General features: G+C 64.3%; 35 protein-coding genes, 14 pseudogenes and 2 other annotated features (1 of these 51 cut by a window edge). Of the genes and pseudogenes, 14 read left to right on the top strand and 35 right to left on the bottom strand.

What is annotated here, in order from left to right; translation table 11 throughout:
* A pseudogene (locus tag OVA30_RS00630) lies at position 1 on the bottom strand (IS3 family transposase) (its annotated part extends 797 nt beyond the left edge of the window); the annotation flags it as partial.
* Between the two features lie 130 nt (positions 2-131).
* Between OVA30_RS00630 and OVA30_RS00635 the strand changes: the two are divergent.
* Positions 132-918 (top strand): annotated as a pseudogene (locus tag OVA30_RS00635) (IS3 family transposase); the annotation flags it as partial.
* Positions 260-398, top strand: a sequence feature (AL1L pseudoknot). It overlaps the preceding pseudogene by 139 nt.
* Before the next feature lie 139 nt (positions 919-1057).
* On the opposite strand, the pseudogene OVA30_RS00640 reads toward OVA30_RS00635, so the two are convergent.
* A pseudogene (locus OVA30_RS00640) lies at positions 1058-1588 on the bottom strand (IS630 family transposase); the annotation flags it as partial.
* A gap of 22 nt (positions 1589-1610) precedes the next feature.
* Positions 1611-2621: pseudogene (locus OVA30_RS00645) on the bottom strand (IS110 family transposase); the annotation flags it as partial.
* An 80-nt stretch (positions 2622-2701) separates the two neighbouring features.
* On the opposite strand from OVA30_RS00645, the pseudogene OVA30_RS00650 reads away from it, so the two are divergent.
* Positions 2702-3169, top strand: a pseudogene (locus OVA30_RS00650) (IS5 family transposase); the annotation flags it as partial.
* Between the two features lie 6 nt (positions 3170-3175).
* Here OVA30_RS00650 and repC read toward each other — a convergent pair.
* The 3 genes from repC to repA all read right to left on the bottom strand — a co-directional run bounded on the left by repC (position 3176) and on the right by repA (position 6874).
* On the bottom strand, positions 3176-4435 hold the full coding sequence (gene repC, locus OVA30_RS00655) for a plasmid replication protein RepC (RefSeq protein ID WP_268174245.1): 1260 nt from the start codon (positions 4433-4435) through the stop codon (positions 3176-3178).
* Between the two features lie 208 nt (positions 4436-4643).
* The gene (repB, locus tag OVA30_RS00660; protein WP_253374188.1) at positions 4644-5495 is read right to left on the bottom strand and encodes a plasmid partitioning protein RepB; all 852 of its coding nucleotides are present in this window, start codon (positions 5493-5495) and stop codon (positions 4644-4646) included.
* Positions 5496-5647: 152 nt separating this feature from the next.
* A complete protein-coding gene (gene repA / locus OVA30_RS00665) occupies positions 5648-6874 on the bottom strand; it encodes a plasmid partitioning protein RepA (RefSeq protein WP_253374187.1) in 1227 nt (408 codons plus the stop codon).
* 1171 nt (positions 6875-8045) lie between these two features.
* On the opposite strand from repA, the gene OVA30_RS00670 reads away from it, so the two are divergent.
* Positions 8046-8390, top strand: a complete 345-nt coding sequence (locus OVA30_RS00670; RefSeq protein WP_268174246.1) for a transposase family protein — start codon at positions 8046-8048, stop codon at positions 8388-8390.
* Here the strand turns inward: OVA30_RS00670 and OVA30_RS00675 are convergent.
* On the bottom strand, positions 8371-8574 hold the full coding sequence (locus OVA30_RS00675; RefSeq protein WP_253386695.1) for an ArdC-like ssDNA-binding domain-containing protein: 204 nt from the start codon (positions 8572-8574) through the stop codon (positions 8371-8373). The two genes, OVA30_RS00670 and OVA30_RS00675, sit on opposite strands and share 20 nt — an antisense overlap.
* 56 nt (positions 8575-8630) lie before the next feature.
* Positions 8631-8987: a hypothetical protein gene (locus OVA30_RS00680; protein WP_253374185.1), complete on the bottom strand. Its 357-nt coding sequence runs from the start codon at positions 8985-8987 to the stop codon at positions 8631-8633.
* A 368-nt stretch (positions 8988-9355) separates the two neighbouring features.
* Here OVA30_RS00680 and OVA30_RS00685 point away from each other — a divergent pair, with 368 nt between their 5' ends.
* Positions 9356-9913: a hypothetical protein gene (locus OVA30_RS00685; RefSeq protein WP_253374184.1), complete on the top strand. Its 558-nt coding sequence runs from the start codon at positions 9356-9358 to the stop codon at positions 9911-9913.
* A gap of 219 nt (positions 9914-10132) precedes the next feature.
* On the opposite strand, the gene OVA30_RS00690 is transcribed toward OVA30_RS00685, so the two are convergent.
* The 8 genes and pseudogenes from OVA30_RS00690 to OVA30_RS00725 all read right to left on the bottom strand — a co-directional run bounded on the left by OVA30_RS00690 (position 10133) and on the right by OVA30_RS00725 (position 14389).
* On the bottom strand, positions 10133-10855 hold the full coding sequence (locus OVA30_RS00690) for a hypothetical protein (protein WP_268174247.1): 723 nt from the start codon (positions 10853-10855) through the stop codon (positions 10133-10135).
* 26 nt (positions 10856-10881) lie between these two features.
* Positions 10882-11723: pseudogene (locus OVA30_RS00695) on the bottom strand (IS3 family transposase); the annotation flags it as partial.
* Positions 11326-11442, bottom strand: a sequence feature (AL1L pseudoknot). (Overlaps the previous pseudogene by 117 nt.)
* Before the next feature lie 50 nt (positions 11724-11773).
* Positions 11774-11974: pseudogene (locus OVA30_RS00700) on the bottom strand (transposase); the annotation flags it as partial.
* A gap of 279 nt (positions 11975-12253) precedes the next feature.
* A pseudogene (locus OVA30_RS00705) lies at positions 12254-12484 on the bottom strand (integrase core domain-containing protein); the annotation flags it as partial.
* A pseudogene (locus OVA30_RS00710) lies at positions 12481-12606 on the bottom strand (IS3 family transposase); the annotation flags it as partial. The pseudogenes OVA30_RS00705 and OVA30_RS00710, both read right to left, overlap by 4 nt.
* A gap of 19 nt (positions 12607-12625) precedes the next feature.
* Positions 12626-13327 (bottom strand): hypothetical protein, encoded by a 702-nt coding sequence (locus OVA30_RS00715; RefSeq protein WP_268174248.1) that lies wholly within the window; start codon positions 13325-13327, stop codon positions 12626-12628.
* Between the two features lie 158 nt (positions 13328-13485).
* Complete coding sequence (locus OVA30_RS00720) at positions 13486-13761, bottom strand: ribbon-helix-helix domain-containing protein (RefSeq protein WP_268174249.1); 276 nt, start codon at positions 13759-13761, stop codon at positions 13486-13488.
* The gene (locus tag OVA30_RS00725) at positions 13736-14389 is read right to left on the bottom strand and encodes a ParA family protein (protein ID WP_043768327.1); all 654 of its coding nucleotides are present in this window, start codon (positions 14387-14389) and stop codon (positions 13736-13738) included. The genes OVA30_RS00720 and OVA30_RS00725 overlap by 26 nt, the downstream gene beginning before the upstream one ends.
* A gap of 185 nt (positions 14390-14574) precedes the next feature.
* Here OVA30_RS00725 and OVA30_RS00730 point away from each other — a divergent pair.
* Positions 14575-15758 (top strand): IS3-like element ISMex5 family transposase gene (locus OVA30_RS00730; protein WP_085985476.1). Its coding sequence is split into 2 segments (ribosomal slippage): positions 14575-14839 and positions 14839-15758, totalling 1185 coding nucleotides; the frame shifts between segments, so codons are not numbered across the junction.
* Positions 15759-16014: 256 nt separating this feature from the next.
* Here the strand turns inward: OVA30_RS00730 and OVA30_RS00735 are convergent.
* From OVA30_RS00735 to OVA30_RS00755, 5 genes and pseudogenes are all read right to left on the bottom strand, one after another.
* Positions 16015-16554 carry a GrpB family protein gene (locus OVA30_RS00735; protein ID WP_209688100.1) on the bottom strand — a complete coding sequence of 180 codons (540 nt, stop codon included), beginning with the start codon at positions 16552-16554 and terminating at the stop codon, positions 16015-16017.
* 91 nt (positions 16555-16645) lie between these two features.
* The gene (locus OVA30_RS00740; protein WP_253394360.1) at positions 16646-17422 is read right to left on the bottom strand and encodes a Crp/Fnr family transcriptional regulator; all 777 of its coding nucleotides are present in this window, start codon (positions 17420-17422) and stop codon (positions 16646-16648) included.
* A gap of 206 nt (positions 17423-17628) precedes the next feature.
* On the bottom strand, positions 17629-17892 hold the full coding sequence (locus OVA30_RS00745) for a helix-turn-helix domain-containing protein (protein WP_253394362.1): 264 nt from the start codon (positions 17890-17892) through the stop codon (positions 17629-17631).
* Positions 17844-18149, bottom strand: a complete 306-nt coding sequence (locus OVA30_RS00750; RefSeq protein WP_326493600.1) for a recombinase family protein — start codon at positions 18147-18149, stop codon at positions 17844-17846. The genes OVA30_RS00745 and OVA30_RS00750 overlap by 49 nt, the downstream gene beginning before the upstream one ends.
* Positions 18123-18299, bottom strand: a pseudogene (locus OVA30_RS00755) (IS5/IS1182 family transposase); the annotation flags it as partial. The pseudogene OVA30_RS00755 and the gene OVA30_RS00750, both read right to left, overlap by 27 nt.
* A 249-nt stretch (positions 18300-18548) precedes the next feature.
* Between OVA30_RS00755 and OVA30_RS00760 the strand changes: the two are divergent.
* Together OVA30_RS00760 and OVA30_RS00765 are read left to right on the top strand one after the other, a co-directional pair.
* Positions 18549-19565, top strand: coding sequence for a PAS domain-containing protein (locus OVA30_RS00760; RefSeq protein WP_209688102.1), 1017 nt, complete (start codon positions 18549-18551; stop codon positions 19563-19565).
* 449 nt (positions 19566-20014) lie between these two features.
* Positions 20015-20290 carry a DUF6894 family protein gene (locus OVA30_RS00765; RefSeq protein ID WP_209688103.1) on the top strand — a complete coding sequence of 92 codons (276 nt, stop codon included), beginning with the start codon at positions 20015-20017 and terminating at the stop codon, positions 20288-20290.
* A 186-nt stretch (positions 20291-20476) separates the two neighbouring features.
* On the opposite strand, the pseudogene OVA30_RS00770 reads toward OVA30_RS00765, so the two are convergent.
* Positions 20477-20668 (bottom strand): annotated as a pseudogene (locus OVA30_RS00770) (integrase core domain-containing protein); the annotation flags it as partial.
* A gap of 407 nt (positions 20669-21075) precedes the next feature.
* Between OVA30_RS00770 and OVA30_RS00775 the strand changes: the two are divergent.
* The gene (locus tag OVA30_RS00775) at positions 21076-22752 is read left to right on the top strand and encodes a methyl-accepting chemotaxis protein (RefSeq protein WP_209688104.1); all 1677 of its coding nucleotides are present in this window, start codon (positions 21076-21078) and stop codon (positions 22750-22752) included.
* A 687-nt stretch (positions 22753-23439) separates the two neighbouring features.
* Here the strand turns inward: OVA30_RS00775 and OVA30_RS00780 are convergent.
* From OVA30_RS00780 to OVA30_RS00800, 4 genes are all read right to left on the bottom strand, one after another.
* On the bottom strand, positions 23440-23856 hold the full coding sequence (locus OVA30_RS00780) for a Crp/Fnr family transcriptional regulator (protein ID WP_253394366.1): 417 nt from the start codon (positions 23854-23856) through the stop codon (positions 23440-23442).
* Between the two features lie 36 nt (positions 23857-23892).
* Entirely contained in the window at positions 23893-24675 is a 783-nt protein-coding gene (locus OVA30_RS00785) for a hypothetical protein (RefSeq protein ID WP_268174250.1), read from the bottom strand.
* Between the two features lie 453 nt (positions 24676-25128).
* A complete protein-coding gene (locus OVA30_RS00795) occupies positions 25129-25611 on the bottom strand; it encodes a DUF2380 domain-containing protein (protein WP_268174251.1) in 483 nt (160 codons plus the stop codon).
* Positions 25612-25745: 134 nt separating this feature from the next.
* Positions 25746-26189, bottom strand: coding sequence for a cupin domain-containing protein (locus tag OVA30_RS00800; protein ID WP_209688696.1), 444 nt, complete (start codon positions 26187-26189; stop codon positions 25746-25748).
* A 159-nt stretch (positions 26190-26348) separates the two neighbouring features.
* Between OVA30_RS00800 and OVA30_RS00805 the strand changes: the two genes are divergently transcribed.
* Positions 26349-27365 carry an AraC family transcriptional regulator gene (locus OVA30_RS00805; RefSeq protein ID WP_209688106.1) on the top strand — a complete coding sequence of 339 codons (1017 nt, stop codon included), beginning with the start codon at positions 26349-26351 and terminating at the stop codon, positions 27363-27365.
* Positions 27366-28115: 750 nt separating this feature from the next.
* On the opposite strand, the gene mobF is transcribed toward OVA30_RS00805, so the two are convergent.
* Positions 28116-30983 (bottom strand): MobF family relaxase, encoded by a 2868-nt coding sequence (mobF, locus tag OVA30_RS00810; RefSeq protein ID WP_268174252.1) that lies wholly within the window; start codon positions 30981-30983, stop codon positions 28116-28118.
* Complete coding sequence (locus OVA30_RS00815) at positions 30980-31105, bottom strand: hypothetical protein (RefSeq protein WP_268174253.1); 126 nt, start codon at positions 31103-31105, stop codon at positions 30980-30982. The genes mobF and OVA30_RS00815 overlap by 4 nt, the downstream gene beginning before the upstream one ends.
* A gap of 190 nt (positions 31106-31295) precedes the next feature.
* Between OVA30_RS00815 and OVA30_RS00820 the strand changes: the two genes are divergently transcribed.
* Positions 31296-31877: a hypothetical protein gene (locus OVA30_RS00820; protein ID WP_253394381.1), complete on the top strand. Its 582-nt coding sequence runs from the start codon at positions 31296-31298 to the stop codon at positions 31875-31877.
* 58 nt (positions 31878-31935) lie between these two features.
* Here OVA30_RS00820 and OVA30_RS00825 read toward each other — a convergent pair whose 3' ends face one another.
* Positions 31936-32427: a TraM recognition domain-containing protein gene (locus tag OVA30_RS00825; protein WP_268174254.1), complete on the bottom strand. Its 492-nt coding sequence runs from the start codon at positions 32425-32427 to the stop codon at positions 31936-31938.
* A 377-nt stretch (positions 32428-32804) separates the two neighbouring features.
* On the opposite strand from OVA30_RS00825, the gene OVA30_RS00830 reads away from it, so the two are divergent.
* The 4 genes from OVA30_RS00830 (at position 32805) to OVA30_RS25985 (ending at position 35047) form a co-directional block, all read left to right on the top strand.
* Positions 32805-33098: a toxin-antitoxin system TumE family protein gene (locus OVA30_RS00830; RefSeq protein ID WP_209688107.1), complete on the top strand. Its 294-nt coding sequence runs from the start codon at positions 32805-32807 to the stop codon at positions 33096-33098.
* A complete protein-coding gene (locus OVA30_RS00835) occupies positions 33098-33469 on the top strand; it encodes an HVO_A0114 family putative DNA-binding protein (RefSeq protein ID WP_268174255.1) in 372 nt (123 codons plus the stop codon). The genes OVA30_RS00830 and OVA30_RS00835 overlap by 1 nt, the downstream gene beginning before the upstream one ends.
* Before the next feature lie 184 nt (positions 33470-33653).
* Positions 33654-34286, top strand: a complete 633-nt coding sequence (locus OVA30_RS00840) for a recombinase family protein (protein ID WP_268174256.1) — start codon at positions 33654-33656, stop codon at positions 34284-34286.
* A gap of 623 nt (positions 34287-34909) precedes the next feature.
* Positions 34910-35047: a DUF4113 domain-containing protein gene (locus tag OVA30_RS25985; RefSeq protein ID WP_442786085.1), complete on the top strand. Its 138-nt coding sequence runs from the start codon at positions 34910-34912 to the stop codon at positions 35045-35047.
* A gap of 13 nt (positions 35048-35060) precedes the next feature.
* On the opposite strand, the gene OVA30_RS00845 is transcribed toward OVA30_RS25985, so the two are convergent.
* The 6 genes and pseudogenes from OVA30_RS00845 to OVA30_RS00870 form a co-directional block, all read right to left on the bottom strand.
* Entirely contained in the window at positions 35061-36482 is a 1422-nt protein-coding gene (locus tag OVA30_RS00845; protein ID WP_268174257.1) for a UvrD-helicase domain-containing protein, read from the bottom strand.
* Positions 36469-38181, bottom strand: coding sequence for an ATP-dependent nuclease (locus OVA30_RS00850; RefSeq protein WP_268174258.1), 1713 nt, complete (start codon positions 38179-38181; stop codon positions 36469-36471). The genes OVA30_RS00845 and OVA30_RS00850 overlap by 14 nt, the downstream gene beginning before the upstream one ends.
* A gap of 896 nt (positions 38182-39077) precedes the next feature.
* Positions 39078-40147 (bottom strand): IS3 family transposase gene (locus OVA30_RS00855; protein ID WP_268174260.1). Its coding sequence is split into 2 segments (ribosomal slippage): positions 39078-39925 and positions 39925-40147, totalling 1071 coding nucleotides; the frame shifts between segments, so codons are not numbered across the junction.
* Positions 40148-40280: 133 nt separating this feature from the next.
* Positions 40281-40406: pseudogene (locus OVA30_RS00860) on the bottom strand (IS3 family transposase); the annotation flags it as partial.
* 735 nt (positions 40407-41141) lie between these two features.
* Positions 41142-42137: pseudogene (locus tag OVA30_RS00865) on the bottom strand (IS3 family transposase); the annotation flags it as partial.
* Between the two features lie 601 nt (positions 42138-42738).
* Positions 42739-42996: pseudogene (locus OVA30_RS00870) on the bottom strand (ParB/Srx family N-terminal domain-containing protein); the annotation flags it as partial.
* Positions 42997-43011: the final 15 nt, after the last annotated feature.

Below are 43011 nucleotides of genomic sequence, written 5' to 3' on the forward strand. Positions count from 1 at the left end.
CACGAGCAGCCTGTCGCGCTTCTTCGCCCGGCCTGTCCCCGACGCTGCCGACCGAGGGCTCGACCCCCGCCTCCGCCAGCCGCTCCGTGTAGCGTACGGCGAGGTATTGCGAGCCCCTGTCGCTATACAAGGTCCGTCAAGCCGAGCGGGACCAGGGCCAGTGGCCCGGACCAACGACGGACGAGCGCGAGCGGATCAAAGCACTGGAGCGCGAGAACCGCGAGTTGCGCCAAGCCAACGAGATCCTGAGGAAGGCGTCGGCCCATTTCGCGATGGCGGAGCTCGACCGCCGGTCGCGGACATGATCGCCGTCATTGACGATCACCGGGAGGCCTACGGGGTCGTCCTTCGAGAGCCTCAGGATGAGGCCGATCTGCCGCGTGCTGCCGATCGCCCCGTCAACCTATCACGCCCATGCCGCGCGGCGGGCCGATCCCGGCAAGCTGCCGGCTCGGGCTCGCTCGGACGCGGCGCTCATGGTCGAGATCCGGCGCGTGTTCGAGGAGAACTTCCACGTCTACGGAGTGCGGAAGGTCTGGCGGCAACTCGGTCGAGAAGGGATCGCGGTGGACCGTTGCACGGTCGCCCGGCTGATGCGGGTCATGGGGCTGCAGGGCATCGTGCGGGGCAAGAAGGTTCGCACCACCATCCCGGACCCGGCCGCGGCCTGCCCGCTCGACCGGGTGAACCGCCGGTTCAAGGCCCCGCGTCCCAACGCCTTGTGGGTCGGCGACTTCACCTACGTCGCGACCTGGACCGGCTCTGTATACGTGGCCTTCGTGATCGACGCCTATGCCCGGCGCATCGTCGGTTGGCGGGTCTCCCGGGCTCCATGCCGCCTTCGTGCTCGACGCTCTGGAGCAGGCCCTGCACGAACGTCGTCCCCTCCAGGGCGGCGGGCTCGTGCACCATAGCGACAGTCAGAAGATTGGCGCCAGTTCCCGGGCGGTCTGCCCCGCACTCTGATCGACCGATCGTGTCTTCCCCCGGACCTGTCGGCCGCCCGGGAACGCCCTGCGGTGAGGTTTTACCTCGCCGATGCCTGTGACCCGAGAAGGGCGTGGCCTGGTTCCATCGGCAACGGGTCCTGCGTGCTGACGAGCGCCTGAATTTGGCTCTTCTCGTCGACCGAGAGCACGACGGCATGGGCGGTTGGGTCGACGTAGAGCCCAACGACATCGCGCAGTTTAGCGGCGAAGGCCGGGTCGGTGGAGAGCTTGAACTGCCGGACCCGATGCGGCTGCAGCCCATGCCCACGCCAGATCCGTTGCACTGACGAGACGCTGATGGCCGCGACCTTGCTCATGGCGGCGGCCGTCCAATGCGTGGTCTCGCCGGGCGGCTCTTCCTGCGTCAGAGCCACCTCCGGCCCCAGCGGCGGGATGCGCGCCGGCCGCGTCTTATCCCGCAGGAGCCCTGCGACGCCTTCCTGCGCGAAGCGGTCCTGCCAGCGCCAGACCGCCGTCTTGGAGACGCCCGCCTCACGCATGATCGCGTGCGTCCCGAGCCCATCGGCGCTAAGCAACACCATGCGAGCCCGCCAGACGTGCTTCTGTGGCGTGTTTCGATCCGCGACCAGGGCCTCCAACCGAAGGCGATCCGCGGCGGAGAGCTTGAAAGACGCGCCCGTGGCGCAGCAGCGCCCAGACGATGCGCGCCATCTTGGCTGCCAAGGCCACCACCGCCGTGTTGGTGTGCGCTCGCGCCAGCAACCCGCGCAGCCACTGCCCGAGCCGCGTGTCACCCTGCCGGAGCGTCTGCATCGCGGCCCGGGCGCCCTGGATGAGCGTCTTGCGCAGGTACTTGCTGCCGCGCTTGGTGATGCCGACGAGCTTGGGCTTCCCTCCGGTCGTGACCTGCCGCGGTACGAGGCCGAGCCAGGCTGCCAGGTCGCGCCCGCGCGCGAAGGTGGCCACGTCGCCGATGGCCGCAACCAGCGCGGTCGCGTTGAGCGCGCCGATGCCCGGGATGGTCGTCAGCCGCCGCGCGTTCTCGTCCGTGCGCGCCTGCTCGGCGAACTCGGCATCCAGCGCGGCGATGCGCCGGTCGAGGCTCTGCCAGCGCTCGCGCACCTCCGCCACAAGGGTGCGCATGCGCGCTGTGAGGGAGGAGACCGCCTCCGTGTCGAGTAACTCGGTTAGACAGGCAGCCAGCTTGGCCCGCCCCTGCGCTACGACATAGCCGCGCTCCAGAAGGATGGCGCGGACCTGGTTCATCAGCGCCGTGCGCTCGCCCACGAGCTGGTCGCGGACCCGGTGCAGGGTCTGCACGTCGAGCTGCGCCTCGGATTTGAGCGCCACGAACCGCATCGTTGGGCGGGTGGCCGCCTCGGCGATGGCTTCGGCGTCGCGGTCGTCGTTCTTCTGCGCCTTGACGTACGGGCGCACGTATTCCGGCGACATCAGTCGGACCGTGTGCCCCTGCTCCACGAGGGCTCGGCCCGTGTGGTGCGCACCGCAGCACGCCTCCATTGCCACGACGCACCCCGGCAACTTCGCGCTGAAGGCGATCACCGTCTCGCGCCGCATCCGGCGGCGCAGCACGACCCGCCCCGCCGCGTCCAGCCCGACCAGGCTGCAGCTGTTCTTGCCCAGATCGATCCCCAGCACCGCGATCGTCATCGTCCCGCTCCGTCCCTTCAACTTAGCGACCCTGCAAGGCTAGCAGGGCAGCCCGGTGAGGGGCGGGCCATCCATAAAGGGGGGCTGCCACCGGCCCGAACCCGACGGACCGGGGCAAGCCGGGCACGAAGCGCCACCTCGTCATCGACGCCGGCGGCACGCCGCTGGGGGTGAGGCTGACGGGGGCCAACCGACACGACAGCCCGGAGATGGCACCGACCCTCGATGCCATCCCGCCACTGAGCGCGGGCCGGCGCGGCCGACCGCGCCGACGCCCTGACAAGCTGCACGCCGACAAGGCCTACGATGCCAAGGCGCGCCGGCAGGAGTGCCGGGCGCGGGGGATCGTTCCGCGCATCGCCCGCAAGGGCATCGAGAGCAGCGAGAGGCTTGGCCGACACCGATGGGTGGTCGAGCGCACCTACGCGTAATTCAACCGCTTCCGCCGCCTGCCCATCCGCTACGAGCGCCGCGCCGACATCTAGGAGGCCTTCACCACCCTCGCGGCAAGCCTCATCACACTCAACCAGATCTACCGGTTCTGTTAGGCGCTCTTAACCACCAGCAGCACGGCGTGCGAGTCGGCCGCGGCTGAGCGCCTGCAGCACCGGCCCCAGGCTGAACTCTCCTCGCCGCTGCCGGTCGACCAGCGCGCGCAGGTAGCCCCCCGGCGCCTTGATGTGCTCAGCCCGCTGCAGGATCGCTGCAAGTGTCACCGCTGCCGCATCATCGCCCATCACCTCACGGGCTTCGCCCCAAGCATGAGGGCTGATCCCAAGTATGGACCGGACGAGACCTGCGGTGTCGATGAGATCCCGCCAGGAGCCGATGCCGCCCCGAGCGTAGCTCCGAATGTCGGGGCATGCGTCTAGGACGAGACCGAGTGGGTAAGTGGTGCGGGTCGGGAGGTGAGCGGTGGCCGCCCCCTGCCCTGCCTCACCGCGTGCGGCCGGCGCGCCGTTTACCGGACCGGGCGATGTCGATCCCTTCCCCCCCATCTTGGAGGCTGGTTCATAACTAAAAAGTTCGGGGTTTGAATTCTGACAGTGCCGCTCATCCTGACCGGCATTGCCGCTCGAATTCGCGACTTCTTGATGCGCAAGCAACAGCTTGCCCACGTCGGCCGCCAGCCCAGCCAGGGCCTCTGCAGTCGCGTCCAAATTGGCGCGGGCAGCCACGCGGGGCAGGGCGCCCAGGATCGCGCCGTAGCGGGCTCTCAACGGCTCCGCGGCGCCCGGCGCGCCCTCCGCCGCCTCCAGAGCCTGGATCAGCTTCACGCAGTCCCGGCGCAGCAGCGTAACGCGCTCGCGGACCACGCGCAGCGCCATCGCCGCGGCGCGCACGGTCTCGGCTAAATCAGCGAACTCGGACGCGCGGGCGACAAGCGGGGCGAGGTCGAAGCCGTAGGCCTGTGCGACTTGGCCCCCTGCCCCGCGCCGGCAGTAGCGCTTTCCATTCGGGCTATCCCGGCGGATGACGATGCCGGCCTCTACCAGGGCGGCGAGATGGCGCCGGATCGTGGACTCGGCCATACCGCGCGTGCGCGAGCCCAGCGCCCGGTTCGACGGGAAGACGACGAGCCCGGGCCCCTCCCCGATCTGCAGCGCGGTCTCTGGCAGGAAGCTTGCCAGCGCGTCGAGCACGGCGAGGCTCGGCGACGAGAGGCCGAGCTGCGCGCGCGCCTCGGTGATGTCGCGGAGCACGGTCCACTTCTGGACGGTGGTCTCGCGCAGGCAGCAGTCTGCGTTCGCCTGCGCTCGCACTTGCGCAGCCGTCAACGATCGCCGCCCGAAGGGCGTCGTAATGTGGAGCATGCTCGGATCGAGTACCGGGCCAAGATGGGGCGTTCGCCGTCACGCAATCACGCGCGGTCGGCGGTGTTCAGCCTTGCGATGTGCCGGGAGATGTGATTCTCTGGGTCTGCCAGGACTACAGAGAGGGGGTCTGCCGCACTTCGGTTCGGTGGGCCCTTTCTTTTGACGGTGTCCTCGTCTCCTTCCTGTTGGTGGTGGATCGGCGGGGTTAGCCCTTGCTCGCCCGGTAGGCGGCAAGGATCTCGTGAAGCCGGCCGGCAAGGTAGTCGCCGAATCCGGGCTCGATCTTCTCGTCGGTCGTCACGCGCACGCCGGACGTGCTGCGCTCGACACGGGCGAATTTCATCCCCTTGGAGTCTTTCATCGTTTCACCCTTCGGCTTGCGAGCCGGCTTCGGCGCCGCGGTGAGCGCGGTCAGCACCACGGCGAATCGCTCGTCCGACGGCTTACCGGCAAGGTCCGGGGAGGCGAGGGCGGTATCGACCTGCTCCGGTGATGCGCCCTGAATCCGGTCGGCGAGCGTGAGCCAGCGCGGGCGGCCGATCTTCGGCGCTGGCCCGATCGCGGCGAGCACGGGTGCGGGGATCGCCTCCGCCACCGCGAGGTAGTTCACGAGGTCCGGGCGATGAACGCCCATGGCCTTCAGGATCACCTCACGCGCGACGCCGGCCTGCTCCATGTTCCGGGCGAAGTGGGCCCGCTCGATGTAACTCAGATCCTCGCGGGCCAGGTTCTCGGAACCCTGCGCCACGACCAGTTCGGCGTCGCTCAGGTCTCGCACCACAGCCCGGACTGGCTTGCCGATCTCGCGGGCCGCGCGCGTGCGGCGGCGCCCGTAGGCGATCTCGTAGCGTCCCGGCGCCGCTGGATGCTTGCGCACAAGGATCGGCGTGTGCTGGCCTTCCTCCCGGACCTGGTCCACGAAGGCGGTAAAGGCCGCATCGGTGGCGTCCGGCACCCGGTCGGCGATGGCGGACGGGTCGCAGAGGTTGGGGTCCAGTTCGACAACCCCGTCTTCCGCGAGAGCGGGGGCTGTCTGCGCGAGCCAGAGGGAAGCCATGGAACGCGCAGCCCCAGATCGCTTCTCAGGCGGGGGCGGGGCTGTAGCACCTGCTACAGGGGGTGAAGCCGTTGATTTCTCAGCATCCGCGGGGTGCGGGGCATCTGCCTGGATCGGCGAGCCCATTATCGCGGAAAGGCGTTTCTTCTGGCTCATGCGCGGCCCCACGCCCGGCCGATCAAGCTCTCGATCTCGCCGTTCACTGCGTCGAGCGCGTCAAGGGCGCGCCGGTAGGTCGATCCCGTCACTTCGTCGCGGCGTAGCGGGGTCTCGTAGACGGTCTGCCCGCGTAGTCCGGAGTTCGCGACTGCGGCCGAGTCGAGCATGGCCTTCGTCAGCACGCGCTCGCCGAACAGCCCACGCAGCATCGCGACAACCTCCGTCTGTGGGGTGTCGTTCGGCTCAAATCGAGTGACGAGGTAGCGGAACCAGTCGTGGGCCGGCGCGCCGCCCTGGGCGCGGACCGGCTCCATCAGCTCGTCCATCATGGTCAGGAATTGCCGCATGCTCGAGACATCGAGCATCTGCGGGTGGATGGTGATGAGGAGCGCCGTCGCGGCGGCGAGCGCCGAGATCGTGAGATAGCCGAGCCGGGGCGGGCAATCGATCACCACGGCGTCGTAGGCGTCCGCCACCTCGCTCAGCGCCAAGCTGATCCGAGCAAAGAAGGGGGGCTCGGTGTCGCCAGGCTGCCGCCGTGCCAAGTGCATCGGTGCCTCGAACTCGAACACCTCAAGCTCAAGGTCGGCTGGCACGAGATCCAGGCCGGTGAAATAGGTCTGCCGGATCACCTCCTGCATGCCCCGTCGCTCCGCCCCGTAGCGGATCGCGTCATAGATAGTGGGGTAGGGGGTCGCCTCGTTCTCCGGCCGGACGCCGAGCAACGTAGAGAGCGAGGCCTGTGGGTCGAGATCGATCGCCAACACGCGGTAGCCGCGCAGCACGAGGGACTGCGCGAGGTGGGCCGCGGTCGTGGTCTTGCCGGACCCGCCCTTGAAGTTCACGCAGGCGATGACTTGCAGGTGCTCGCCTGCTTCGGCATTTCGATGTGGCTGGTAGCGCCGGCCGACCCGGTCGATCTCGTGCAGATGCGCGCGGAAGGCGTGGATGTCGGCAAGCGTGTAGAGCCGGCGCCCGCCCGGCGCGACCTCGGGCTCGGAGACGAGCAGATCGGGCGAGAGTTGCCGGATCCGGCTATCGGTCACGCCGAGGATGCGTGCGACCTCGCCCGAGGTGAAGCGCCGGAGCGTCTTCGTCTCGGAGGGCGAGAACACGACGGCCGCGATCTCGCGCAGCTTCCGCTCAAGAAGGCGTGCGTCCTTCCCGGCTGTGGTGTTCGGCGCGGGCGCGAGGGGCCCGAGAGGAACGTGCTGATTCATGCTCCCGACTCGTTTGCGGTTTGGTGACGAATATCACCCTAGCACCGCAAGCGAGCATAGAGGACCGATTCGGTTTCGGGAGTCGAGTCCCGCGCAAGCCCGGCACAAGCTCGATCGCGGATTCGCGTGTGGAGGAACCCGCGGGTCGGACCTGCGTTCCGGACGCCTTGATGCAGGGCTCGGTTCGACAGACCAGCGCATCGACGATGCGGACCTGTCCGTGCTCCGGCTCCGCGATCAACACTGCGGATCGCAGGCGCAAGAGGTAGGTGTTGAAGGTACCACCAGACGCCGTGAGCCTAAGCGTATCCGCAAGGGCAGCGCGCGCGGTTGCCACCGGCCACGTCTCGGCGAGTTGCCAGAGCATCGACCCCGCGCCCGGGATACGCTCGGCCCAGAACGCGGCGAGGTCCGGTCCCGGCTCGGGCACGACCGGGATCTTCATCTCGCCGAGCGCAAGGAATCCTTCGTCCGTTGCGTAGAACAGGCTGCCGCGCTGTTCGATCCGGCACGCACCCCACAGGCGGGAACTCGTAGATCTTGAAGGTGTCGCCCGTGCGCTCCAGCCCAGCGGCGACCGCCCACTGCGCTTCCATCATGCCGGTAGGGTGCGCAGCCGCCAGCGCGGCGAGCGGGCGGCGCTCGGCACCGATGGTGGGACGGTGGAGGGCGGCGGCGCTGCGCTCTTAGGCAGGCCTGACTGCACGCTGCAGTCCGGGCCGCGTTGGCCAAGCCGCAGCGGCGTTGTCCGCGCAGGGTGCGGCTGGCGCAGCAGACCCATGAGGGGCCAGCCCGGCGCCGCGGACGCACCCTGAGCGCCGAGGGCCCGACAGGCCTCGGCAAGCGCGCGGGCGGCATCCATCAGTGTCCCCGCTTGGCGGGTCAGGTCGGTAGAGCGGTCGCACATTTCAGCGCGCCCCGCCTCCCGCCAGGCCGCCTGCCCGCAGCTCCCAGCCGATCCGTGTCGGCAGGCATGGTGGCCGATGATGGAAAAGCCCGAGAGGGCGCGGGGCGTCGCCTCTCTGCGGGCCATAGCACCGACCAGGGAATTTTCGATGCCCACAATCAGGGAGTATCGGTTCTCTGTCACCTTGTGGGGCGGTGAGAATAAGAACGGGAGCCTTCGCTCTGGGCGGAGATTCGGAGGATTAGAGTTAGCCCGGATCCGCCCATGCCCAAACGTTTGCTCCCCTTCATTCCAGCCTCGCTGCGCGTCATCGCGGTCTCGCCCGAGCCCGAGCGGGTGACGGTGCTGGCAGTGCCACGATCGACTACGCCGAGCTGTCCAGCCTGCCGCACGCGATCGGATCGCGCCCACGGCCACTACAAACGCTGCCTCGCCGATCTGCCCTGGCAGTGCCGCTCCGTCTGTCTGCGCCTGCACCTGCGCCGCCTGCGCTGCGGCAATCCTGCCTGCCCCCGCTGCACCTTCACCAAGAGCTTGCCGGACCTCGCGGTCCCGCATGACCGGCGAAACCGCGCTCCACTACGGCGCATCATAGGATTAGAATGCTGATGCCCGAGCAACGGCGGCCGGTGGCAGCGTTGGCGGGCAATCCAAGCGGTGCCCGGATGCGGCCGGAGGACCAGGGCTGGACCCAGGGCAGGCGGCCGCCCTCCAAGTCGACGATGATGCAGTCGGTAACCTCGCGATACACGTTGGTACGATCCGGCGTGGGCCGGGGAGGGGAGTGCGCCATCGGACAGACCTTCGCGACGAGCGGCCGCGGAGCCTCTCTCCCGACCTCTAAACCCGTCACGCGCCGCGCACTTGACCTCTCCCTCTCGACGGGGCGCCCAACGGCGACCGCAACAAGGGAGCGTGCGGGCAGCGCTCCGGCCCCATCGGTGCCGCAAGTCCTGCCAGCGCGCCGGTTGGCATCGGCTCAAGACGCGAGCGTCCCCAACGGGGCGGCACGTGACGGCGGACGAGGGCGAGCAGGGCTGCGGCAGTCTCGGCCCGCCCGCTGCAGGCCTTCACCGCGTCGGGATCGGGAGCGGGCACGCGGTCGATCACGGTGAGCCGTGTGGCGACCCGGGTGCCGTGCGGGGCGAACAGGCGCACGTCGAGGGCGGCGCTGAAGACGATGTGCGCGGTCCGATCGCGCCGCAAGCGAGCTAAGGCTTCGGCGCCGGTCGGGCGATCTGGCGCGAGCGCTTGCCCGGTGATCGCGACCAGACGTCTGCCCGGTGCGAGGCGGGCCAGGGCGGCGTCGAAGTGGCGTCGCGCAGCATCGGTGACGCGCCGCGGCACCCCATGGGCGGCGGCGATCAGCGCATCGGCCGTGGGGTGCCGCGACGCGAGGGGAGGGGACGCGGGACGGCAGGATGGCAGCAGACGAGATCATGGAAGGCTCCGTTGAGATGACGGCCGCGTCGCGGGCCTGCTCTTGCGCGCGCCTGCGACTTTCGCGAACTTCCCGACTGTGCCCGGCCTCTCCTGCGCCGTGGGTAACGCCGCATCGCCGCGGCAGCCCGGGCATGCAGAGCGACGCGCAGCCCATCTCGGGACGGGCAACGGGCGGCTCCCACCGGACCAGCGCACGGCCCGCTGCGCAGCGGGCCGGCGTCGGTCGAGGCGGAGGAAGGCCCTGGCGCTACTCGGCCGCTTGCGGCCAGGCTTCTGCCTCCGGCAAGGCGCTCGCGTCCGGGTCGGTCAGGAAGGCGGGAAGCACGGTGCCGGTCTCCGCGGCCGCGCCGTGGTCGACACCATTCCGGGGCAGGGGAGGGGGCTTCGTCGCCCTCCTCAGGCGTGCGCAGCGGCTGCGGCAGCCATCCGGTGCTGGCCACGAATCGTTCCGCTTCCGCGGCCATGTCGGCCTTGCGCAGATGGTCGATGAGTTGAACCGCCGTCTCGCCCTTCGCCTCTCGCACCGCGGCGAGGATGCCGGCCTTCGTCGTGCGCCCGAAATAATTCGCGACGTTCGGCGTGAAGCTGCGGGTCATGTCGAGGCCGACTTGCCGGGCGATCCGGTCGGCGGGCGACACGGCGCGGTCGAGCTGAGCGTGCGGCAGGATCACGGCATTGAGGCTGAGTGACGTGCAATGCGCGAGGAGGTCATGCCGGCTATCATGATCGGAGACGCGCAATGCCGACCAGAGATCCTGGGGCCGGGATGGTAGTTGCTGGGACCAACTGGCATGCCGCTCGGCGATCGCAGCCGCCGCCGGGTTGTCGGCAAGCCCCGGCACGGCGCTCGCCAGGGCGATGTGGCGCGCCTTGATCTCTAGGCATGTCTCCCTCGCGCCGCTCCCCCGCTAGAAGGTCCGGAGCGTAAGAGCATGCAGCAGAGCGAGCAATGCGGCGTCGGGATCGCGGGCGAGCGCGTCGCGCAGGCCGAGGGCGTGCACGCTCATCAGATCGGTCAGAAGCCGGTCGGAGATCACGGCCCCGGCTTCGTCCGCACCCACGGGGCCGGGCACCGCCGTCCCGTCGTCGCCGGTTGCCGGCTCCGGCCGTTGCGCGTCCGGCCCGTCCGCTTCAGTTCCGACCTCCCGCGTCCCGGGCTCCTGAGCGCCCGACTCATCCTCCGGGCGCACGTATCCGCGCTCGCCCCGAAGACGACCGGAGGCGTCGAGCGACACGAAGGCGCCGGCGCACGCGATCTCCTCCGGGTTGAAGATCGGCGGCCGCTCGTCCAGCGCTTCTAACATCGCCTCGATCTCGCCGAGCCGCTGGTCGGCGGCGGCCAGCAGTTCCTCGGCTGCGGCGTGCTCCGCCTCGATCGCATCGACCTCCAGCAGCAGCGCCGCACGGCTCGCCTGCTCCTCCGGGCTCGACCCGCTCTCACCGCACAGTCGGCGCAGGCCGACCGAGTGGCCGTAGGCCAGATCGGGCGACGCCTCGACCCAGCCCCAGCCTTCGGCCCGGATGCGCTCCGCGTCCTCGGCCAGACGGTCCGCCGTCAAGCGGTCGAGCAGAGCGACATCCTGCAGCCAGCCGCCGCCATCGTCCGCGGCGAACAGGTCACGCAGCGTCACACCGCCGGCGGCCTCGTAGGCCGCGAGTCCGCCCGCGCCGAGCGCGACACGCGCCAGCCCACGATCCGGCGAGCGAAGACATCGACCACGAAAGCCGCATAGACGAAGCCGCCCCAGGTGGCGACGTAGGTAAAATCCGCGACCCACAGTCTGTTCGGACACGCGGCCTTGAACTGCCGGTTGACCCGGTCGAGTGGGCACGCCGCGGCCGGATCAGGGATCGTCGTCCGGACTGTCTTACCTGGCACGACGCCTTGCAGACCCATCGCTCGCATCAGCCGTGCGACGGTGCAACGCGCCGCCGTGATCCCCTCGCGGCCGAGCTGCCGCCAGACCTTGCGCACGCCGTAGACGCAGAAGTTCGCCTCGTACACGCGCTGGATCTCGGTCATGAGCACCGCATCCCGCTTGGACCGGGCCGGCAGCCTGCCGGGATCGGCCCGGCGCGCGACATGGGCGTGATACGTCGACGCGGCGATCGGCAGTACGCGGTAGATCGGCTCGACCCCGTAGGCCCCGCGGTGATCGTCGAAGAACGCGATCATCGCTTGAACGGGCGGTCGAGCTCCGCCTGAGCAAAATACGCCGATGCTTTTCTCAGGATCTCGTTGGCCTGCCGGAGTTCGCGAACCTCCCGCTCTAGCGCCTTGATCCGCTCGTGCTCGTCCGTCGTCGGGCCGGCTCGTTGGCCCTGGTCCCGCTCGGCTTGGCGTACCCAATTCCGCAGCGTCTCACCCGAGCAGCCGATCTTGGCGGCAATCGAGCGGATCGCACCGTATTGAGAGCCGTGCTCGCCCTGGTGCTCCAACACCATCCGCACAGCGCGTTCACGGACCTCAGGGGAAAAGGGTGGGGTTCGCTTTGTCATGGCTCCATCCTCTCAAGAGTTGGAGCCTACGAAAATCCCGGGGCGGTTCAGCGTGCCCAGCGGATGAAGATCTGTGCCGCCTGCCACCAAAGACCCAACTCCTCGGGGATGGCGCGCCACTTCGCCCCGTTCTGATGCCGCCAGAGGATCGCAGAGATCGTGCGCCGAAGCTCCTTGGGCGGTGTCTTGGCCTTTGGGCGACAGGCCTCGATCCGCGGCTCTAACTCACCCCACTGCGCGTCTGACAGCATCACGTCTCCTCACTTGAAAACGAGAAAGCGCCAAAATTCGCAATCCGTTCAGGCGACGACAGGCCCTAGGCTGCGGCCCGATTCGGGGTCAGCGTGTTCGGTGCCAGCCGCTGGCCTGGACAGTTTTGCGGCATTATGCAGCAACCTCACCCAAAAGCGTTGAGGTTGCTGCACGAGACCAAGAGCTAGAGTTCCTTCTTGGGCGCCAGGGCCTGCATGAAACGGTTCATGCGCTCCCGCTTCTCTGATCGGCCCCCACGCGGTGGTCCAAGTTCTAAGTTAGTGCAGGGTCGGCCTTTGCTCCACGGGTCGCTTGGCCGGCGGAGCCGACTGGGTGAGCGCAGCCGGCCAAGCGGTGAAGGCCGGCACGAACACCTCCGGGGCCGGTGGTCGGTAGCCGAGCGAGGCGTGCGGGCGCACGCTGTTGTAGTGTCGACGCCAACTCTCGATCACGATCTGCACCTCCTTGAGCGTGTAGAAGATCTCACCGTTCAAAAGCTCGTCCCGTAGGTCACTTCCGTCACGCCGATGGCCCGGATCGCCTCCGCCACGCTCTGGCCCTGCGAGACCAGAACATCCACCTGCCGCAGCTTGGCGACCACGTCTTCCGGCTTGTGCCGCTTCGTTCCCATCTGTCCGTCCTCATCTGGCTCAAAAGCCATACCTCAGGGCGGAGCACTTCAGTGGGGGCGGATCACTGACCAGGTGCGCCTTCTCGATCATCTGCAGCACGCTCGGGCCATAGCGCACGGTCACGCTGCTATCGAGCTGGGCGCCTTCCCAGGTGACCTCCGTGATCAGCGGCGCGGCGCTGCCGCGGCTGTCCGGCAGGGCGCCGATCGCGCGGGTTTTCTTGATCTTGTCGAGTTCGACCAGCGAGCGGCCTTCGTGGATGAGCACGCTGACCTGCTGGATCTCCTGGAACACGTGCACGAGGCTCAGGAGATTGTTGACGTGCTCGGTGCGGCCCATGACACGGATCAGCTCGCGCCAGCTGGTGCGCGTCTCGTAGTAGGTCCGCGTGGGTGGGATGAACGTGCCCGGCCGGTAGTCCGGATTGGGCATCGAGACCTTTTCCCGCTTGAGGCGGAACAGCGCGTAGATCGCGTCGCGGTGTTGGCTGCCGAGCTCCCGGCCCTTCACCTCGACGACCGAGTAGCCCGGCACCTCGTACACACGGGTGAAGTTGCTGTCGGTGATCAGGTTGACCTTGCGCGGCGCGAACGCCGAGGTCCGCGCCAGGCGGTCCGGCATCACCGCCGGGTTGCGGCGGCCGCGCCGGTTTTTGAGCGTCCGCTCGCGGCGCGCGAGGCGCTGCTGTTCTTCAGGCGTGAGCGGGCGTCCGGTCGTCATGGTTGCGACTCAGGCTATGGCAGAACGGGAACACTGGCACCAAAATTCGGGAACAGCAGCCCCAAATTTTGCCCACCGTTGCAGCAGCCCACATACAGCCTGTCGACATTCCCAACCGCTTACGGCTTGCGGTAAACGGCAAACCGTAAGCGGTCGCCTTATTTGTCTTTGAACTCCGCCAGGGACGGCTGCCCGTACTTCTCCAGCACCATGTCGAGGCCCTCGCGCAGGTAGCTGTTCAGGTCGCGGTCGTGCTCGATGCACATCAGGCGCAGGCGCTTGCTCGCAGCTGGCGGCACATAGACGGTCAGCTTGACGTCCTGCGGCTTGACCGGACGGCTGGCCGGATGCTGGACGACCTCAGCCGTTTCCTGCGGAACGGGTTGCGTGTGGCCGCCGAGGGCAGCCTCAAGCGACGCGGGTTTCTTGGCCATGTGGCTTCCCTTCCATCTTTGTGAGCGCCCACTGCAGCAGTTCGCGCACTTCGGCGGCGGCCTTGCTGTTGGTGTCGCGTTCGGTGACCCCCTGCCCTGTCGCCAGCGCGTCCATGTGGTCGGCACGCATGGCGAGCGGCGTGCTCGCCACCGCTCCGGAGAGCTGCAGCACGCGGAAGGCGTCGCTGGTGCGGATCGAGCGGCCCGGCGGGCACTGGTTGAGGACGTAGGAGAACGGTTTGTCGAGGCGGGCGATGCTGCGCACGGTCGGCCGGGCCGCCTCGATGTCGGCGATGCTCGGGCGGGCCGGAATGAGGCAGAGGTTAGCCACCTGGATCGCGGCAGTTGCCGCGGGCGTATCAACACCCGGCGTGTCGATGATCACCAGCTGGACACCCTGCTTTTTGAGCAGGCCCATGGCGGCCTCGAGCTGACCGGCCTGGAGGGCGTTGACCTCGGGGCCGCCCTCGGCCTCGCGGCGCTCGTACCAGTTCTTGGCGGTGCCCTGCGGATCGAGGTCGATGATCGAGGTCTTGATGCCCCGCTCCTCGGCCGCAACGGCTAGGGAGACGGCCAGGCTGCTTTTGCCGGTGCCGCCCTTCTGGGTGACGAATGCGATGACGTTCATGGCGGCATCCTTTCCAGCGGGCAGCCTAAACCGCAAGCGGTTAACGGCATGCTGCAGGCAGTATGCAGCAAGCGGTGTACCCTAAGCGACACACCGTAAACGGTTTGCCGTTTACGGCAATGATCCGCCCCCACTGAAGTGGTCCGCCCTGAGGTATGGCTTTTGAGCCAGATGAGGACGGACAGATGGGAACGAAGCGGCACAAGCCGGAAGACGTGGTCGCCAAGCTGCGGCAGGTGGATGTTCTGGTCTCGCAGGGCCAGAGCGTGGCGGAGGCGATCCGGGCCATCGGCGTGACGGAAGTGACCTACTACCGCTGGCGCAAGGAGTACGGCGGCCTGAAGAGCGATCAGGTTCGACGGATGAAGGACTTGGAGGTTGAGAACCAGCGGCTGCGCAAGGCGATTGCGGATCTCACCCTCGACAAGCTGATCCTGCAGGAGGCCGCTCGGGGAAACTGACCAGCCCCGCGCGCCGACGCGCCTGCATCGCGCATGTCATGAACGTCCTAGACGTCTCCGAGCGCCGCGCCTGTCGGGCGCTCGGGCAGCATCGCTCGACGCAGCGCAAGGTGCCGCGGGGAAGAGAGGATGAGGCCGCGCTGACAGCCGACCTCGTGGAACTGGCTCGCCAGTACGGGCGCTACGGCTACCGGAAGATCGGTGCATTGCTGAAGGCGGCGGGCTGGTTCGTCAACGACAAGCGGGTCGAACGGATCTGGCGGCGCGAGGGGCTGAAGGTCCCGTCTCGGCAGCCCAAGCGCGGCCGCATCTGGGACGGGGATGGTTCCTGCCTGCGATTGCGGGCGGAGCGTCGCGATCACGTCTGGTCCTACGACTTTGTCGAAGCCCGCACGCACGAGGGCCGCAAGTTCCGGATGCTGAACGTGGTCGATGAGTTCACGCGGGAGTGCCTGGCGATCCGCGTCGCACGCAAGCTGAAGGCGGCGGACGTGATCGACGTGCTGTCCGACCTGTTCATCCTGCGCGGCGTGCCCGGCCATATCCGCTCGGACAACGGTCCGGAGTTCATCGCCAAGTCCGTGCAGGCCTGGATCACCGGTGTCGGCGCCAGAACAGCCTACATCGCACCCGGCTCGCCATGGGAGAACGGTTACGTCGAGAGCTTCAACGCACGACTACGGGACGAGCTTTTGAACGGTGAGATCTTCTACACGCTCAAGGAGGCGCAGATCGTGATCGAGAGTTGGCGTCTACACTACAACAGCGTGCGCCCGCACGCCTCGCTCGGCTACCGACCACCGGCCCCGGAGGTGTTCGTGCCGGCCTTCACCGCTTGGCCGGCTGCGCTCACCCGGTCGGCTCCGCCGGCCAAGCGACCCGTGGAGCAAAGGCCGACCCTGCACTAACTTAGAACTTGGACCACCGCGTGGGGGCCGATCAACGGCGACACCGTCATTCGGATTGCTGATGATTGGGACGGTCACGTCCTTATCGAAAAGCTGTACGTCGCCCTCCGGGAAGCTCGCCAAGCTTGGGACAAGGCGGCCCTGCTGAGGGAAGCAGGGCCAGTCCGCGACGAGAAGCTGGCAGAGCGTCCACTGCCTTGAGAGTTTCGTCCGCTACGGGTGGTTAGCTGCCGTACGGTTGAATTGAATGGTCCCCTCACAATGAGGAGCGCCGCCAATCAGCCAGAGCGGCAGTTTCAACGGCCTCGATCCATGCACTCTTACATGCGCCATACGCGTGAGAGTCGTCGGGATAGAGCGCCCGGCAGCGAGCTTTCTCTTGCTCGTAGGAGGCAACGATCTCTGGTCGACCCCGAAGGTAGTCGCGAAAAGCGAGATGCCGGTCGATGTCCGGCGCACCGATTTCATAGCAGTGCAGTTGGACAAGACGCCGCCCGGTGCCCGGCTCGCTCTTTGTGACGTAACGCCGCCCGGAAAGCCCAAACTCCCCCCACCAGTCGTAACCGATCTGTTCGAGGTTCGTCTTCCTCAAGTCCATCTCGCCGATGCTACGGACGACAGGCAGAAGATCGAGGATCGGCTTCGCCCTTAAGCCTGGGATGGCCGTTGATCCGACGTGGTGGACGATCAACAGGGCTGAACCGAGCACATCATGCAGAACGGACGCTTCGGCGAGTGCCGCTGCCGACCAATGTGGATTGTGATCGGCCAATTCGACCTGGAAGGGTGGGGGCATCGTGTTCAACAATCAGGGCGACTGATACGCTGCATCGCACGTCCAATCGCGGGTCCGTAATGGGTCGAAAGCGGCTGCCCGTAGATGTCACCTAAACGTTGGATTTCTTGGTCCAAGAATGTTGATTGTTAGTGTTTGGCTGAATGTGTAAATACGAAGGGTCAAATTCGGCCATTTCAACAAGATGTCTCCAATTATTTATGACAAGAACCTTACGATGCAACGTAATCAACCCTTGATTACGCATATTATGCAATGTTCTATTGACATGCACGGTGGACATATTAAGTATTGTTCCAATAATATATTGACTTACAGGTAAATTACATTGATGGTTGGCGGCCAATCCAACGGATTCAAGTCTAATGTATATTTCACAAAGGAAGTGGGCGACACGCTCGACGGCGGGACGCCCGCTTATGCTCACCAGCCAAGATTGGGTAATGGATGCGTTCAGCAACATCCTGCGCCATAGGGTATCAGCTAGGCTGGGGAAGGCGACGGCAAGATTGCGCAGGTCTTGGTGTCGGATCTGTACAATCATCGTCTCAACAAGTGCTGTCAGGCCGCGATCGGCACGGTGTATTAGCTGGAGCCCGTCTAGATCGGGGATATCGCCTGGAATGTGCAAGCCGATTATCTGCCGACGTCTTCCGCTGAGCAATTGATAGCTATAAAGCCAGCCTTTGAGAATGAGGCAGCAATGCACTGCACCCTCAAGTTCCCCGATGATGCTGCTATTGGGTGCTAGGGTTAGCGTGTGGACCGATAGATCAAGAATGGCCTGTCGTTCGGCTCTCCCAAGGTCAGCGATGCGCTCAAGCCTGTTCAAAAAGACCGCGGTGGGTGGGAGCGCTGTTAGCTGCATGACAGAGGCACCTCACGGTGGGCGGCGGAACGTATCTCAACCCAAGTCACTGTGCGGGTTAGCAGGTGAGCAACGTCTCCTCTTGATCCCTTGATATATTCACATATGATAATTTTTGCGTATGTCAAGATCTTCGACGTGTGAGTTGAAGCTGTCGAACGGCTAGCTCCAACGTGTGCCTTTCAGCGGTAAGTGGCGATGTTGTTTCAGCGATTTGTGGCGGCCGGCTGACGGGCGAGGGTGCGGTAGACGGTCGGGCGCGAGACCGAGAACAGCTCGGCCAGGTCGCTGATCGCGTACTCGCCGGTGTCGTGCATGCGGCGCAGTTCCTTCTGCTGCCGGTCCGACAGCTTCGGCTGCTTTCCGCGCAGCTTCCCCCTTGCTCGCGCCACCGCCATACCCTCGCGTGTACGAAGCCGGATCAGGTCGGCCTCGAACTCGGCGAAGGTCGCCAGGATGTTGAAGAACATCTTCCCCATCGGGTCGGCCGGATCGTAGACGCTCGCCCCCGGGCGAGCCTGATGCCCCGCCCCACCAGGGCATCGGCGATCGTGCGCGCGTCCGGGACCGAGCGGGCGAGACGGTCGAGCTTGGGCACCACCAGGGTGTCGCTGCTACGCACCGCGGCCAGTGCCTGGTCGAGACCGGGCCGGGCGCGGTTCGTGCCGGTCATCCCGCGGTCGGTGTAGATCCGGTCGGGAGCGAGCCGTCCGGTCGCGGCCGGCATCATGCTCGCAAAGCCCAGGGCCGTGAGATCGAGCTCGTCTACGAACACATCGACGATGCGAACTGGATTGTCCTCAGACACGTAGTCGTCCAGGCGATGCGGCAGAAGCGCGATCTGGTGACGATCTGCGCCACTAACGAACCGCGTCATACAAGCCTCCACCGTCATGACGAGACTATCAGAACCGCAGCGTTTTCACACAGCCTCGGTAGGAAGCAGACCTTGCATCTCTGCCGAGAAGCAGACGTCCCACAGCTGAATTCGCCGTTTCGCTTACAACCTTTGCTTGGTGCAGCCGAATTCGGCACAAAAATTAGAGCCTAGCGACCCTGATAACAAGCCAAAGCAAATTTCGTCATCTGACACAACTTTGCCTCAGCGGCTCAACAAACGCTGACCATGATCAACGTTGCGCACGCCCTTCCGTCGCAGAGTATCCTTCGCTTAGTCGAAGGCTTTGGGCTAACGGGGACATGGTCGTGGACATTCGCCGCGGACGAGCATGTCTGGTCGCCGGGCCTGTTCCGGATCCTCGGCCTCGAGCCGAATTCGGCCCGACCGGAATACGGCCTTCTCCTCGCCCTCGTTCACCCAGAGGACCGGGACAACGTCACCTCGACGTCGGAATTGCTCCAGACCGGTCAGTTGACGCAGCAATCCTTCCGGATCATCCGTCCGGACGGGACGATGCGCACCGTGATGAGCCGTGGCGAGGTGATCGTGGCGTCCGACGGGCGTCCGCTGCAGGCCATGGGCGTGCTGATCGATGTGAGCGACCGCGAGATGCTGGCGCGCGCGCACGCGGCGGAACGTCGGCGGAAGAAGACTCTTTTCGAGCAAACCGGCGCGTTCACCTCCGCAACCTCCGTCTATCCCTACACCGACTTCTCACCGGAATGGCTGGAGCTGGTCGGGCTGCCGCGGAGGGAATTGCTCGAGGAGCCGACGCTCCCTGTCCTGAAGGAGGAGCGCGCCCGCTGGCGCGACCATGGTCGCGAACTCTATCTGGCGCGACAGGTCGTTCACACACAGCCCCGTCTCATGCTGGCCAGCGGCGAGATCAGACCCTATCGCATGGTGATGGTCCCGATGCGGAACGCTGCTGGCGACCCGGACGGCTGGGTGAACTACATCGCCCCTCTTCACCTCACCGGGATGACGCCCGGCGCAGTGCGGCAGAGCCTGGAACAGCTCGTTCGCGGGTTTCATCTGCGGGCGGGCCGCGCCTTGCTCGGCTGGTCGATGCAGCAATTTGCCGAAGCCGCCGGACTTTCCTTCTCAACCGTCCGCCGGCTCGAAAACGAGGACGTGAGCGCCTCCCGGCGCGCTTGCCAAGCGGCGATCAAGGCGCTCCGGAGCCACGGGATCGTCTTTTCGTTCATGAACGACGGAACCTTGGCGCTCGGCAAGCGGTGATTGGGGGCGGAGCAGTAGGACCGCTTCAGATCCAGGCTGTGTGAAAACTCGGGCGCAGCCCAAATCTGTAGAACAAACTTCTACGTGGCCGGCATTCAGGCATGCCGGATGCTCGTCCGATGCCTGAGGGCCACATAGAAAGGCGCAGATCAGAATGCGTGAGGAGAAGATCCTTCCACAGCCCTCGCGCTTTCACACAGCCTCGGTGGAAAGCGGACAATCAGCATCCCGACCTCACTCCCGTCAGCGCTCTCTCAGGGGCGTGCTAGCGCTAGAACCTGCGAGAGATGGTCGATGCTGACCCCTGGATTGGAAGGGGCGTCGGTCGGCCCTCGCAAGCCCAAGACCACCTAGTCAGCCAAGCCGCCACAATCGCAACTCAATTGCGCGCAATTTAGTTTCCTGCGTGACCAATTGTATCTGTCACGCAGGTGCGCCCGAGAAAAACCATGCCTCGATACCACTTTCACGTCCACGACGGTCGCAGTGAGGTAGACACTGACGGTACCCTCCTAGACGACCCGGCAGCCGCGAAACTGGCGGCAATCACGCTTGCAGGCGAGATTTTGAAGGCCGAAGCAAAGAAGGCGGCCATCGGTCAGAGTTGGAGCCTAGAGGTCACCGACGATGCAGGCTCCCCGCTCTTCCGCATCGAAATGCGCTTTTCCTGCCCCGACGTGACAACGAGATACATAGGCCTATCGCCAGACTCGTTAGTCGCTTGAAATCGAGCGGTTTTCGAATGCCCAGAAAGCCCTCTTCTCAGCCCAAGCGACTGTTCGGGTTCGATGGAACGGCGGGCGAGGACCCTGGCTCACTTGCGGGCTTGGTGGCCCCAGAGGCTAACGGTCTCTCACCCGCCACCGCGCCGAGGAGCATACCCGGCGAGGTTGGGATCAAGTTACAAGAGGCTACTGCAAGGCAGCAGCCATGGGTAGCCGGAAGGCCAGATCTGGGAAGGTGACGGGCGCCGGCGGCCGATAGCCCAGCGACGAATGCGGCCGGACGCGGTTGTAGGTGTTTTGCCACAGCCCGATCACGATCTGCGCTTCCCTCAATGAGTAGAAGATTTCCTGCCGTAGGCACTCATCGCGCAGCTCTGCTCGGAAATCTCCGCCTCCTTGCACGCTAGCGCCAGGCTCTTGCCCTGGGCTCTCTACACCTCGATCTGGCGCAGCTTCAGCACCACCTGCTTCGCGCTCGTCTTCTGACCGCGCCGCATCTTCAACTCCTTCGGTCCTGGCTGATCCTCTCAATCAGCCGGGTCCAAAGCCAGCCGGTCAGGTTACGCCATCGTCAGGATAGAGAAAAATTGCCGACAGCTGCCTATCTGCTTTCAAAGCGGTGCATCAGAAGAACTGAGCGATGAATAATATCTCAATATCCGGTAATAAAACGGTAAATTGATTTAGAAGTATGAAATATGTGATTTATATTTCCATGCCGGCATTAGCGTTTTGTTAGCTGAAGTTTGACCATCTAAGTTTAGTTTCTGTACTAGGCCATTCGAATGAAGATCAGTATCAAAAGCACTCTCGCAGGATCATTCGCTACACTTCTGGCGCTGTCGGTCGTTCAAGGAACCGTCGGCCTGATGAAGCTCGGCGCCATCTCCGACAGGACTGGAGAGCTGCTCGATACGACGATCCCCTCAATGAACGAGGCGAACACCATCAATGTCCTCGTCACCCGTGGGCGGCTTTGGCAGTTCCGCTACGCGGCCGCAACAACCGAAAGCGTGAGGGCGGAAACGCTGGCCAAGGTCGAGGAATTCACCCGCGACCGAAATGCCAAGATCGAAGCCTTCAACGCTTTCATCAGTACAGATGAGGAGAAGAGGCTCTACTCCGACCTTGTGGCGAAGAACGAGCTTCTCAAGCCAACATGGAAATCCCTGCGGGACATGCCGTTCGGAAGCCGGGATGCGTCCATCCTTCACCTCAATGGTGAGATGTACGGCCCTTACCGGGCTGTCGCGGATGCAACCCGCGCGCTTGTAGAGTTGAAACTCTCCCAGGGAAGGAACGCGGGCTCGGAGATCCGAAACGAGCAATCCTCTGCCATCCGCGCGATGCTCGTGACTCTCTGCATCGGCGTTCTCCTCGCCCTTGGTGCGATGGCGTACTCGTTCTTCGGTGTGTCGCGTCCCATCACCCGTATGACCGAGCGAATGCGTCGTCTGGCGGACGGGGACGCCCAGGCGGAGGTTCCCTACGCCCAGCGTCACGACGAGATCGGCTCCATGTCCTCTGCCGTGCGGGTCTTCCGCGACAACTTGTTGAGGTCACGTGCCCTTGAGGAAGAGACCGTGCTGGCGCGGGCCTCCGCCGAGGAGCAGCGCAGGGCCGGGATGCGCCAGATGGCCGACGCCTTCGAACAGTCAGTTGGTGGAATCGTCGGTGCGGTATCCTCCTCGGCGACGGAATTGCAGGCAACCGCAAAGACGATGACGGGCACGGCGGCCGAGACAGCGAACCAGTCGGTGAGCGTTGCCGCAGCCGCCGCGCAGGCGGCGACCAACGTCCACACCGTGGCCGCCGCGGCCGAGGAGCTCGGAAGCTCGGTCCAAGAGATCGGACGCCAGGTGTCCGGCTCCTCCGACCTCGCCCGCGTGGCCGTCGGAGAGGCGGACCAGACCCTGCATCTGGTCCAAGCCTTGAGCCAAGCCTCGGCTCGCATTGGCGACATGATCGGGTTGATCGCGAACATCGCCAGCCAGACCAACCTACTGGCGCTGAATGCGACCATCGAAGCGGCGCGGGCCGGCGAGGCGGGCCGGGGCTTCGCGGTGGTGGCCACCGAGGTCAAGGAACTGGCCGCCCAGACGGCGAAGGCCACCGATGAGATCGGCACTCAGATCGGCCAGATCCAGGAGGTGACGGGTCACGCGGTGGCCGCCATCGGCTCGATCACCACGCGCATCCGCGAGATCAGCGGGGTGGCGGCCTCGATCGCGGCGGCGGTGGAGGAGCAGGGCGCGGCGACCCAGGAGATCGTGCGCAACGTCGCCCAGGCCTCCGCCGGCACCAGCGAGGTGACGAACAACATCACGGCCGTGGCGCAAGCCTCGGAGGGTACAGGGACGGCCGCGAGCCAGGTTCTGTCCGCGGCCTCCGAGCTCTCCCGCCAGTCCGAGCATCTTGGGACCGAGGTGACGCGGTTCCTCGCCACCGTGCGGGCAGCCTGACCTCGATGCGCCAGCCCCGGGCGACCGGGACAACCTGACGCGTCAGTCTAACGCCTCCTTTCATCCGACCTGCGAGAGGACGCGGACGGACGCAAATCTATCGGACCTGGTCGGCGACCTCTGCCTCATCGCCGACCATGAAGCTGATATTCCAAGGGTCCGCAATGGGTCCAGGCTGTGTGAAAACTCGGGCGCAGCCCAAATCTGCAGAACAAACTTCTACGTGGCCGGCTTTCAGGCATGCCGGACGCTTGTCCGATACCTGAGGGCCACATAGAAAGACGCAGATCAGAATGCGTGAGGAGAAGATCCTTCCACAGCCCTCGCGTTTTCACACAGCCTCGGTGGGGAGCGGGCATTCAGACCGGCGGCCGCAATGGACTGCATCGCGCACGGAAGCGGACCTTCACCGATAGCGGATATATCGAACGTTCCCGGCAGCGCTCTTCGAGGATGCTACGCCACCCCGCCGTGATCCATCCCTGCGCCTCAGCAAGGTCGACAAAGGGCGGCGGGTTCGGATCGTCCACTCGCCCGAACCCTGCCTCCAGGAACCACATGCTGGCCTTGTCGCCATGCGCACCGATAGGTGTATCAGCACCGCGACGAGGAAGCCCTCGTGAAAGACAAGCTGTCTCTCCTGATCATCGCCGCCCGTGGCGACCTGTACCGGCTGAAGGCGCAGGTTCATGCAGCAGCACAATCTGCCAGGTGCAGGTAGTTGGCCCTGAACTCGGCAAGAGCCCGCAGGCCAGCGTAGTCGAGGATCTTCAGCCGGCCACCTTCAAGTTCAATCAGCCCGCTCTGCCGCAGCTCCCTGAGCGAACGGTTGACGTGAACGGAGGTGATGCCGGTGGTGTCCGCGAAATCCACCTGCGTCAGCGGTAACTTGTAGCCGGTGCCATCCGCCAGGCCGACCACCTTCAATCGGAGCAGAAGCTCACAGAACAAGTGCGCCAGCCGCTCCACGGCCGAGCGCCGACCCACGTTCGTCAGCCACTCGCGCAAGATCGCCTCATCCACGAGCTGGTTCTTGCGCAAGGCACGGGCGATCCGGGGATGGTGCGTCAGCAGATCGGCGACCAGTTCAGGCGCGAGGCGCATTCGGCTGGCTTCCGGAGGGCACCTGGCGCTCCCTGATTACCGTGGCGTTCGCCGCAAGAAGGATTCGATGAGCTGGACCCAGCCGCTGAGCATGATGGAACAAAGCGTCGCTGTCGTGACCAGTCCTACCACCGCCCAGCTGTCGAAACTGGCATTGAGCAACGAAGCGTACTTGTGCTGTATCGCGGTTGCCTGTTCGGGTGTCGTCTGGCGATAGAATGGATAGACCATGTGGTTAAGCTTCATCATGCTCATGTACAGCCCGAGAGCTCCGAACCCTATCCAATAATTTTTTATGTAAGCCACCGTCGCCTTGATCGGATAGGTCTCGCGATTCTCGCTTCTGCTATAGTCCCAAAACAATAGAGGCAGGAACGCAGGCGCTCCAAAGCATATAATTGTATTTAGATAGACAACACTGATTCCCGATCGCTCGATTAGAAACTGCCGCATGTTCGTCAACGGAACCAGCAACGACCACGAGCTGGCCGCTTCAATAGCTTGCTGCTCGCCGACGGAGAAAAGGTGCAACGAGATCGACGCGACAACGGCCGCACCCGCAAGCAGGCCTATGATGACATTGGCCCGATGCTTTCGCAGGAGGCTGGGAAAGAGCCTGCAGCAGATGAATACGATCAACCATGCGACCTCGAACCCGTAGGGAAAAGCCAGATAGGCGAAGGCGGTCGGTAGAGTTGCGAAAGCTGCAACGATGATTACGGATTGCAAGATGTACATCGTTTCCGGTCGCCGCTTCAGCCGAAATCTTCGTCCTGTTTTGGAAAGTCCGGCCTTCTCAGAGGTGTCGAGCGAATGCATGTTCAATCGGCAAAGTTGGCGGAAAACTGGTGCAAGGCTCGAAGATCGACGAGAGCTTTTAGTTCGAGTTCCTGGCTATGGGCATAGCTGTCTTGATTGCAGAGATCCCCACGCGGCAGAGGAAATCGCTCTCAGAATGGTCTTCCATGGTGAGTTCGAGGCCGCCGCCTGAGCCGAGAACGAGCACTTGCGCATCGTTCGGCGCACGCTCTGCCAGAAGTAGCCCTGCCATACGTTGTAGGTCGGCGTAGCCGGGTACCAGCCGCTGCGGATTGGAGAATGCGTCCATGCGCAACGGTAAACCAATACACCGAAGACGAAGCGCTTCATAATCAGCTATGTAGCAGCACGCAGTTAACATGGTGCTTCGCAAAAACATGCAGCCAGGGCTGGGCCAGAACGAAGGAGATCTTTGACGAGCGGTCGCCCACATACCAGTTGCACCAGTCGCCTTCAGGGGCGGCGGCCCAAGTCGCCTGCCGGCTCTTCCGCGCTGGCGTCACGGATCTGAGCGACAAGGAAGGCTTCGGCTCGCTGCCACGCCTCGTCGGTATCGCCGCGGAAGTTGAGATCGCGTGAGAAGACATCCCGGCCGGTGCGGGCATCCACGAGTCGGGCCCAGAGCTGCAGGATCAGCGTACTGCTCTTGTGCACGACGCCAACGAGAACCAACTCGGCTCCCTGCGCCCGGGATGCCCGCAGCAGGCACTGAGCGTCACCAGCGGGGCAGTCCTTCAGCAGGCGCTCGGCAGGCAGCAGCGTCGCTTGGTATCGTCCCGAGCGAGTGAGGTCGGACGCCAGATCCTTGGCAAGGCGCTGCATCCGTTCCGCATGCTGCCGCGATTGGTCGACCGGCTCGCCCGAGGTGTCGAGGAGCTTGATCGGCAACACTGCCAGCCGGATCGGCTGCGCTTCTGCCGCGTCGGCCTGGGACATTCCGAGTGCCATCAGGTGAAGCGCGAGCGCGCCGACCCACACTGATCGGCGCGCATTCGAGACCCAAGCCTCCGCAATGGGCCTCATCCGCGCGCGTCGATCGATCGGGTTCAGGCGCGGGCGGTTCGCAAGGATCAGGCAGAGCATGATGACTGTGCCTCGTAGAGCGCCTTGAACTCCGGGATCCCGAAGGTCGCTACGACCTGGTGGTGCTCGTTGAGGATCTCGTAGACGGGGCCGTCGATATCGCGGTTCGTGAAGTAGACGATCACGTCCTGGTCGCCGCCGCCTTCGGTATGAGGCTCGCCTCCGGCTTTGCCCGCGACATAGCTCCCGACCGGTCGAACCTCTTTGAGCTCCCCGTTCGGCCGGTAAATCCGCAGCTCGCCCTGTAGGACGAGGGTCCGGTAGGCCGCTGCATGGCGATGCAGCGCGATCCGCTCGTTTGCGGCGAACTTGAACAGCAGGTCGACGATCCGGGCATCCTCATCGACACTCAGGATATGATAGGCGGCGTGATCGAAGCCCTCGACCGTCCGCCAGACGATGTTGCGATCATCGAATGCGAGCCTTGCCATGGCGTGCTCCTGATGGGTCCTCTCCGTGCCGACGCGCAGGACGCCTGAGAGCATCCCACCGCGACTGTGCCCCGCGGGCAGATCCAGGCCTAAGCGGATTGCAGCGCGCGCCCTTGCCATTCGGTGCCAATGCACCGACCCTGCAGTGGGGAGACGCTCATGCCGGCATACGGTCTGACCCGGGCACGCACCATGGGACCGATCGCGGAGGCCATCACGGCGGCGGGTGGCTCGGTCGCGCGGGTGTTCGGCCGGGCCGGAATACCGCTGACGCTTCTCGACACGCCTGACCGCCTGATCCTGCTGCGTGATCAGCTCCGGCTCGTCGATGCGGCCATGCGCGAGATCGGCGACCCGGCCCTACCGGCCCGGCTCTCAATGCGCACCGGGATCACCGGACTGGGGCCTATCGGCCAACAGGTTCAGTCTGCCGCCACGCTCGGGGCCGCCCTCGCACGTGTCGAGATCGTCACCCCGCTTCTCCTTCAGACCGCGACCTGGACAGGGCTGCGCCGACAGGATCGGAGCGCGTTCTACGGCTACGCCGTGGCCGAGCGGATCGACAGCGGGCGTCAGGCGAACGAGATCCTCGCGCTCGGCTACCTGCTCGGTACGGCGCGCCATTTCCTCGGCCCCGCATGGCGGCCAGAGCGAGCCGTGGTAACGGGCGCGCATTTGGCGGAACGTCCCAGGATCGAGGCGCTGCTCGGCTGCGAGATAGTTCTTGGGGCTCGGGCCGGCCTGGTCTTCCCCGCCGACCATCTCGATGCCGGGAACCCGAAACGCTTTGATCCGACCCAGGTGCATGCGGCTGAGGACGAGCCGATCGGCGAGGACCTTGTGGCCTGCGTCACGCACCTGATCGAACTCGGGCTGGATGGGGCCCGCCCCACCATCGATGGCATTGCCGGCCGTCTCGGCCTCTCGCGCAGGACGCTGCAGCGCCGCCTGGAGGAGACCGGTAGGCGGTATGCCGACCTTCAGCGCAGCGTGCTGATCCGCCGGGCGAAGGCGCTCCTGTCAGACGAAACGCTGCCGATTGGTCGGATCGGCGTCGAACTCGGCTATGCGGATGCTGCCCATTTCAGCCGGGCCTTCCTGCACTGGACGGGTACGACCCCAAGCGATTGGCGTCGCCGTACTCACATGCAGCTTCGTCCGCTCCCCACCGTTTAATTAGCAGGCACGCAAACCTTACAAGTTTGAGTGGATGATAAACCTTCGTTCTCTGGAATCCATTTTAGACCATTTCATATGCCGCAGCGCGAGGTTGTGGTAGAGCGATTGAAGTGCAATAGCAAAGCTTCTGACCAATTGGGGGTCACTGAAATTAATCTACATAAATTGGGATTATTCTGACGGATCGCACGTATCGAGATGACCAAAAAAAGTGAAAACCATATAAAATACATCACACCGACTAGTTTCATCTGCATTATTGCACGAAATCAATGCCCCTAACCGAACTTCTTGTCTCGGCATGAGTGGCATCCGAATCTCTGGATCATATGAACCTGAGAATACAAATTGGAATCGGACATGAAATACAGGACTCTATCCAATATATTTATAGCATTGTCTTCTACAGCGACGACAATGTCGTTCTTATTAATTTTTGTCTCTAGCATCAAATATGGCGGTAGGAATTATTATGGGGATTTGGGTTTTATAATTGCGATGATCAACTCCATTCCTTTTATAATAAGCATAGTTATAATCACAATCCGCTATCAGGATACCACGGCAAGGTATTCAGAATGGTTGGAAAGGAATAAGTTCCTTATATTTTTTGTTTTATTACCAATATTCATCGCATCGGCTCTCTTGATAAGAAACTTAATCTTTTGAATACTCAAGCAATGGAACTATTGAAATCAATACAACTAACTGCGACTCGATTGTAGCAGGCGACGCCCCTCGCATCCCTCAGCGTTCGTAGTCAGGTCCTGCACGCGGTCGGTCTGGCCGCTCACGTATGGTCGTGTTCTGCAAAATGCGTCTAACCTCGGCGCTCCGTTCTAGGACGGAGCGCGAGGCTCGGCGCTCCACATGCCGAATGCATAGAGCCAGCTGCCGCCATGCGAATTGCGGGACCGCACGCATCTCCTGCAGCACACGTCGGAGCGCCTGCGCCGCCGTAAAGGCGCTTCGCAGATCGAGGCGCACCTCAGGGCAGGGAGGCGGGATCACACCATCCCGCACGAACGCGCTCCGGTCCTCGACATGATCGACGACGTTCGCCTTCTCCGCATAGCGACGCGCCTCGACGAACAGCCGCTCCCGTAGCTCGGCCTCGCTCAGAGCGAGAGCGGGACCCGGCTGCCGCACCCGAACGGCCGCGGCAAGACGTTCACGCTCGATCACCAGCCATGCCTCCTGCCGGTGCCGGGTCAGACCGACATAGAGCTCGCGCGCGTCCGCCGCCGTGAACCCGCAATAGACCGTCGCCTCACAGGTCCGACCCTGCACGGCGTAGGCCGTACCGGCATAGGCGTGACCAAGACGCGGCTGCGGCCTCGCCTTGCCCCGGCGGGGCTGCACCGACACGAACCCCGCATAGGCGTCCTCCACCTGCCGGCCGTCTTCCAGGCGCACGCGAAGCCTGAGCTCGCCGGCGCGATCCGGCCCGATCGCCTCGACCTTGGCCCGCGTGCCGTTGCGGATGCCGTGCTGCGCCAGACTCTCGCCGAAGCGCAGACGGTCACCGACCGCCAAACTCACACGCTGGGGTTTGTTTTCGCGGTCCCGCGCCGTCACCTCGATCTCGGGTCCGGTCAACGCGCCCTCGGAACGCAGCACGGCCCGTGCCTCCCGGTTGAGCGCGGCTACGTCGCGGTTGCGCCGGGTCACGATCAGCGCGGCATCCGGGCCATGGCGCGCCCGCGCCTCACCCCAGAGCATCAGTGCCCGCGCCCGCACCGCCTCAGCGCCGGAGACGAGCTCGACATGCCCCTGCCGCGCGTAGGCCCGCAGACCTGCCTCGACCTCGCCGCGTGCCATCAGCACCGAGGCCGCGCGCTGCCAGGGCACCGTCTGCCGCCGCACCTCCGAAAGGGCGGCGCGGCGGCCGAGCACGTCGACGACGGCACGCAGCGCGCTGCCGCCCGGAACCGGGGCGAGCTGGCGCCGGTCGCCCATCAGCACGACCCGCGCCCCGCCCGCGGCCGCCGCCGTCAGGATGGCCGAAAGATCCCGGGTGCCGACCATCCCGGCCTCGTCCACCAGCAGGAGGGTGTCCGGCCCGAGCGGCGCGGCGTTTCCACGAGCCTGATCGTGACGCCAGCGGGCGATGGCCTGCGCCGGGATGCCGATCGAGGTGGAAAGCTCGTCGGCCGCGACCCAGCTCGGCGCCAGCCCGATCACCCTAAGACCGGACCAAGCGGCAATTTCCGCCAGCGCTCGCGCCGTCGTGGTCTTGCCGGTGCCGGCTCCCGCCTCCAGCACGCTGACGGCCGCCGGCACACACACCTCGCGCAAAGCCCGTTTCTGCTCCTCGGCCAGGGGTGAGCCGGGCCCCAGCACCGCGTTCAGCCCCAGCTCCGAGATAGATCGTCCAGCCTCGGACCGGTCGGCGGCGCGCAGCAGGGCGGCCTCGGCCGCCGCAAGGCCGGGCGTCGTCCAGCAGGCCTCGCGCTCGGCCTGTACCAGCCGCACGAGTGCACCCGTGCGCTCCAGCGCCGCCAGCTCGGCCCGTACCGCTGCGAGACCGAGGCCCTGCAAGGCCGCCTCGTCGAGCGCCCGCTCGATCAGGCTCCGGCGCGCCAGCACGGTCTCGTGTCGGAACAAGGCGGAGGCCGCGAGCGCCACCGGCGTCGTGCCCGAGATCTCGGGTGGCTCGAAGGCTAGCTCGGGCACCGGAGCGGTCTCACGCTCCAGATCCGGCGCGCTTACGGCATCCCAAGGATCAAGCCCGAGACCGCTCAGCTCCCTGCGCCAGCGCGCTTCCAGCTCGGGGCCGGTCGGCAGATCCGCCTTGGCGCCGCGGGTGGCGAGTGCGGCGATCTCCTTCTGCGCGCTCGAGGCGGCTTCCCGATCGACACCGATCCGAGCCTCGATCGCCACCGAGCGCTTCGAGAACGCTTCGATTGCCGTCTGCTGGATGCCGGCAATCTCGAACTGCCCCTGGCCCGCCGGACGCAGGGTCAGGCCGAGCTCGCCCACGAGCCGCTCGGCGAGCGCCGCCCGGTAGGCGCTGCCCACCACCAGCTGCCATTGGTAAAGCCGCTCCGGCTCCAGGGTTCTGTGCCGCCCATCCTGCGAGGGGGCAGCGTTGATCATCACGCAGTGCGTGTGACAGTTCGGGTCGCCGGCCCGCGAGGTGTAGTGATCGAAGCGGCCCACCATCAGGCCGGCCGGTCCTTCGCGCCGATGTCCGCCCGCCCCGAGCCGCACCTCCAAGAGCCCCTCTGCACACAGGAAGCCGAGCGCCTCCTCGACAGAAGCAGCGTGCAGGGTCTCCAGCTGCGCCCGCACCTCGGGAGAGCTCACGGCCCAGAGCAGGGAGAACGTCTTGGGTGCGGTCAGAGTCAGGTCCCATCCGGCCCGGTGCCCCGCCCCGGCCCCGCGCACCAGCGGCTGGCCACTCGCCGGATCGAGCCCGGCGCAGAGATCCCGAAAACTCTCGAGCACGATCGGGGCACCGTGGCGCACGATCGCCGGCCCTTGCGTCCACCAGCGGCCGCCGCCGTCCTGGACGTAGTACTCGTCCCTGTTGTGTGTCTCGCGGTAGGGGTCGTTGGTGTAGTAGGCGCCCGCCGATGCGCCGTGCCCGAGCGCGTGCAGCGAGGCGGTCACGCCGCTGGGGCCTTCGCCGCCCGGTATCGGCAGATCTCGGCGATTGCGCTCGGTGCGGGCTCGGCCAGGGCCTCGCCGACCAGTCCGGCCAGCTCGGCGAGCCGGTCCTTGACGAGAGCCATCTCCTCGCCCAACCGGCCGTAGGCCGTGACCCCGTCGAGGTGATCGGCGATCGCGCGCGCAGCGAGCTCGGCTGACCGAGCGCTACGGCTTCGCCGAAACTGGACGCATCGTCGAGGATCTCACGAGCTTCCGCGCCAGGACCATGCAGGCCGTCAGCCCGGCCGCGCGCTGGCTGGAAGGCTGACGTCGATGTCGTCGCCTTCTTCCCGCGGGTCGTCCTCGAGCGTCGATGCACGCCTGCGCGCGGCGCAGAAGGCCGAGCGGGCGGCCACACGGCGGGTGCAGCAGGCAAGCGGTGCCCGGCTCACTGAGATCCTGCGGCTGCCGCCACGCGAGCGCCTCACCCATCTCGACGATCCGGCGCTTGTGGGTCCGGACCGGGTCAGCCTGCGCCGCTCGCTCCAGGCTGGCCTCGCCCGCCCCCGCCGCCGCTGGCATCCGAGCAGGCGCCTGCAGGCCCTGGGTCGGCGGTTCGGCTTATCGGCGCTGCGCCAGCTCCTGCATCCGGCCGTGCTCGGACTGGCCGGGATCGCCGGCGTATGGCTGCACATGGCTTGGTCCAACACGCCGCGGGTGGCGCTCTCGACACAGATGCTGGCCAGCAACGTGGTTGGTCCGGACGGTCTCGTGCAGGGCTATGCCTTCCCAGCCCGGAGTTGGGTTCCGGTGGAACGGCTCGACGCGCAGACGGCGCAGGTGCGGGTCTGGTACACGCGCCAGGGCTACGGGCACGGTGCGGTCTGGCGCAGCGGGCTCGACTTCGCTCGCTGAACTCGCCCCGCCCCTGAGCAGGCAATGCATGAGGCTGAACCGGACGCTGCAGTGGCTCTCAGGCGGTGGCCCGCACCGGCGCCACGAAGTCGAGCAGACCGGAGAAGCGCCCATCGGCATGGGCGAGCGTCTTGCGGAGCTTGAGCGGATCGGTGGTGTAGGCGCCACTGGCGAGGAAGACCAGGGTGTGCCGCTGAGTGACGCGGGCAAGTTCCGAGGCCGGCACGAGCGCCTCCGGACCGGGCGCCACGCTCTTCGTCTCCTTGCCGGTATTGGGATCGCGAGAGATCGTCTCCTGCACGCCCGTGAAGGAGCCGAGCGCCGTGGACCAGCGCTCGCGCTCCGCGCCCTGAGCACCCGCGAGGTTGAACAGCAGCAACGCCTCGGCCGTGTCGCGCAGGATCGCCGCGCCCGCCTCACCGTAGGTGTCGATGATCTGCGCTTCGGATTGCCAGAACGTCCACAGCGAGACGCCGTAGCCCGGCAGCTCGCCGGCCCCGCGCAGGATCGCGCCAAAGCGGCCGAGCGTGTAGGCCTCGTCGATGACCACCAGGAGGCGCTCGGCCAGCCGAACCCATCAGAATCGAGATCGGCGACCATGAGGGTGCGCGCGGCCGGCAACGCGGCGTCCTTGTCTATGGCGACGTTCGATCATTCGCAGAGAGCTTTCCCCCTCGATTGATGCGGCTCTTGCTGGCGGTGGCGGCCGGCCCGCCGGCGACGGCGGCCGAGCTGGCCGCGCATCTCGGCCGGGCACCGGAGCGCGTAGGGATCGACCTTATGAGCCTATGGGGGATGGGCCTCGCGCGCCCGAGCAACGGCCGGCCGTCAGCGTCTCAAGATTGCGAGATTTAAAGACTCAAATCTCACACTCTTTAAAGAGCAATGACGATTGACAGCATATGACACCAAGTGACATAATGAGGCATGGCGACCGCAACCCTCCTGTTCAGCGAAAAGAAGGTCTATGCGGACGGCTCGATTCTCCAGATGAAGCTTTGGGCGGTTCCGGCTCCGGTGCGCGGTTCCTCGCACCTCCTCAAATATTCGCTGTTCTATGGCCGGAATGGGCTGCGCATCGTTGCTTATGACAATGAGGCAGGAAAGGGGGATCATATTCACCGTGGCAGCATAGAGGCGCCCTATCGCTTCACTTCACCCGAACAACTCGTATCGGACTTCCTAGATGAGGTTCGCGCGCTTCGCGGAGGCTTGATTTAATGGCAGACGTAGAAATCAGAATCGGCGGCTCAGCCGATGAGATGGGCGAGCGCTTCGCCGGTGCGTGGCGCCGGGCCGAGGCAGGCAACCTGACCCCTGCCCGTCCTGTCGTGACATTCGAGACGTGGGGCGCGTTCCTTGCGACGTTCTCCGATGCGCGGGTGGCCTTGCTCAAGCGGTTGGCCGAGGACGGGCCTGCCCCGTCAATCAACGCCTTGGCCGGCTCGCTCGGCCGCCCATACAGGCGCGTCCACGACGACGTGTCGGCTCTTATGGCTGCGGGCCTGATCGGCCGCGAGGGTACGCGGATCGAGTTGGCGGCCGAGGGGGCGCAGGCCCACATCAGTTTCAAGGCTCTTTCGGCTTCATAAGCTCAAACTCTCTCACTCTTTAAAGAGTGCTGGCGGCCGGACGGATTTGTTCGACCGTTCGCGTGTCCGCTGCGGTATGCCTCAACGGACTGCCGCGACGGGGATTCCTGCTCCGTCCGTTAGAGTCTAATACAGCCAACGGACATGCCCACCATTGGACAGGGCATCAACGGACGGGTTTGACGTGCAAACGGTCCTGTACGCCCGCGTTTCGACGGTAGAGCAAACGATCGAGCATCAACGGACCCAGGCCGAGGCCGCCGGCTTCCGATTCGATCGCGTGTTGATCGAGCGTGGCCAATCCGGTGTCGGGACGCGGCTGGCCGATCGGCCGGAGGGCCGGCGCCTGTTCGATATCCTGCGCTCTGGTGACGTGCTCGTGGTCCGGTGGCTCGATCGGCTCGGCCGGAACTATGAGGACGTGACGGCCACCGTGCGTGAGCTGTTGGCGCGCGGCGTTACCATTCGCACCGTTATCAACGGATTGGCGCTCGACGGCGCCACGGCCGATCCCATGCAGCGGGCGGTGCGCGATGCCCTAGTGGCGTTCATGGCCGCCACGGCGCAGGCACAGGCTGAAGTCACCCGTGAGGCGCAGGCGGCCGGGATCGCACTGGCGCGGCAAGAGGGGAGGGGGTTTCGAGGCCGCAAGCCGACATACACGCGCGCGCAGCTCGCCCAGGTACGCGACGCGCTCGGCCGGGGCGAGCCAGTAAGTGGGGCTGCACGGGAGGCTGGGCTGTCCAGGCAAGCCGTCTACCGGATCGCGGCTGATCCGGCTGGCAGTGAGGCGGCGCTTGTGACGTGGGGGCTGTAGCTATCGAGAGGCCATGCCGCGGGCGCGGGCGTGTCAGCGCCTGGTTGTGCCTGGTCATGCGTCGGATGCGTGTCGGAGTCCGACTTGCCGGAGCGGAATCCGACCCCTCGCCCGCCGCGCTTGGATCAAGCAGCGGAGGAGCCTCCCAGTCGCGCGCCGCAGCCTGTGCCGGCTAGTATGGGGAGCCAAGGCCGGCCAAAGCGCCGGTCGGGGATCGGGTCCATTGGGGCGAGACCTCCGCGTACCGTCACAAGGTGGCACAGCACCAAAACTCTCGCCTGCCCCCCTGGATCTGGCATCGGAGGGCTGGGCCTGCCGCGCACCGCAGTTTGAGCGGGCCCGCAGCCAGGAGCGCGGCTGGCGCCGATTTGGGCCCAACTCGCCAGCGTGCGATCCTCGTGCGGGTCGGTACGCGACTAAGCACGTGCGACTGACGATCGGGCGCCGACGGCACCTCCCAGCTGATCCGCGCGGCTCTGTGGGGCACGCGGCGGATCTACAAGCCGGGGTTTCGCTACAAGAAATGCGGCATACTCCTGCTGGACCTGCACCCGGCCGAAGCAGTGCAGGGCTCGCTGTTCCCGCGGCCGGATCGCCTTGAGCGATCCGCCCCGATGGAGGCAATGGATGCGGTCGACGCGCGCTATGGGCGCGATCGCGTGTGCTACGCACGCAGCGGCCAGGAACGCCCCTGGAAACTGCGGGTGGAATACCCTTTCAACCGCTATACAACTTCTTGGACTGAGTTGTTGAGTGTATAAATCATCGGTCTGTCTAGGTGTTGACGATCGGACTTTCGGAGCAGACCGCAAGGTTCTTAGCACCGCGCGTCATAGCTACATACAAATTATTTGTGTCCATCTTGTCCATTTCTAGAATAACCGCTCCGTCTGCCTCTAAACCCTTGAGCAACAGAGTGCTACCAACGGCAACGCTTGGAAGTGGACGACCAACAAGCCTATTTGCCTCGCGCATTTGTATAGCAGCATTAGAAAAAGTAACATTGCTATCGGACGCACAAATGTTGAGCGCTCTCAGACAGGCGCGAAAAACCGCGGGCCGATAAACTCGGGTTCCGCTTTGACGATTAAGTGCCACGAGCAAATCCGCGCAGGATTGATATGTCTTTAGATTTATCATCGCAAAGCACGCGGTTTCGACCTCGCTAGGCGGCGTCCTATTTGTCTTGTTGTGGATAGATCTAAGTCTGCTTATAGTGTCATCGATATTAATCTCTGTCATCACTTTTTTTGCAAATTCCATCAATGAGCGGAAAGCTCTGTTTTCGGTGGGACTAAAGGCAGCTGCAAAATCCGTGAGGTCCTTTAGATCAACAGCCTCAACTGTTGAAGCGCCTGGAATTTGGCTCGCAAAGCGCTGTTGTCCATTTTTATTTCGACTATCGGCTATAACAAGAACTTTGTAGTCTTTGTTAGAGCGCATTTCGCCAATTGTTTTTAGTCTCACGGCATGATCGTCCTGCCCCGTCAAATGGACCCATTTAACATTAGCGGGAGAGGTGCGTAAATCTATTGGCCTCCCAGACTTTAGCTCACTTCTAATACCCAACAGCCATTGACCAAAGTCCTCGGCCCCGACGTTTCGCCACCGCCAAGGGGTTGCTAGTTCCCCACATACAGGCAGATCGTTGCAGATCACTCTATCCCAATGTGGCAAATCGCCTGCATTAAAGCCGAAGATAGCTTGTAGAGGATCACCAAGCGCACAAACAGGAAGAGCACTTGCTACAGCAACAATGATTTTATGTTGGTGAACGCCACAATCCTGATACTCATCGACGATAAGCCGTGAGTAAGTAGCAGCTAGAATGTCAGCTATATGGTTGCCGCCGACTATCTCGATAGCTGAGGCGCGAATAGCAGGATAATCGCGGCCGGGTGTTTTCAAAGCTAAAGTTTCAGCCGAGCAGCCTCCTCTTTTCGGAAACAAATGCGCAATGCGCATTGCCCATCCGTCTAGAGTTGCAAGTCTGTACTTTCTAGCAGGCACATCAGCCTTATCCAGGCGCGCTTTGAGTGCCGCTACCCCAGCATTGGTATGCGTTAGAACCAAAACAGGTTTAGAGGCGTCGTGTCGCTTCAAGGCTTGGGCTATGAGGTGTGTCTTACCACATCCCGCAGGAGCTGTGATGGTCCCACGCGAAATGTTGAGTAGGTCAATTTCAGGGTTGGACATGGGAGGCCCAGGTAAAAAGATGATCGATCTTTTCTTTAAAAAAAGCATCTCCTTTCTCTAAGTCAGGACCAATTACATCCCTCCCAATTGCTTCCATGCGCGTGACGGTTTTAAACCAGGGTGTTTTTTTATTTTTGGACGCCATACCTAAACAGACTCGCATTTCTGGTGTAATCGCACCACCAAACGAATTAACGTCTATAGTGTTGGAGGAGAAATTTTTTAAATGGTCATTGATAGTATTCCATTCAATGTCTTCTGCTGCCATCTTGATTAGTTCATGGACAGCTTCATCACTGACTCCTGCAAAAATTGCTTGTTCGAGTGCTTGACCAGTATCCCATTTAAACACAGTTCCTCCCGCTGAGGTAAAAGCACTTTCAACATCTGCGTCCACAGCAACATCGTCGTCGCGTAGCACTGCACAGCGGTATCCCAATCCAGAAAACGCTGGGGCACGGCTATAGATTTTATTTACACCGCCAGCATCTACCAAGGCGACACCTGAGGCAAATATCGATGGCAAACCTTTGCTCGTTCTATATTGATCGATGCCTCTTACTAAGCCGACCTCGCTTGCGCCTTCGCAAATGAGTACAGAACCAGCCAAGAATGCTTCAGGGCATGTTCGGATGGTTCCTTGAACACCATCATCTGTTCCGATTGGTAGAAGCCTCATGCTCGCGCTATTTCGGCGTACAACAATAAGCTGAGAGCCCGATAATTCGCGAAGCGCTATCGGTGAGTGCGTTGTCGCAAATACCTGTAACGGTTCGGTGGCCTCTTTAGAGCCCAAAGAACCTAGGAGGCGAATAATCCGGTGCGGTTCCAAGCCGTGCTCTAGTTCATCAATCAGAACTACAGACGTGTTTTCAGAGGCTTTGCGTTGCAACCCTGCAATGAGAAGTCTTGTTGATCCAATGCCTAGGCCTCTTAAAGGTACGCCGCTCTCATCATGCAGGGATATCGTGCCTCCTACAAATGACACGGAATGAGCATCCAGCATCGCTTTAACACTATTGCCAACTGGTATACCGAGCTCTTTCGCTGTTTTACCTACAATACTCAACGCATCGCCGAGCTGTTTAGCTGCTTCTTCCCCAAATGCTGCCCGTGCATCACGTGCTGCTTTGGCTAGCGTTGCGGACGCATCAGCGCGCTCATCGCTAACTCGGTTTAGGACAGAACCGCGTTGCCATCCCAAGTTATGCTGAGCAAGTGCGCCAACACGGGTTGGCGCAAGCTTCACGCGGTCAGCCCATTGGAGACCGCGTGTCGTTGCCTGGGTAACAGCTCGATCCGAATAGAGCGTCCAAGACGGTTCCAGATCGCTACACACTTCAAGTTTTAGGGTGATGACCGTTTCAAATCCCGCCTCCGGCTCATCGTGGATTTGTCCAGTGATTTTGTCAAAGCTGCGTAAGTAATTTCCATAGTTATCAAGGTTCTTCAGCGCATCATCTAATGCGCCTAACGTAATTAAAATCTCTATTGGTTTATCTACGTCGAGCTGATGAAAATCCGTGTCACAAAACTGCGCATTGCGACGTGCTCCTAAGCAAAGATCAATTGCATCAATAATCGACGATTTTCCGCTATCGCCAGGGCCAATAAAACAATTAAATCCTGAGCTTGGTGCGTATTCTAAATCCTTAATAGCTCGAAAGTTTCTAATATGGATAAACCTAATTCGTGACATAACTTGCCGCCGCCTCCCTGGCGCCTGGAGCTTAGCCGCTCGTTGTAATCGTGTGAAGGCTCAATCAGCCGGAAGGTATCCGGTGCAGAAGTCAAAACATTAGGAAAAAACGCTTAGATCGCGAGGTGCTGATACGGGCTGCGGCACGCGACCGGTCTGGCGCTCGATCTGAATGCGATGGGCGAGGGGGCGAGGACTCGATCCTGGCGTCGCTCAAGCTCTGGTCGGCGCCAACAGCGCTCCCAGCAACAGCCCGGCACAAGCTGCAGCATGCGGTGGGCTCGCCCCTCCGGCGCTTGATCTGAGTGGAGTGTCGAGGGTTCGGATGCCTCGCGCGCCCTGCAGCGGGGCGCGGGGTCGTACGCTGGCGGGTCGGGCTCCGATCGGCGGCGGCCGTGCTCCTGGCTACGGTCACAGCAGGAGCTGCGGCATGCGGTGGGCTCGCCCCTCCGGCGTACGATCCCCGTGGAGTGTCGAGGGTTCGGATGCCTCGCGCGCCCTGCAGCGGGGCGCGGGGTCGTACGCTGGCGGGTCGGGCTCCGATCGGCGGCGGCCGTGCTCCTGGCTACGGTCACAGCAGGAGCTGCGGCATGCGGTGGGCTCGCCCCTCCGGCGTACGATCCCCGTGGAGTGTCGAGGGTTCGGATGCCTCGCGCGCCCTGCAGCGGGGCGCGGGGATCATACGCTGGCGGGTCGGGCTCCGATCAGCAGGGCCCGCGCTCCAGGTTGCGGTCTGGCGCGAGCTGCAGCGCATAGCGGGGCCGGCTCTCCCGGCGCCGGACCCCGGGAGGTGCGCCTGATCGGCCCCCACGCGGTGGTCCAAGTTCTAAGTTAGTGCAGGGTCGGCCTGAGGGTCCCCCGGATCTTGGTCCGGCCGAAAGGTGAGCCTCCGGGTCTCATTCGGCGGGCTGCAGGGCCGCCGCCAGGGCGAATTCCTGGGGCGTTCGCCACCCCAGGGCGGTGTGAGGACGCCTCTCGTTGTAGTGCCGCCGCCACGTCTCGATCTTGCTCCTCGCGTCAGCCAACGACAAGAACCAGTTCGCGTTCAGGCACTCGTCGCGCAGGCGGCCGTTGAACGACTCGACCAGTGCGTTGTCGGTCGGCTTGCCAGGGCGCGAGAAGTCCAACGTGACACCGTTCTCGTAGGCCCAGCGGTCGAGGGCTTTCGAGACGAACTCAGGCCCGTTATCGACTTGAATCGCGCACGGTGCTCCGCGCAGCAGCGCCAAGCGGCCGACGACAGCCACGACCTGTTCGCCTTTGATGCCCTGGTCGACCTCGATCGCCAGAGCCTCGCGCGTGAACGTATCGACGACCGTCAGGGCCCGCAGCCGGCGGCCGTCGAACAGCGCGTCGGAGACGAAGTCCATCGACCAGCGTTCGTTCGGCTGGAGCGCAGCAGGCTGACGCTCAAGGTGTGCCGCGCTGACGTGCCGGCGCGGTCGCTTGAGCCGCAGGCTCAGCCCCTCGTCCCGGTAGAGACGGTGGACCCTCTTGTGATTCACCCGCCAACCCTCCCGGCGCAGCAGGATGTAGATTCGGAAGTAGCCGTAGCGCACCCGGCTCTTGGCCAGATCACAGATGCGCATCCGCAGCGGTGCCTGATCGGGCTTGGTCGCGCGGTAGCGGATGCTCGACCGGCCGACGCCGAGCGCGGCGCAGCCGCGCCGCTCGCTCACCCCGTGCGCCTCCTGAACCTGGTGCACGAGCTCGCGTCGCCGAGCAGGCGTCAGAGCTTTTTTGCGAGCACGTCCTGCAGGATGTGCTTGTCGAGGCTCAGATCGGCAACGAGCTGCTTAAGCTTGCGGTTCTCGTCCTCAAGCTGCTTCAGCCGCCGCAGCTCGCCTGTGCCCAAGCCGCCGTAGAGCTTCTTCCAGCGGTAAAACGTCTGTTCGAAGATGCCCATCCGGCGCAGCACCTCCGCGACCGGTGTCCCCGTCTCGGCCTGCTTCAGCGCGAAGGCGATCTGCTCCTCGGTGAACCTGCTCTTCTTTACGGCTCTGCTCCTCCCATCAGGGGCTCACACAACCGGAAAACTCGCACTCACGCCGGACCAAAGCGATGGGGGGACGTCACCTGCCTCAGGCACTCGTCGCGCAGCTCTGCTCGGAGATCTCCGCCTCCTTGCACGCCAGCGCCAAGCTCTTGCCCTGGGCGGTCTGCACCTCGATCTGGCGCAGCTTCAGCACAACCTGCTCCGCGCTTGTCTTCTGACCTCGCCGCATGTCCGACTCCTTTAGTCCTAGCTGATCCTCTCAATCAGCCCGGTCCAAAGCCAGCCGGTCAGATCAAGAGCACGCCGCTCCATGCGCGCCATCTCCGCTCCGCACCGATAGACCAAAACGCGTTCTCACACAGTCTCCACCCAATACGGACCTTCAACGCCGCAGCTCGAATGTCCGCTCGGGATCAGCAGCGGCGGTCTGATGTGCGAGAGGGGAGGGGACAAGTTTGCCCTCATGACTTGAGCACGCCCTCCGCCACCTCGATGAAAGAAGCGGTGCCATTTGGGTTTGGCCAGGGGGTGTCATCTCAATTTTGCGCCTACACCATGTATTCGCATAATATACGTTATGGAACTAGAATACATCAACTTAAATTAAATTTTATAGATGATACGTAAAAAAGTCGTGAGCGCCACCCTCTATTTCCTTCTCCTTCATTGCGGAAGTAGGGGAGGGGTCCCGAGTCAATCGTGGCGCCCTCCCCTGCCCCGATGTTGCCTAAAAACTTATACCGGCGGGATTGGTCGACGGCACTGCGCTCTCCTAGCTTCTGCTGTCAGGAGCAGAGCAATTACAATCTGGCCCCGTAATGTCGTGTCTGGGCCCCGCCGGCATATCACCTGAGCGCAAGTCCGCGCGCAGGCACCTATCCCTATCCTCAAGACCCTCATGCATTAAAACATGAGACCCAGATTACGCGGTGATCGGCCCCCACGCGGTGGTCCAAGTTCTAAGTTAGTGCAGGGTCGGCCTTTGCTCCACGGGTCGCTTGGCCGGCGGAGCCGACCGGGTGAGCGCAGCCGGCCAAGCGGTGAAGGCCGGCACGAACACCTCCGGGGCCGGTGGTCGGTAGCCGAGCGAGGCGTGCGGGCGCACGCTGTTGTAGTGTAGACGCCAACTCTCGATCACGATCTGCGCCTCCTTGAGCGTGTAGAAGATCTCACCGTTCAAAAGCTCGTCCCGTAGTCGTGCGTTGAAGCTCTCGACGTAACCGTTCTCCCATGGCGAGCCGGGTGCGATGTAGGCTGTTCTGGCGCCGACATCGGTGATCCAGGCCTGCACGGACTTGGCGATGAACTCCGGACCGTTGTCCGAGCGGATGTGGCCGGGCACGCCGCGCAGGATGAACAGGTCGGACAGCACGTCGATCACGTCCGCCGCCTTCAGCTTGCGTGCGACGCGGATCGCCAGGCACTCCCGCGTGAACTCATCGACCACGTTCAGCATCCGGAACTTGCGGCCCTCGTGCGTGCGGGCTTCGACAAAGTCGTAGGACCAGACGTGATCGCGACGCTCCGCCCGCAATCGCAGGCAGGAACCATCCCCGTCCCAGATGCGGCCGCGCTTGGGCTGCCGAGACGGGACCTTCAGCCCCTCGCGCCGCCAGATCCGCTCGACCCGCTTGTCGTTGACGAACCAGCCCGCCGCCTTCAGCAATGCACCGATCTTCCGGTAGCCGTAGCGCCCGTACTGGCGAGCCAGTTCCACGAGGTCGGCTGTCAGCGCGGCCTCATCCTCTCTTCCCCGCGGCACCTTGCGCTGCGTCGAGCGATGCTGCCCGAGCGCCCGACAGGCGCGGCGCTCGGAGACGTCTAGGACGTTCATGACATGCGCGATGCAGGCGCGTCGGCGCGCGGGGCTGGTCAGTTTCGGCGGGCCACTCCTCGTCGCTGTAGCCGTAGTCGCTGTCGAGTTGTTCGCGCTCCTCCAACGCAGCCTCGAACGCCTCCTGCTCGGCCTCGCTCAGCTCGGAGCGGGTCGGCAGGTTGCGCAGGCCGTAGGTGCGCCCCGTCATCAGCGACAGCGACACCTCGATCCACTTCCAGCCCTCCGCGGCCACGCGCGCGCTGAACTCGGCCAGCTTCGCCTCGGCCAACCGGTTGAGCAGGGCCTCATCCTCGAACCACCCGTCGCCGCGCTCCGCGAACAGGTCGCGCAGGACCGTGCCGCCCGCCGCCACGTAGGCCTCCTCGCCGACGTAGCGGGCGCGGGCATCGCCCACGCTCACCGTGCGGTCGGTCAGGGCTTGCCGGATCCCCCAGTTGCTCAAGCTGCCACGCTTGCTCAACGCCTCCCAGACCCGAACCTGCCGCTCGGCATCCTCGGTGACGGAGAACGCCATCAGGCATTCCAGCGTCATCTCGCCGGCACCGTAGGCGTCGAGCAGCACCGGGCTGATCGCGGCAAGCCGCAGCCGCTGGCCGACGATCTTCTCCGAGACGAAGAACCGGGCCGCAATGTCAGCGGTCGGCATGCCGGCGTCGGCGAGCGTCTTGAAGGCTCGGAACTGGTCGAGCGGGTGCAGGGCCTCGCGGTGGGCGTTCTCGGCCAGCGAGTCCTCCTCGGCGCTGATCGCGCTGTCGGGGGCGCGCACCAGGCACGGGACCTTGACGCCCTTGGCCATGCGGCGGGTCTTCACGAGGTGCTCCAGCGCCCGGAAGCGCCGGCCGCCGGCGGGCACCTCGTAGCGGCCGGTCTCCTGACCGGCCTCGTCGAGGATCGGGCGCACGTTCAGGTTCTGCATCAGGCCGCGATGGGCGATGTCCTCGGCCAGGTCCTCGATGCTCTGCCCGTTGGCGATCCGGCGCACGTTCGCCTGGCTCGG

This window comes from Methylorubrum sp. SL192 (assembly GCF_026672325.1).
GTDB classification, from domain to species: Bacteria; Pseudomonadota; Alphaproteobacteria; order Rhizobiales; family Beijerinckiaceae; genus Methylobacterium; species Methylobacterium extorquens.

Coding starts and splice junctions, on each gene's coding strand:
- repC (WP_268174245.1), bottom strand. CDS start 4,435: ATGCTCCACATTACGACGCCCTTCGGGCGGCGATCGTTGACGGCTGCG.
- repB (WP_253374188.1), bottom strand. CDS start 5,495: ATGGCTTCCCTCTGGCTCGCGCAGACAGCCCCCGCTCTCGCGGAAGAC.
- repA (WP_253374187.1), bottom strand. CDS start 6,874: ATGAATCAGCACGTTCCTCTCGGGCCCCTCGCGCCCGCGCCGAACACC.
- OVA30_RS00670 (WP_268174246.1), top strand. CDS start 8,046: ATGCCCAAACGTTTGCTCCCCTTCATTCCAGCCTCGCTGCGCGTCATC.
- OVA30_RS00675 (WP_253386695.1), bottom strand. CDS start 8,574: ATGGCGCACTCCCCTCCCCGGCCCACGCCGGATCGTACCAACGTGTAT.
- OVA30_RS00685 (WP_253374184.1), top strand. CDS start 9,356: ATGCAGAGCGACGCGCAGCCCATCTCGGGACGGGCAACGGGCGGCTCC.
- OVA30_RS00715 (WP_268174248.1), bottom strand. CDS start 13,327: ATGACGACCGGACGCCCGCTCACGCCTGAAGAACAGCAGCGCCTCGCG.
- OVA30_RS00720 (WP_268174249.1), bottom strand. CDS start 13,761: ATGGCCAAGAAACCCGCGTCGCTTGAGGCTGCCCTCGGCGGCCACACG.
- OVA30_RS00725 (WP_043768327.1), bottom strand. CDS start 14,389: ATGAACGTCATCGCATTCGTCACCCAGAAGGGCGGCACCGGCAAAAGC.
- OVA30_RS00735 (WP_209688100.1), bottom strand. CDS start 16,554: ATGCCCCCACCCTTCCAGGTCGAATTGGCCGATCACAATCCACATTGG.
- OVA30_RS00740 (WP_253394360.1), bottom strand. CDS start 17,422: ATGCAGCTAACAGCGCTCCCACCCACCGCGGTCTTTTTGAACAGGCTT.
- OVA30_RS00745 (WP_253394362.1), bottom strand. CDS start 17,892: ATGTTCTTCAACATCCTGGCGACCTTCGCCGAGTTCGAGGCCGACCTG.
- OVA30_RS00750 (WP_326493600.1), bottom strand. CDS start 18,149: ATGCCGGCCGCGACCGGACGGCTCGCTCCCGACCGGATCTACACCGAC.
- OVA30_RS00760 (WP_209688102.1), top strand. CDS start 18,549: ATGATCAACGTTGCGCACGCCCTTCCGTCGCAGAGTATCCTTCGCTTA.
- OVA30_RS00765 (WP_209688103.1), top strand. CDS start 20,015: ATGCCTCGATACCACTTTCACGTCCACGACGGTCGCAGTGAGGTAGAC.
- OVA30_RS00775 (WP_209688104.1), top strand. CDS start 21,076: ATGAAGATCAGTATCAAAAGCACTCTCGCAGGATCATTCGCTACACTT.
- OVA30_RS00780 (WP_253394366.1), bottom strand. CDS start 23,856: ATGCGCCTCGCGCCTGAACTGGTCGCCGATCTGCTGACGCACCATCCC.
- OVA30_RS00785 (WP_268174250.1), bottom strand. CDS start 24,675: ATGCATTCGCTCGACACCTCTGAGAAGGCCGGACTTTCCAAAACAGGA.
- OVA30_RS00795 (WP_268174251.1), bottom strand. CDS start 25,611: ATGTCCCAGGCCGACGCGGCAGAAGCGCAGCCGATCCGGCTGGCAGTG.
- OVA30_RS00800 (WP_209688696.1), bottom strand. CDS start 26,189: ATGGCAAGGCTCGCATTCGATGATCGCAACATCGTCTGGCGGACGGTC.
- OVA30_RS00805 (WP_209688106.1), top strand. CDS start 26,349: ATGCCGGCATACGGTCTGACCCGGGCACGCACCATGGGACCGATCGCG.
- OVA30_RS00815 (WP_268174253.1), bottom strand. CDS start 31,105: ATGGCTCTCGTCAAGGACCGGCTCGCCGAGCTGGCCGGACTGGTCGGC.
- OVA30_RS00820 (WP_253394381.1), top strand. CDS start 31,296: ATGTCGTCGCCTTCTTCCCGCGGGTCGTCCTCGAGCGTCGATGCACGC.
- OVA30_RS00830 (WP_209688107.1), top strand. CDS start 32,805: ATGGCGACCGCAACCCTCCTGTTCAGCGAAAAGAAGGTCTATGCGGAC.
- OVA30_RS00835 (WP_268174255.1), top strand. CDS start 33,098: ATGGCAGACGTAGAAATCAGAATCGGCGGCTCAGCCGATGAGATGGGC.
- OVA30_RS25985 (WP_442786085.1), top strand. CDS start 34,910: ATGGATGCGGTCGACGCGCGCTATGGGCGCGATCGCGTGTGCTACGCA.
- OVA30_RS00845 (WP_268174257.1), bottom strand. CDS start 36,482: ATGTCCAACCCTGAAATTGACCTACTCAACATTTCGCGTGGGACCATC.
- OVA30_RS00850 (WP_268174258.1), bottom strand. CDS start 38,181: ATGTCACGAATTAGGTTTATCCATATTAGAAACTTTCGAGCTATTAAG.